The sequence below is a fragment of the Aquabacterium sp. genome, from assembly GCF_036279655.1.
Classification (GTDB): Bacteria; Pseudomonadota; Gammaproteobacteria; order Burkholderiales; family Burkholderiaceae_C; genus Aquabacterium.
This window is the reverse complement of sequence record NZ_DASUIT010000021.1, coordinates 1-55,453: the sequence shown is the minus strand read 5'-3', so window position 1 is coordinate 55,453 and position 55,453 is coordinate 1. Positions and strand designations below refer to the sequence as shown.

The following is a 55,453-nucleotide window of genomic DNA, read 5'->3' as shown; positions in this document are numbered from 1 at the left end:
CCTTCACCCCTTTGATCGCCCCGCTGGTGGCCTGCGTAGGCGTCCTGGCGTGCCATCGTCGCTGCGCTTTTGCCCCCATGGTCGAGCGACACAGAGGCCTTCGTGTGATCGCTCTCATCTCATTCATACGCCGCACTGGCTTACTTTCAAAGCGCGCTAGCCGTGCCCGTGACGGTCTTGGCATGCCACCAGCGGGGCGAAGAAGGGCTGAGCCGGCTTTCGGGAGGGCGCCTTGTGGGTGCCGAGGAGCGCAGCCATGGGCTTGGCGTGCGCAGCACGCTTCATCATCTGACTTGCCGTGGTTGTTTGAGTGCAGCGGCGTCAGCCGCGCAGCGAGTTCCACGGCACAAGCCCATGGCGAGCACCGGAGGGGCGTCCCGTCGCAGACGGGACCACCCACATTGAAGCCCGCCCGGAAGTCGGCTCAGCCCGCGCCCCGCGCTGCATCGACAAAGCGTGCATCAGGTGGCATCACCCCCGGAAATCCGTGATGAGCCCCAAAAAAAAGAGCACCCGAGGGTGCTCTTCTTCTAGTCGAATCGTGCCTGACGGATCAGACGCGCTTTTTGTATTCGTGCGTGCGGGTGTCGATTTCGATCTTGTCGCCGGAATCCACGAACAGGGGCACGGCGATTTCGAAACCGGTGCCGACGATGCGGGCGGGCTTCATGACCTTGCCGGAGGTGTCGCCCTTGACGGCGGGTTCGGTTTCGATTTCACGCACCACGGTGGTGGGCAGTTCAACCGAGATGGCCTTGCCGTCGTAGAACACGACTTCAGCTTCCATGCCGTCTTGCAGGTAGTTGATCGCGTCGCCCATGTTCTCGGCTTCGATCTCGAACTGGTTGTACTCGGCGTCCATGAAGGCGTACATCGGGTCGGCGAAGTAGGAGTAGGTGCACTCCTTCTTGTCGAGGATGATCTGGTCCATCTTGTCGTCGGCCTTGAACACTGTTTCAGCGCCAGCGCCGTTGAGCAGGTTCTTCATCTTGATGCGCACGGTGGCAGCGCCACGGCCACCACGGCTGTATTCAGTCTTGAGCACGACCATCGGGTCCTTGCCCTGCATGATCACGTTGCCAGCGCGGATTTCTTGAGCGAGTTTCATGGGTAGGTTCCCGTTGGAATCATCAAATTGGCTAAAAATGGGGGCGCGCAAATTTGCGTGCAGCCTTCTATTTTAACCCGAGCGCGTGACAAAAGAAATCAGGCGGCTCACCAGGTCATTTGAGCTGGACCAAACCTGGCTCGTTTGACGGCTCGCGCTTTGCCACCGTTCCCAGGCTTCAGGGGCCCACAGATCGGCCAGGCTGCCCAGTTGCTCAGCTGGCGCCAGGGCGTTGAACGCCCGCCAGAGTTGGGCCACGGGGGCGCGCAACTCGGCTGGCCAGTCGGCCATCCAGTGGTCCATGAAGGCGTCGAGCTTGTCGGCGTGCACGCCGTCGTCCTGGCGGTAGATCTGCCAGAGGTGGGGGCGGCCGGCCCACAGGGCGCGCACGGCCGAATCCTCGCCACGCACCACATTGAGGTCGCTCATCCACAGCAGGCTGTCGAAGTCCGGCTGGGGCAGGGGGCTCAGGCGGTGCAGGCGCAGCGGGCTGCCTTCAGTCGGGGCCCAGTGACTGGCCAGGTCGGTGGCCGGCCCCGGGGTGAGCAGCACATGGCAGGGCGGCGCGCCGGGCGCCTGGCGGGCGGCCCGCTCCAGGTGCGCCAGCCAGGCGTGCACCGGGGCGTAGTCATAGCAGAACAGGCTGACCACCCGCTCACCCGGCTGCCAGGCCACGCCCAGGCGATCCAGGGCTGCGGCGCGGGCGGCTTCGCTGTCTTGCAGGGCGTCGCGGCGCTCGATCAGCCCGGGCTCGCGCAGCAGACCCCCTGTGCCTTCGGTGACCCCGGGGAAGAAGAACCGTTTGTTCAGGCCCGCCCCCGCGCCGCTGAACTGGGGCGAGTTCAGACCGTGGCTGCGCTCGACATAGGCTTCGGCGCTGAAGTACTCCAGATTGATCCACTCGGGTGGGGTGGGGCGCTGCATGCGGGCCACGAAGGCCTCGGGCGGGCGGCAGCCGAAGGCTTCGATCACGACCTCACCCGGGACGATGTCGACAGGCAGGGGGACGCCGTCGACCGGCCAGGGGCGCACCTCAATGCCCGGGTGGCCGAGGCCGTCCGGGCCGACCTCGGGCGCCATCCAGCGCAGGGCAGAGGTGTCGTCCAGCCACAGGCGGCAGGTGTGGCCGCGCGCGGCCAGGTCGCGTACCAGGCGCCAGCACACACCGATGTCGCCAAAATTGTCAATGACTGTACAGAAGACGTCCCAATGCATGGCGGTGGATTATCCTCGCGGCCATGACCGAGGCCTCCCACCCCGAAACTCCCCCCGCGCCCGAGACCCCCAGCGCCCAGAGCGATGCCACCTGGGCGCGCCTGCTGTCCGAAGTGGCCGCCTTGCCGGCCTTGCCGGGGGTCTACCGCTACTTTGACGCTAAGGGCGAGGTGCTCTATGTGGGCAAGGCACGCGACCTGCGCAAGCGGGTGTCGAGCTACTTCCACAAGAACCACGGCGGCACGCGCATCGGCTACATGGTCTCGCGCATCGAGCGCCTGGAGACCACGGTGGTGCGCAGCGAGGCCGAGGCCCTGCTGCTGGAAAACAACCTGATCAAGACGCTCAACCCGCGCTACAACATCCTGTTTCGCGACGACAAGAGCTACCCCTATCTCAAGATCGCATCGCACGCCTTTCCGCGCCTGGCCTACTACCGTGGCGCGGTGGACCGCAAGCATCGCTATTTCGGGCCCTATCCCAATGGTTGGGCGGTCAAGGAGACCATCCAACTGATGCAGAAGGTGTTCTTGCTGCGCACCTGCGAGGACGCGGTCTACAACCACCGCACCCGGCCCTGCCTGCTCTACCAGATCAAGCGCTGCAGCGGCCCCTGCGTGGGCTTCATCAGCGAAGAGGACTACCGCCGCGACGTGAACGAGGCCGAGCGCTTCCTGCTGGGTGAGCAGCAGGCGGTGATGGACAGCATGCAGCAGCGCATGATGGAACACGCCGAGCGCCTGGAATACGAAAAGGCCGCCGAGATCCGCAACCAGATCAGTTCCTTGTCGAACGTGCTGCATCAGCAGTCCATGGAAACGGGGCACGAGAAGGATGCCGACATCCTGGCGGTTCGGGTGCAGGGCGGGCGCGCCTGTGTGAACCTGGCCATGGTGCGTGGGGGGCGTCATCTGGGTGACCGTGCCCACTTCCCGGTGCATGTGCAGGACCATGTGCTGGCGCCCGACGAGGCCGCATCACTGAACGAGGCCACGGCCACGCCCGCCGATCTGGCGCAGGCCACCGAGGTGCGGGTGCTGGAGGCCTTTCTGGCGCAGCACTACATCGATGGCGGGGCGCCGTCCCTGCTGGTGCTGAGCCACCCGGTCAACCCTGACCTGATCGAGGCCCTGGGCCAGCACCAGGGCCGCAAGATCGCGGTGGTCTACCAGCCGCACGAGCAGCGCCGCATCTGGCTGGACATGGCCATCAAGGGTGCCGAGCTGGCCCTGGGCCGCCTGCTCAGCGAAGAAGGCTCGCAGCAGGCGCGCACCCGTGCCCTGGTCGACGCGCTGGACCTGGCCATCGACAGCCAGGGAGAGGGCGATCCGCTGGCCGCCTTGCGCATCGAATGCTTCGACATCAGCCACACGGCGGGAGAGGCCACCCAGGCCTCCTGCGTGGTCTACGAAGGCCACAAGATGCAGCCCGGTCAGTACCGCCGCTACAACATCAGCGACATCACCCCGGGCGACGACTACGCCGCCATGCGCCAGGTGCTGCTGCGACGCTATGGCAGCGGCAAGATCGAGCGCATGCCCGATCTGGTGCTGATCGACGGTGGCAAGGGGCAGGTGGCCATGGCGCGCGAGGTGTTCGAATCCCTGGGGCTGGACCTGGGGCTGCTGGTGGGGGTGGAGAAGGGGGAGGGCCGCAAGGTGGGCCTGGAAGAGCTGGTCTTTGCCGATGGGCGGCCCAAGCTGTCTCTGGCGCCCAGTTCGGCCGCGCTGATGCTGGCGGCCCAGATCCGCGACGAAGCCCATCGCTTTGCCATCACCGGCATGCGGGCCAAGCGGGCCAGTGTGCGCACCAGCGGCAGCAAGCTCGAAGACATCCCCGGCGTGGGCCCCAAACGCCGCGCCAAGCTGCTGCAGCGCTTTGGCGGCGTCAAGGGCGTGAGCAATGCCAGTGTGGACGAACTGGCCTCGGTGGATGGCATTTCAGAAGATCTGGCTCAGGAGATTTACCGTGCCTTGCGATGACATGAAGCGACGCGCCCCGCCGTGGTGGCGCCCGATGGGTTGGGCCTGTGCGGTGTCCGCAGGCTTGCTGATGGCCGGCTGCGAACACATGGGCGTGGACCGCCCGGCCGAGTCCAAGGCCCCTGCCAAGGTGGACAAGGGCAAGCCCGCCGAGCCGGGGCGTGGTTCAGCCGGGCTGGGCGCACCGGCCACGCCGCGCAGCCTGGATGCGCTGCGAGAGCAGGCCGCCCGACGGCTGGTGGCGGCCAATGCGTCCATCACGTACACCGGCAAGCCGCCGCCCATCCTGCTGGCGATTCCCGTGCTGACGGTGGAGCTGCATGCCGATGGCAGCGTGCGGCGCATCGAGGTCATGCGCTACCCGCGTCAGGCCCGCGACACGGTCGAGATCGCCAAACAGGCGGTGTACCGCGCCGCGCCGTTCGGCGATGTGTCGCGCCTGCCCAAGCCCTGGAAGTTCAATGAGACCTTCCTGTTCAATGACCAGCGCAAGTTCAAGCCGATGACGCTGGACCAGTGAGCGGGTGCAGCAGGCGCAGGGATTCCAGCGCCAGACAGACCAGCACGCTGATGCCGAAGACCGGCATGGCATAGGCCATGGCCGCCAGCAGCGGCCACAGCCACCAGGGCAGTGCACGGACATGTGCGCCGGACAGGCGGGGCGCCCCGGCACGACCCTGAGGGCGGCGCTGCCACCACATCACGACGCCCGAGACCACCGAGAACAGGGCGCTCAGGGCCACCAGCACCAGCAGGAGCTGGTTCCATAGCCCGAACTCGCCCCGGTGGAAGGGGATGCCCACGGCCGTGGCGCGCGACATGGCCGGCATGTCCGCCCAGCCCGCGAAAAAGAGCGGTGTGCCGCTGTACTGGTCCAGCACCAGGCTGAAGCGTGCCGTGGGTTGGCTGCGGTCGAAGTTGTCGATCTTCCACACCCCGGTGGGGCCTTGGGGCGGCGTGATCATCATGCTCACCTGGGGGGCCTGTGCGCGTGCGCGCTCGAAGGCCTGCTGCCAGTTCAGTGCGGGGGCCGCGTGCTCGCCAGGCTCGGGCACCTGAGAGCGCAGCCCCTTGGGTGGTCGGGCTGTGTCCTGATGCAGGGCGGTCTGCAGGGTCTTGAACTGCACGCCGGTGTATTTGCTCCAGGTCAGCCCGGTGATCAGGATGACGCAGAGCACCAGGCCCATCACGATGGCCACGCTGGCATGCAGATCACGCCAGGTCAGGCGCCCTTGCCCCCAGCGGGGCCACAGCGCCCGCCAGCCGGGGCCACCCTGGCGGACAGACCGGGGCCACCACATCGTCAGGCCTGTGATCATCATCACCAGCATCCAGCTGGTGGCCAGCTCCAGCAGCCAGCGCCAGCCATCGCCCTGCAGTGCGGTGGAATGCAGCTTCTTGGCCCAGGTCTTGAAGCGTGCCATGTCGGCCAGCGTGCCCACGACCTGGCCGGTGTAGGGGTTGACGTAGACCGTCTGCCCTTGCGGCAGGTCGTGATCATGATCGGACCCCGTGGTCCGGAACGCCACCTGCGTGGTGTCTCCCGGCTGCAGTGCCGGAACCACGAAGCGGGGCTGGGGTCCCGGGTGCGGAGCGCCGTGATGGGCACCATGATGGGCGCCGTGTCCGGCATGTGCAGAGGGCTCTGGCTGCGTGGCCGCCAGGGCCGCTTGCACTTGCCTATCCAGCGGCAGCGCCTGGGCCGATGCGGGCACGCTGACACGGTCGACATCGGCGTGACGCCAGACCTCGATCTGCGGCGAAAACACATACAGCAGCCCGCTCAGCGCGGCGAAGACCACGATGGGGGCGGTGATGAGCCCGGCCCAGAAGTGCGCACGCCAGAACAGGCGATCACGTGCGGCGCGGGACGATGGAGATGAAGGGGTCATGGGGATCTCCTGTGGACCTCAGCGCAGGTCGTAGCTCAAGGACGCATGGAAGCTGCGTTGCGGCAGGCTGTGGGCCTGGTAGGCCCGGTCATCCGTGAGGTTGTCGATGCCGAAGGCGCATTCCCAGTGCTTGGCCAAGCGCCAGGTGGCGCGCACATCCAGCTTGTTCACGCGGGAGACACCGCCATAGACATCGGGGTGGATGTCGTTGTTGAGGTCGGTGTTGTAGCTGCGGCCATGCCAGCGCCATGCCCCGGAGACCGACCACTGGGCATTGAGTCGGTAGTCGGCCTGCAATTGGTAGCGCTGCCGTGGAATGCGCAGCCAGGTCTTGCCCTCCATGGCCGGCACCTTGCTGTTCTTCCTGACCTTGGCGTGCGCCCAGGTGGCGCTGCCGCTCAGGCTCAGGCCCGGGGTGAAGAGATCCTGGGCCTGCCAGACCAGCTCGATGCCATCGGTCAGCACCCGATCGACGTTGCTGGCGCGGGTGACGCGCTTGACCTCGCCATCGATCTCGGCGTCGTAGCTCTGGCGCAGGATGGTGTCGCGCGAGTCATCCCGGAAGTAGGCCACCCGCAGGGATTGCCCGGGCCAGAACTTCTCGCCCGACAGCTCCAGGGCGTTGGAAACCTCGGGTTTCAGATGGGGGTCGCTCTGCGTCAGGCCGGTGCTGGTTTTGGTGTTGTTGAACAGCTCGTCCACATTGGGAAAGCGCACCCCCCGGCCGGCGCTGGCCTTGAGCATCAGGTCTTCACGGGCCGTCCAGCTCAGCGAGAGCTTGGGGCTGGTGGCGTAGAGGTGACGGCTGTCGTAGCTGACCGTGCGGGCCGAGGGCGTGCTCACGCTGGCGTCGTACTGGCGGCCATCGTGGGCGCTGAAGGCCTCCCAGCGCACGCCGCCGGTCAACACCCAGTCCTCATGCAGGCGCCAGGCATCCTGGGCGTACACGGCGGTGATGCCGGTCTGGCCCTGGTAGAACTGCTCGTCGGTGGTTTCTTCATCCTGCCACTGGCTGGTGGTGCGTTTGACGACGTTGTCGAGCGTGTACGCGTTGCGGTGCAGCCCGAACGTCAGGGCATGGCGGCCATCACCCCAGTCATCCGGCGAGGGCGTGTAGGTGCTTTGCAGCTCAAAGGTGCTCCAGCCCGTGCCGTCGCGGCGGGTGACACGGCCGGCATCGGCCGCATCGCTGCCGGGGGGCGAGTTCGAGCTGCGATCGGCATCGTCCAGGATCTTGTAGTGTGTGGCCACCACCGAGGCGTTCCAGCCTCGGGTGTGACGGGTCTTCCAGGTCAGGCCCAGTTGACGGTGGCTTTCGTTGCGCTGGCTGGGGGCAAAGGCACTGGAGGCGATCTGGAAGCCGTATTGACCATCGTGGACGGCGCCGCTCCAGACGGTGTGGCCCGAGGCATCGCGCAGATCGCTCTGGGCGCGCACGGTGCTGTCGTTCTGCCACAGGGACAGGCGGCCTTCGATCTCCTGCGTGCGTGAGATGTCCAGGCCCACGCGAAGGTTGAGCGTGTCCTGAACGCTGTGGTCGATGGTGGTGGCACCAAAGATGGCGCGTGGCTTGCCCAGCGGGTCGGTGTCGTAGCGAATGCCGCTGACCAGGGTGCCCGAAGGGGCGCGGAACTGGTTGGTGCTGCCCTGGACCGCATTGGCGTAACCCATGGGATGGCCCTCGCTGTCCTGGTGTTGATAGCCCAGGACCCACCACAGGCCGGACGCGCTGCGATCGGCCAGCCGGGTCGAGACCATGCTGCCGCGGTAGTGCTCGCGGGTGCCGTATTCGGCAAAGGGTTGATCGTGAACCTTGAAGCTCACGGACGCTTCGAAGCCCTTGGGCTTGCGCTCGGTCACGATCACCGTGGTGCCGATGGCGTTGCCGGGGTAGATGGCAGAGAAGGGGCCGTAGAGCGCGTCGACCCGGGCCACCGCCTCGGTGTTGATCATGTTCCAGCGGGGCGCATCGAAGCGGCCCAGGAAGTTGGAGATCAGGTAGCCGTCCACATAGACCAGGGCGCGGCCGGGCTGCAAGGTGCCGTGGCTGCGGCCCCCGACATTGGCGTTGCGGTCTCCAAAATAGCGCTTGCGGATGGTCAAGCCGGGCAGTTGCTCCAGGGCGTCTTCGGGGTTGACGAGGTTCTGCTTCTTGAGATCGTCCGCCGTCTTGCTGGCGGTGTTGCTGGGCAGGGTGGGCGAGAGCGCCTGCCGGTGGCTCTTGATGACCACGGTCTCCAGTTGCGATTCGGTGGCAATGCCTTGGGCATGGACCATGCCGAGTGGCAGGGCGCCGAGCGCCAGCAGCGAGGCTGCGGCCAGGGGCCGCCGCACAAAGGGGTGAGGGAACATGAAAAACTCTCAGGTGAAGGCAACGGTCACGCAGGCCGGGTGGACCGGCGTGCGCGGTGTGTCAGTTCACGAGAGAGCGGGGGGTGCCCGGGCGGGGGCGTCGTGAGGCGGTGCCCGGCTGGGCGGGGGCAGCGCATCGCGCGTGCTCAGCAGGGGCTGGCTGTCGGCGGCCGGCAGCACGCCAGGCTGGGCGGGTGCCGAGGGCAAAGCCAGGGGGTGGGCATGGTGCTGGCACCACACGCAGTCGGCCAGCATGGCCACATCGGATGAGGGCTCGGATCTGTCGGTGCCTGCCTGATCGGCACGAGCAAGCCGTGTGGAGCAGAGCTCCTGGGTCAGTGCCTGCAGGCTCAGTGAGCGCCCCTGGGTGGCCCGCGAGGCCATGGCCAGCGAGGGCAGCAGCGTGGCCAGGGCCAGCACCCCGATGACCAGCCAGGTGGTCATCGAGCGGTGGTGGGCAGGCAGGCGGGCAGGCATGGCCGCATGGTAAGGGCTGCGATGCACAGATCTGCCACCCTGATTCATTGGCACAACGCCGAATAAACCCGGATGCCCGCCCGGCAATGGTGCATCTTGGATGCACAATCGCTGTCATGTTTTGGAACTTGCCCACTTTGCTCACGTGGGCGCGGATCGTGGCGATCCCGCTGATCGTGGGCGTGTTTTACCTCCCTCTGCCAGCGGCCGACGTCAACATGTGGGCGAGCGTCCTGTTCGTCGTGGTGGCGCTGACGGACTGGCTCGACGGCTGGCTGGCGCGTCGCCTGAACCAGACCTCGTCCTTCGGGGCCTTCCTGGACCCGGTGGCCGACAAGTTCCTGGTGTGCGCCTCCTTGCTGATCTTGCTGGAAGTGGGGCGTGTCAACGCCATGGTGGCCATGGTCATCATTGGGCGCGAGATCGCCATCTCGGCCTTGCGTGAATGGATGGCCCAGATCGGCGCCTCGCGCAGCGTGGCGGTGCACATGCTGGGCAAGCTCAAGACGGCCGCACAGATGGCGGCCATCGTCTTGCTGCTCTACCACGGTGACCTGGGCTTTGTGGGCCTGCCCGTGGATGCACAGACCCTGGGCACCTGGCTGATCTACATCGCCTGTGGCTTGACCGTGTGGTCCATGGCCTATTACCTCAAGAAATCGCTCCCCGACATCGTGGCCAAGGCGCGCTGAAGCGAGACGCTTGACACCCGTCAATGGGCGGTGTGCTCTTGCAGATAGTCTGTCGTCTGTCAAGCGTGCATGTACGCCCCGGCGGTGCGGTGGTCGGGCGGTGCAATACGCATAGAATCATTTGAGGTTGCGTGGCAACCCAGGCATGTCTTTGGGTGCGGCCAAGTGTCACCAGGGCGCGGTGAGGCAGCATCAGAGTCGTTTTGTGGCACCTTCCAGAGGGGATATTTCGTGAACAAGTCCGAGTTGATTGATCACATTGCCAAGCAAGCAGACATTTCAAAGGCTGCGGCAGGCCGTGCTCTTGAGGCCGTGATCGGCGGTGTGAAGACCACCCTGAAGAAGGGCGGTACCGTGTCTCTTGTGGGTTTCGGCACCTTCGCCGTGAGCACCCGCGCCGCCCGCACCGGTCGCAATCCGCGCACCGGCGAGCCCATCAAGATCAAGAAGGCCAAGCTGCCCAAGTTCCGTCCGGGCAAGGCCCTCAAGGACGCCTTGAACTGATCTACAATGGTGGGCTTTGCTGTCGGGTGCTTAGCTCAGTTGGTAGAGCGGCGCCCTTACAAGGCGTAGGTCGGGGGTTCGAGCCCCTCAGCACCCACCACCGGCAGTTCCCTCCGAGGCACCTGAAGTTCTTCAGGTGCTTTTTTCATGGCGCATTCAAGGCGCATCTGGCCGCAGCGTGCGCATCACGCCCATGAAGACTTTGGACGTGACGGCGACCATCTTGGCGGCGTCGTCACGGTAGCCGTCCAGCATCCAGCGCAGAACGGACTGGTTGACCGCACCGACCAGGGCGATGCTCAGGATCCGTCGCTCGTCCTCCGGCAGGGTCATGTCGGGCACATGCTGTTCGGCAAAGGTCAGTACCAATTGGGCAAAACGGTCCAGCACCCGGATGTAGACCGCATCCACCCTGGGGCTCACGCCCAGCACCTCCAGCCAGCAGACGCGAGCCACCTTCGGGTCTGAGGCCATCTCGAACAGCGCCTGCAGACCGGCGCTGACCGCCACGGACAGGTCCGGCTGCTCGGCCTTGCTCTGCAGGGCCGTCATCACCGCCAGTTGCAGTTGATCGAACTCGCGTTCGTAGACCGCCACGAGCAGGTCTTCCATGCTGTCGAAAGACTCGTAGAAATAGCGGTCGGTCAGCTCGGCCTGCTTGCACAACTGGCGCACGGTGGCTGATCGGTAGCCCGTGGTGCCGAACATCTGCAGCCCGGCATCCAGGAATTGATGGCGACGACGAGCCGTGCGTTCAGCGAGGCTTTCGCCCGCGTAGGGGCGGCCGGGAGCGGGGGCAGAGGCGAGTAAGGGCATGCACGTATTTGACGACATTCGTCGTCACTTGTAAACTGACGACCGTTGTCATCAGTTTATCGACCTCTGACGCGAGAGATCTTTCATGCAGCAATTCACCGCCATCATCATCGGCAGCGGCTTCGGAGGCCAGGCCGCCGCAGTCAATCTGCGTCGCATCGGCATCGAGGACTTCCTGATTCTGGAGCGCCGAGCATGGATGGGCGGCACCTGGAGTCAGAACAGCTACCCCGGCGCGGCGGTGGACGTGCAGTCGCCCCTGTACTCGCTGTCGTTCGAGCCTTATCCCTGGTCGCAGATGTTCGCCGAGCAGAACGAGCTGGTCGAGTACACCAACCACGTGCTGGCCAAGCACGGCCTGCGGGAGAAGACCCGCCTCAACGCCAACGTGAGTCGGGTCGAGTGGGATGAGGCGCGCCAGCTGTGGCAGGTGATCACCGAGGGCGCTGGGGTGTTCCTGGCCAAGTTCCTGATCAATGCCTCGGGCCCCTTGAGCACGCCGGTGATCCCCAACTTCAAGGGGCGCGACAGCTTCAAGGGCCACAGCTTTCACACCAATGCCTGGGACCATGCCTATGACTACAAGGGCAAGCGGGTGGCCATCATCGGCAGTGGTGCCAGTGCGGCGCAGGTGATCCCCGAGATTGCCCCCGACGTCAAGCAGTTGCATGTGTTCCAGCGCACACCGCACTGGGTGCTGCCGCGCCCGGACCATGTGTTTTCTCGCTTCGAGCGGGCCTTGCTGAAATCGCGCCTGGTCTACAAGGTGCTGCGCACGGCCATCTACTGGGGGCTGGAGAGCCGTGTGATCGGCTTCAAGTACTCCAAGACGATGCTCAATGTGGTCGCTCAGCGCGTGGCGCTCAAGCACATCCAGCAGCAGATCAGTGATCCGGTCATCCGCCAGGCGGTGACGCCCGACTACACCATTGGCTGCAAGCGCATCATCCTGTCGAGCACGCTGTACCCGGCCTTGTGCCGCCCCAATGTGCAACTGCACGCCAAGGACGATGGCATCGCGGAGATCAACGAACGGGGCATCCTCACCGCCAAGGGCCAGCAGATCGATCTGGATCTGATCGTCTATTCGACCGGCTATGACGCCACCGATGGGGTGATCTCCTACCCGGTGGTGGGCAAGGGGGGCAAGTCGGTGCAGGATTTCTGGGCCGAGTATCCGCGCGCCTACCTGGGCACGGCCTTGCCGGGTTTCCCCAATCTGTTCGTGGTCACCGGGCCCAACACGGGGATCGGGCACACCTCGGCCATCTTCGTGATTGAAGCGCAGATGGAGTACATCCGTCGCGCGATCGCGGCGGTGCAAAAGCAGGGCGCCAAGGCCATCGAGGTCAAGGCCGAGGCCGAGGCCGACTACACCCAGATGATCCACCGCGAGATGAAGCAGACGGTGTGGCAGTCGGGCGGCTGCCACAGCTGGTATCAGAGCAAGAGCGGGCATGTGATCGCCATGTTCCCGGGCTTTTCCTTCACCTTCCGCCAGATGGCCAAGGCCTTCAAGCCCGCGCATCACCGTTTCACCTGAGGGGCCTGCATGAAAGATTTTCGCAACAAGGTGGTGGTGATCACGGGGGCCGGTTCGGGCATGGGGCGCGCCTATGCGCAGGCCTTTGCGGCCAGAGGGGCGCTGCTGGCCTTGAATGACCATGACGCCCGCTCGCTGCAGGAGACGGCCGCCTTGCTGGCCGCGCAGGGGGCCAGTCAGGTGCTGACCCAGGCTTTCGACGTGGGTGACCGGGACGCCATGGAGACCTTTGCCCAGGCGGTTCAGGCGCGCCTGGGTGGCGCGCACGTGGTCATCAACAATGCGGGCATCGAGGGTTCGGCCATGCCCGCCTGGAAAACGTCGCATGCCGATTACGAGCGGGTCATGCGCGTGAACTTTCATGGCGTGCTCCATGGCACGCTGGCCTTCCTGCCGCAGTTGCGCGCACGCCAGGAAGGGGCGATTGTGAATGTCTCCAGCATCATGGGGCTGATCGGCTCGCCCAGTCAGTCGGACTATTGCGCCAGCAAGTTTGCCGTGCGTGGTTTCACCGAGTCCCTGATGGTCGAATTGCATGAGAGCCCGATCTCCGTGCATCTGGTGCACCCCGGCGGGGTGGCGACCAACATCGCCAGGAAGCCCTCCAGTCAGGAATTCGCGGCACGTTACCTGACCACGCCACCCGAAGAGATCGCGCAGCGGGTGATCCGTGGCATCGAGAAGGGGCAGCACAAGATCATCTGCGGGCAGGATGCGTTCAAGACCTGGGTGGGCTCGAACCTGCTGCCGCACAAATGGCTGACGGCCATTGTGTGGCGCGAGCTTCGCGCCACACTGGACAAGGCTGCGTACGGGCTGACCCGCTGAGCGGGGTGCTAGGGTTTCCCGTGTGTGGCGCCCCCTTCGGGCAGGCCTCGAAATGCAGGTAAGATTGCCGCACGTCAAAGGCGAACTTCGGTTCGCCTTTGTGTCATTTCAGAGTACAGCGCCATCAAAGGCTCGACATGTTTGATCTCGTTCGTAATAACACCCGTCTCTTCGGTGGTGTTCTGGTGGTCCTGATCGCCATCGCCTTCATTGGTGGTGGTCTGCAGGGCTATGAGAGCTTCATGAGCAACGACACCGTTGCCAAGGTCGCGGATCACAAGATTTCGCAGACCGAGTGGGATGCAGCACACCGCAAGCTGGTCGAGCGCCTGCGCGCCCAGGCGCCCGAGGCCGATGCCGCCAGCTTCGATGCGCCCGAAGTCAAGCAGCGCGCGCTCGACATGCTGCTGCGCGACTACACGCTGATGGCTGCCGTGCGCGATCAGCGTCTGGTGGTGCCGGACACGCGTCTGGCGCGCATCTTCCAGACGGCCCCTGACTTTGCTGCGATCCGCAACGCCGATGGCTCGCTCAACACCAAGGTGCTCGAAGCCCAGGGGGTGTCGTCCGAGCAGTTCGCTGGCCAGTTGCGCCAGCAGATCTCCGTGGGCCAGGTGCTGGGCGGTGTCGAGCAAACGGGTGTGAGCTCCAAGGTGGCCAACCGCCAGGCCGTCGAAGCCCTGTTCCAGGTGCGCGATGTGCAGTGGCTGAAGTTCGAGCCCAAGAACTACGTGGCCCAGCTCAACCCCACGCCTGAGCAATTGCGCAAGTTCTTCAGTGAGCCGGCCATGAGCGCCGTGTTCATGCAGCCCGAGCGCGCCGACGTGCAGTACGTGGTGCTGGACATCGACACCCTCAAGCAGCGCGTGACCGTCAGCGAGGACGACCTCAGGAAGTCCTATCAGGACAACATCAAGCTCTACACCAAGGACGAAGAGCGCCGTGCCAGCCACATCCTGATCAAGGCTGAAAAGAGTGCGCCAGCGGCTGCCCGTCAGGCCGCCAAGGCCAAGGCCGAGCAACTGCAGGCTCAGGTCGCCAAGGATCCCTCCCTGTTTGCCGAACTGGCACGCAAGAACTCGGAAGATCCGGGCTCGGCCGTCAACGGTGGTGACCTGGATTTCTTTGGCCGTGGTGCCATGGTCAAGCCCTTCGAGGACACAACCTTCGCGCTCAAGAAGGGCGAGATCAGCAAGGTGGTCGAATCTGATTTTGGCTACCACGTGATCATGCTGACCGACGTGCGCGGTGGCGCGGCCCAGCCCTTTGAAGAAGTGCGCTCGCAGATCGAGGACGATGCCCGCAAGCAACTGGCCCAGCGCCAGTACGCCGAAGCGGCCGAGAAGTTCTCCAACATGGTCTACGAGCAGTCCGACAGCCTCAAGCCCGTGGCTGACGAGCTCAAGCTCACGATCCAGTCGGCCAGCGATGTGCTGCGCCGTCCTGGCGCCAAGGACCAGGGCGTGCTGGGTGGCCAGCGCATTCTCGAGGCCTTGTTCGGGTCTGACGCGCGGACCAAAGCACGCAACACCGAAGCCATTGAAGTTGGCCCCAGCAAGCTGGTGTCGGCCCGCATCGTGAAGTACTACCCGGCGGCCAAGCCGCCCTTCGAGCAGGTGCAGGCCCAGGTGCGTGAGCGCTGGATCGCCCGTGAGTCGGTTGCTGCGGCGCGCCGTGATGCCGAGCAGAAACTGGCCCTGTGGAAGCAGGCCCCCGACAAGGCGCAACTGCCCGCCTCGGTGCAGATGTCTCGCCGTCTGGTGTTCTCGCAGCCGCCTCAGGTGCTGGATGCCGCGCTGCGCATCCCCGAGAAGCAACTGCCTGCCTGGCAGGTGGTCGACATCGGCAATGAAGGCGTGGCCCTGCTCAAGGTCAACAAGGTGCTGCCCCTGCAGATTTCTGCCGAAGAGGAGCAGGAGACTCGCAACCAGTTCGCACACTACTGGGCCAAGGCGGAATCCGATGCCTACCTGCGCGCCCTCAAGCGCGAGTACAAGCTCGACGTGAAGGTCAAGCCCGCTGCTGCCAAGGCATCAGAGGCTGAAAAATCTGCATCGGGCGGGTAAACCAGCGAAAAACGCGCTATACTCTTAGTCTTTCGACGGTGGCTGTAGCTCAGTTGGTAGAGTCCCAGATTGTGATTCTGGTCGTCGTGGGTTCGAGTCCCATCAGCCACCCCAAAGAATAATGAACGCCGACAAGCAGCAATGCTCGTCGGCGTTTTGTTTTTGGGCTGGGATGATCACGATGACGCCGGGAGTTTCTCCACAAAACCCTGAGGCGGTGCCGACACCTTGCCGTCCCGCAGAAACACCACCCCCGTCTTGCCGCGCGCCACTTCTCGGCCCGAGGCCTGGTCTGTCAGTCGAAAGACCAGATCAAAGCCGTATTTGTTGAAGTCGGCGGGGACCATGTCCACCACCATGGTTTCGCCATAGAAGGCCTCGGACTTGTACTGGGCGAGCATGTCGCCCACCACGATGGAGCAGCCGTCGATGTCGATCTCGCTGTGGTAACCCAGGGAGCGGAAGAACCTCACCCGAGCCTCGGACACCAGGGTCAGCAACTGGGCGTTGTCGAGGTGCCCCCCCTGGTTCACATGGCTGATGTAGATGGGGATCTGGGTCGAGAACAGGAAGCGCTCGGGGAGGTCGAACTGGATGCGTGCCATGGGAGAAATCGGGGACTGCCAGGAGAAGCCACATCATACGTCCGGGTTTCTACGGGTGCTCAAGACGCGCGCCGATCCGTCGAAAACCTCCTACCAGTCCATGGGTCCGGTCGGTGTTGGCGGTCCGTGGTCGACTTTGCCCATGCCTGCCCCAGTGTCCTCCTCTCGCACCGCACCGCCCCCCCTTGCCCCATCCTCCGCCCCGGACGATGCCTTCCTTGGCGTGTCGCCGGAGCAGGAGCGCCAGTGCCTGGTGGATCTGATCCAACGCACCCGCAATGGCCTGATGCTGTATCCGGCGCTGTGGCTGGTGTTGATGCAGACCGATGGCTATATGCGTCGGCACACGGCTTTCGTGCTCATCCATCTGCTGATCATGTTGACGCTGATGGTCATGCGTCTGATCCATCACCGCATGATGGTGCGCGACGATGTGTCTCGCATCGAACTCAACCGCCGGATGTTTCGTGCCTGGTCGGTGATCTACAACCTGTACTGGGGCGTCTTGTGTGCCATCGTGCAGGTCGAGCCCGATGCGCCCGATCTGAGGTGGATCATGCTGCTGACCACCGTGGGCATCACGGCCGGTGGGGCTGTGGTGGTGTCCATCGACCGGGTGCTGCCTCGGGTCTATCCGGTGCTGACCTTGTTGCCGACGGTGCTGGCGGTGTTGCCCATGGGTGGCGCCACAGCTTGGGTGATCAGTGGACTGACCCTGGTCATGGCCGTGTATGCCTTTGGCCTGTCGAGCATGGTGGGCAAGGATTACTGGGCCCGCATGCGCACCCAGGCCTTGCTGGAGCTGCGCGCCCGCGAGCTGGAGGCCTTGAGCCGAACCGACGCGCTCACGCAGGTCCCCAATCGCCTGGGTTTTCAGGAGCGGCTGGATGTGGCCTGGCGGGATGCGCGGCGCCGTGGCGAGAGCCTGGGGGTGGCGATGGTGGATCTGGATCACTTCAAGCGCATCAATGACACCTTCGGGCACCCGTTTGGCGATGATTGCCTGCGGGCGGCCGCCCAGTCGCTGTGCGAGGCGGTCCGGCGGCCCGCCGATCTGGTGGCGCGCTTCGGTGGGGAGGAGTTCATCGTGCTGATGCCCAACACCGACCTGGCGGGGGCGCAAGCGGTGGCCGAGCGCATGCTGGCCCAGGTTCGCGCCACGGTACTGCGTCAGGCGGGTGTGGACGTGGCCCTGAGTTGCAGCATCGGCGTGGCCGCTGCCGCCGCAGTGCCCGACCAGGGGCCTGATCAACTGATTCAGTGGGCCGACAGGGCGCTGTACCGGGCCAAACAGGGCGGGCGTGCCAGGGTCGAGAGCCTGTCCGCCAGCCTTCAAGGCACCGTGCCAGCACCCATGTAGCCGCCCCCCAGCATCGTGGGGTTGACCTGCCATCCGTCGAGCATCGGGCCCAGCAGGCTCCAGGGTTGGTCCAGGCCTTCCAGTGACGACACCGAGTACAGCGCGGCCGACAGCACGAAGGCGTTGACCGGCCACAACCAGGGGTCGGCCCATTTCAGGCCCGTGGCCACAACATGGGCGCCGGGCTTGAGGTGGGCGATCAGGTGGGTCAGGGCCTCGGGCTGACGCATGACGTCGTGCGTGAAGTGCAGCAAGGCGGCATCGGCCTGCCCGGGGATGTCGGCGGACGCGGCACAGGCGGGCAGCAAGATCACATTGCCCCAGCCGTTGCGCTGGGCACGCTGCGCTGCCCGCGAGAGCATGTCAGGGCAGGGTTCGATGCCGATGATGGTGCCTTGCGGGCCGATGGCCTGTTGCAGCAAGGCAAAGCTCAGCCCTGTGCCGCAGCCCACATCGAGCACGGTGTCGCCCGGGCGCAGGCCAAGCCGGTCGATGGCCTCGAAGCGCAGGGGTTCAAAGGGCATCAGCTCCAGGTCATAGACCGCCGCGCGCTGTCGGTACAGCGCCAGCATGTCCGGGCAACCGGGGGGCTGAGTGTGGGGGGTGACTGGAGGCATCACGTCGGGCCTGGATGAAGCAGTGGTGATCGGGCCACTGTACGCTCAATCCAGGCCTTGTCCATGACGGATGACAAGACGGCAGCGCCGCTTCAGGCCCCGGCCAGTGCCTGCTCCAGGTCTGCCAGCAGGTCGTCGATGTGCTCGATGCCGATCGACAGGCGCACGGTGTCCTCGGTCACGCCGGTCTTGGCCAGCTCGGTCGGGTCGAGCTGGCGGTGCGTGGTCGAGGCCGGGTGCGTGGCCAGCGAGCGCACGTCGCCGATGTTGACCAGGCGGGTGAAGAGCTTGAGCCCGTCCAGGAAGCGCGCACCGCCCTCACGGCCACCGGGTACCCCAAAGGTCAGCAAGCCCGAGGCCTGGCCCGAGAGGTACTTCTGGACCATGGGGTGCTCGGGGTGATCGCTCAGGCCGGCGTAGTTGACCCAGCTGACGCGGGGGTGCTTTTGCAGGAACTGCGCGATCTTCAGGGCGTTGCTGCTGATGCGGTCCATGCGCAGGCCCAGGGTCTCGATGCCTTGCAGGATCATGAAGGCATTGAAGGGCGAGAGGGCCGAGCCGGTGTTGCGCAGAGGCACCACGCGGGCGCGGCCAATGTAGGCGGCGGGGCCCAGGGCGTCGGTGTAGACCACGCCGTGGTAGCTGACGTCGGGCTCGTTGAGGCGCTTGAAGCGCGCCTTGTGCTGCGCCCAGGGGAACTTGCCCGAATCGACAATGATGCCGCCCAGCGTGGTGCCGTGGCCGCCCATGTACTTGGTCAGCGAGTGCACGACGATGTCTGCGCCGTGCTCGATGGGGCGGCACAGATAGGGGCTGGGCACGGTGTTGTCCACGATCAGCGGCACGCCGTGGCGGTGGGCGATCTCGGCGATGCGGGCGATGTCGGTGATGTTGCCCGAGGGGTTGCCCAGGGATTCGACAAAGATGGCCTTGGTGCGCTCGTCGATCAGTGGCTCAAAGCTGGCCGGGTCTCGGTGGTCGGCAAAGCGGGTGGTGATGCCGAACTGGGGCAGGGTGTGGGCAAACAGGTTGTAGGTGCCGCCGTACAGGGCGGTGGACGAGACGATGTTGTCACCGGCCTCGGCGATGGTCTGGATGGCGTAGGTCACGGCCGACTGACCCGAGGCCACGGCCAGCGCACCGATGCCGCCTTCCAGCGCGGCCACGCGCTGCTCCAGCACATCGGTGGTGGGGTTCATGATGCGGGTGTAGATGTTGCCCGGCACCTTCAGGTCGAACAGGTCGGCCCCATGCTGGGCGCTGTCGAAGGCATAAGCCACGGTCTGATAGATGGGCACGGCCACGGCCTTGGTCGTGGGATCGGGCGAATAGCCCGCGTGCACGGAGAGGGTTTCAAACTTCCAGTTGGCTTGGCTCATGTCGGATCCTCTAGCGGTTTGACGGTGTGGGCATTCCTTATAGCGCAGCGGCGTGGATAATTCGCGACCCCCGCGCTTTTTGCTACAAGGATCCGTGTGTTCAAGAATCTGACCGTCTACCGTATCGGACCGGATGGGTCCCCCGACCTGACCGAGATCGAAGCAGGCCTGTCCAAGGGGCGTTTTGTGGAGTGCGGCGCCACTCAGCAGAGGTCCTCCGGCTGGGTGGAGCCTCGGGGCGTGGAGCACGGCCCCCTGGTCGAGTCCGTGGGCGGGCAGTTGCTGCTCAAGCTGCGCACCGAGCAACGCGTGGTGCCCGGTGCGGTCATCAAGCGCCGTACGGAAGAGCTGGCCCAGAACATCGAGCTGCAGACGGGCCGCAAGCCGGGCAAGAAGCAGACGAAGGAGCTCAAGGAGCAGGCCCTGCTGGAGTTGCTGCCCATGGCCTTCACCAAGCAGTCGTCCACCCAGGTGTGGATCGATCCGGTGCAGCGCCTGCTGCTGGTGGATGCCAGCAGCCAGTCGCGTGCCGACGACGTGGTCAGCACCCTGGTCAAGAGCCTGGATGGCCGCATGGCGGTGTCGCAGCTCAACACGGCCGAATCGCCCGCCGTGTGCATGGCCGAATGGCTGTCCAGCGGCGAGCCGCCGGGCGGGTTTTCGATCGACCGCGAGTGCGAGCTCAAGTCGTCGGATGCCCAGAAGGCGGTGGTGCGCTACACCCGCCATCGTCTGGACACCGAAGAGGTCCGCCAGCACATCCTGACGGGCAAGACGCCGACCAAGCTGGCCATGACCTGGCGTGACCGGGTGTCCTTCATGTTGACGGATGCCTTCCAGATCAAGAAGCTGGCCTTCCTGGATGTGGTGTTCGAGGCGCACAAGGGCTCGAACAAGCCGGCTCAGGACGAGGCTTTTGATGCCGACGTGGCCATTGCCACGGGCGAGCTGTGCCAGTTGCTGCCCGATCTGCTCGACGCCCTGGGCGGCGAGCAGGACATGTCGGGGGGCGGCGCATCGGCGAGCCGGTCGGCCGAACCCTCCACCGACGCCAGGCCCTCGGGCGACCACGCGCCTGCCGAGCCCGCGACGACCGCCGATGACAGCCCCCCGTGGTGAGGGGCGGCGGCCGATGGCGACATGAGCGCGGACGCGGGCGACAGCGCCCGGTGCACACCGGTGGTGCAAAAGCCATAGACTGGGCGCCTGCTCAACAGGAGAAGTTCAATGGCACGTTCGTCCGGTGGTTTGCTTCAGACCAGTTTCGTGATCCACGCCGTGGTGTTCGGTATGGTGGTGGGTGGCCTGATCGCCATGAACCATCAATTGGGCGGTAAGGCTGACTGGAGCCTGATCGTGGCTTGGGGCTGGGGCATTGGCCTGGCTGCCCACGGCACCGTGTGGCTCCTGTGGGGTCGCAAACCTCAGCGCAAGTGAAAACTCGGGCTGGTGCCGGTGAAGGCCTTGACCTGACCGTCCCAGCCCTTGGCATCCCCATGGTGGACGATGCGGTAGCGGCCCGATGGCGTGCCCGCCGGGGTCGTCCATTCGATGCTGGCCGTGCTGGTGCTCAGGCCTGAGCGCTCCCAGCGGTAGGTGGTGCTCCAGTCGCCATCGTCGGCCACACGCACCCAGTGCTCGCGCTCCAGGCGCTGTACCTCCAGGAAGCTGCCCCCGCGCCTCAGATCGTTCCTGGGGCTGCCCGAGCTGAACACCACCCGCACGGTTTGCCCGGCCTGGTAGCTGGGCATGGGCGCTTCCAGCACATCCCCGAACGCATGGCCCATGGCGGGCGTGTCCAGCACCACGCCGGGCTGGACATCCGTGCCGTGGTCACTCAGGTCGCGTGGGCGCAGGGTGATCGGGGTGTTGCTCCCGGCCTTCATGGCTTGCGCCAGCCGGTCCAGCTCCTGAAGGTAGGCGGGCAGGGTCCAGCGCCCGAAATGGGTGCTGCCGCCCTCGTAGTTCTGCGTGTCGTACTCCTGGGGGGTGGTGATGTAGCCCGCATAGGCATTGGCATAGCCCACCACCAGCACCTGACGCGGATCGGGCAGGCCCAGGGTGGCGGCCAGTTGACGCCGGATGCGCAGGCCCGCCGTGATGGTGGGCTCGCCAGGCAGGCCGGCGATGAGCAGGGGCCCCAGCCTCAACAGTTGCACGGGCAGCACTTCGGGTGTCCAGGGGGTGCCGTGGGCATCGCCCCCCAGGGGGATGGCGATGTCCTTGGGGGCCTGGCACTGCCTGAGCGCGTCGCTGACGCGGAACGGCATGCGGAGGAGGCGGCCCAGCCAGGGTGAGGGCTGGCCCTCGTGGACAAAGCTCAGACCGGGGCCGTCCTCCGGGCTGCCCGCCGTGAAGGCCGTGCCCAGGGCCGCCGGGCAGGTCTGGTGAGGCTGACCATCGCCACTGTAGGCAGGCTGCACCGTCACACGGCTCATGTCGATGTAGCGCAGACGGTGATCGATGGGGCCGCTGAGTTCGAGCGCAGGGCCTCCAGACAATTGCCGTGCCTTGATGAGCTGGCGTTCGCCGATGAGGCGCGTGTTGTCGAACTCATTGGCCGTGGGCCCCTGGCCGGGCCGCAGGTCCAGATTGGGACTCATGTCGCCCGGGGTGGTCTGGGCGAAGGCCGCGACAAAGGGCGGGGCTTGGGCGTGATCCAGGTGGCGTACGCCGACTTCGTGTTCCCAGCGCCAGGCCGCATACCCCTTGTTGTCACCGCTGATCAGGGTGTTGGTGTTGGTCATGCTGGTGCCGTGCGTCGGGAAGAAGCTCAGGGCACCGATGTCCTGTGTCCCCCGACGGAAAGTGAGCACGCTCATGAGCGGGTCGATGCCCTGCGGGAAGGCCTGACGCTCGGCCGCCGGGTTGGCGTCAAAGGCCGGGGCGGCGCGGTTGCGGCTGGCGTTGCTCAGCTCTCCTTGCGACAGGCGGATGCTGCCTGGCGCTCGTGAGCCGTGGGCCCGGTCGATGGCCTCGACGATGCCGTCGACCATGGCTTCAAAGGTGGCGGGCTTGTGACCCAGGATGGTGATGTTGTAGAGCGTGTGGTGTGAGTAGCCCCCGGGGCCGGCATGGGTGTGGGTGGCGGTGAGCAGCACATTGCGCTCGGTGTAGCGGCTGCCATGGCGTTGTTGCAGGCGCCGCAGGACCTCCTGGTGCACGCCCTGCATGATGGCGCCCGCGTCAGCCACGACCAGCACCACTGCCTGTCGGGTGCGTGGGTCCTCGACCACGAAGGCGCGCGCACGCAGGCGTTGATGGATGCCTGAGGTGCGCTGAGACAGCTGGGCATAGCCGAACATGCCGATGTCGGCTGCTTCACCCGTGATGTCGCTGATGCCGGCACCGACCAGATACGGTGGGGAGGCCGGAGCGGCCGGGAGCGGGCTGGCCGCCTGGGCACTGCCGAGCGTCCAGCTCAGGCTCAGCGCCAGGGCATGGCGCCATGGGTGTCTGTGCCGGGGCATCATGCGCGGGCCCCGAACCACTGCTTCAGGTAGGGGTTGAGCAGCCGCCCCTGAGGGTCCAGGGTGGCCCGCAGCGCCTGAAAGTCCTTCCATCGGGGGTAGTGCGTGGCCAGCTCCGCGCCTGGCAGATCATGCAGCTTGCCCCAGTGAGGGCGGCCACCATGGCGGCGGAAGATGGGGCCCAGCGCCTCGATCAGGTAGCGATGTTCTTCGCCCACCATCGCATGCACGGCAATCGAGCAACTGTCACGCCCCTGGAAGGGGCTGAGCCAGGCGTCATCGCCCAGCACATAGCGGAACTCCAGCGGGAAGAACACGTCCGGGCGTTTTTCCAGCGCCTGCAGGATCTGGCGCAGGCAGGCCAGTCCCTGGGCGCGGGGTACATGGAACTCGGTTTCGTTGAAGCGGGTGTTGCGCACGCTGCTGAGCAGCTTCCAGCCCATGTCCTGCGCCACCTCTTGCTCCCCCTCTCCGATCAGTCGGGTGGCCAGCCAGCGCCGCAGGCCGGGCCAGCCAGACAGGTGATCGCGCAGGCGCTTGAGGTCCATCAGGGCCTCTTCGTCCGCATCATGGCGTGGGATCGGGGTGCCCGGGGCAACCTCGTCGTGGGTGATGCCCGCGGCCATCCCGGTGTGGGGCAGCACGTAGAACTCGAAGTTGCGGTGTCGGCCTGCGAGCGTGTCGGCCTGTTCGAGCAGGTGCTCGGTGGGCTGGGTCCACACCCGTTTGCGCAGGTGGTACTGAGGTCTCACCGACAGGTCGAACTCGGTGATCACCCCCAGGGCGCCCAGCGAGACCCGGGCTGCAGCGAACAGCTCGGGGTGCGTGTCGCGGCTGCAGTGGATCAGCTCCCCTTGCACGGTCATCAGGCGCAGGCCGGTGAGGTGGTGGTGCAGGGCAGGCAGGCGGGCCCCTGTGCCATGGGTGGCGGTGGACAGAGCCCCGGCCAGGGTCTGCACATTGATGTCGGGCAGATTGTGCAGGGCCAGGCCCAGGGCCGACAACTGGCTGTTGAGCACCGCCAGGCGCGTGCCGGCGCGCACCGTGACTTGCTGGCGTGAGGCGTCATGGTGGACCACGCCCGAGAGGCGATCCAGGCTGATCAGGGTGCCCGAGGTGGGAACCAGGCCAGTGAAGGAGTGGCCCGACCCCACGCAGCGCAGGGGCCCCGACGAACTGCGCAGCCAGGTGGCCAGTTCGGCCGGGGTGCCGGGCATGAGTCTGCCGGAGGGTTGGCAGGTCTGCAGCCCGGACCAGTTGTGCCAGAGGGTGGGTTTGCCAGTGGGCCACGGCGGCGTGGGGCGGGTGGCTGATGGCTGGGCAGCCTGGGCGACACCCTGGCGCGGCCAGGCGCAGGCGGCTGCCCCGGCCACGCTCAGGGCGGCCTTGAGTGCATCACGGCGGCTCATGGGCTCACCTCCGTCGTGGTCCGGCTCATGAACCGGATCAGTTGCTGAATGTCCTCATCGGAGCATTCTGTGCAGAGTCCGTCTGCGGGCATGCCGTTGAATCCCTGGCGCACATTGGCCAGCAAGGCGGGCAGGCCTTTGGCCAGCCGAGGCCGCCAGGCCTGGGCATCCCCCGTGAGGGGCGTGACACCGCCTGCCTGGGTGTGGCAAGCCTTGCAGGAGCGCTCATAGAGGTCGGCCAGGCGCGGGTCTGCGGGCGACAGGGTTTCAGGCGCAGCCGTGTTGGGGGCGGAGGCGGGTGCCTGCGGTGTCTTGTCCGAGCAGGCGGACAAGGAGACGCTCACCGCCACCGACAGTGCGATCAGAGCAGACCAGAGAAACTTCACAGAGGTCATGTCTATAACGATAGTTTTAACTACATTATTGACCGTGCGGCAACTCCATGGGGATGCGTTACATCAAAGAGGGCCTCTGGACCCCTTGTTTCAGGGGGAGGTATGTGCCTTGTTATACTTTTGGCATGTCGTCGTACGCCCATCTGCTGGAGCCTAAAAAGCTCCCGGCACAGAAACGCTCGCAGGAAACCTATGAGTTGATCCTCAAGGTCACGGCGGAGTTGCTGGCCGATGTGGGTGTGGAGCGCCTGTCGACCAATCTGGTGTGCAAGCAGGCAGGCCTGTCGCCTCCGGCGCTGTATCGCTATTTCCCCAACAAGTACGCCTTGCTCCATGAACTGGGCGTGCGTCTGATGCGGGACCAGAACGAGTTGGTCGAGCGCTGGCTGACCCCAGAGGTGCTGCTCAAGCCGGCCGATTTACTGCATCCGGCTCTGGTGGGCCTGATGATGGACACGCACCGTGTCACGGCAGACACCACGGCGGGGGTCTGGATCACGCGGGCCTTGCGCGCCGTGCCCCTGCTCAACGAGGTTCGCATCGCGTCCCACCACGTGGTGACCGATCAATTGCAGGCTGCCATGATGATGGTGCACCCGGATGTCGATCCTGTGCGCCTGCGCATCAACATCCGCCTGTCGGTCGATGTGCTGTACTCGGCCATCGAGATGATGTTCGACGACCCGACGCTGGAGTTGCCGGTGGTGGTCGACAGTTGCGCCTGGCTGGTCTATGACCTGTTTGATCGCATGGGTGTGATCAGACCGTGATCTGAACCTGCGCTAGCCGGGGTCGACCGCGAAGCGCGCCACGACCCGATCGCCCCGCACCCCCAGCACATCACCGTGGTGCAGCAGGGCCTGCTCGCTCTGGGTGGGGCGCCAGAAGGTCCAGTCGTCCGGCCGCAGGGCGGGGGTGGCGGGCAGGGTCATCAACTGCTGATTGCTGGAGCGGCCCACGATCGACAGCTCGCGCAGGCCGCGCGGCCAGACAGGCTGTGCCATGAAGCGCCCACCGTACAGGTAGACCGATTGCGCGCGGGCGCTCAGATGGCGCCCCAGCCAACGCGAAAGGGGGGCCACGAAAGGCACCTCCAGTTGCGGGCTGACCTTGAGCACCGGGACGGCCAGCCACAGGGCCGGCGTGAAGGCCGCCAGGGTAGGCACATCAAAGTCGGCGGGTTTGAGCAGGGCCGACCCCACGGCCACGTCATTGAGCGGCGATGTGGCATCGTGCAGCGCCACGGTCGGGCTGCCGGCGCCATTGAAGATCAGATCGTCGCGCCACACGTCGGGGTGCCGCGTCTGGGCATGGTCGATGAAGGCGCGGTAGCGTGCCTGGCTCTGACGCACCGCCCGGGAGGGGCTGCTCCACCAGGGGGCCTTGGCGGCATGGGCGTCATAGCCCATGAAGCCCCACCAGCGCAGGGCCTGGGGGTGTTGTCTGATCAGGTCCAGCATCGGGTCCAGCGCGTCGGGGCTGGACACGCCGCCGCGGTGCAGGCCCACATCGATCTCCAGGCAGAGGCTCAGGCGTCGCTTCAGATCGAGCGCCAGATCCAGATACTGGCGCAGGCGCTCGGGGGTGTCGATCAGCCAGTGCGGGCCGGTGCCCGCGGCGATGCCCGCATCACGGTAATAGGCCCGCGCTGCCGCCACGGGCATGGGTTTGCCCAGCAGCAGATCCAGGTCGGGCGCATGGTGCGCGTAGTGGTTCAGCCAGGGGCGGTGAAAGACCATCAGCCGCTGGCAGGGCAGCCGCTCGATGATGAAGCACAGCAAGGGCAGGGAGGGGATGGACTTTTGCACCAGACGCAGGGACTGTCCCGGGGGGATCAACTGGCGCAGCGCGTCGATGTTGCGCTCCAGCGCGTCCAGGTCGACCACCAGGGTGGGCTCGCCCATGCCTTCGGCATCCAGGGCCTGGCTCAGGCGCTGGCAGGGCGGTGCGTCCTGGCGGGGGGTGGGCATGGTGGGCTCCATCAAGGGCTGCTCAGTATCTCAGGCGCCGGGCCAGGATCAGCAGCAGGGTGGCGGCCAGCACGCACACGGCGATGGCGGCGGCCACGCCCTGGGCTTGCCCCTCGGGCTGGGTGCCAATGATCGATGACACGAGCACGGGGCCGGCGCCACCACCGATGAGGGTGGTCAGGCCGTTGTAGATGCCGGCCCCAGGCCCCATGAGCTCGGGCGGCAATTGCCGCTGCACGATGGCGAATTCGCAGGCCGAGAAGGCCGAGATGCTGAACACGGCCAGCGCGAAGCCGGCGATGCTGAGGGGCAGGGTGGAGGCATGCAGGGCCATCCACAGGGCGGCACCGCCCCCGATGAACCCCAGGGCCCCCAGGGCGGCGCGTGCACCGGTGCGATCCCCCAGCCAGGACCACAGGGCCAGGCCCATGACGCCGCTCACATAGGGCAGGCTGGTGGCGTAAACCAGGTCGGCGTAGGGCAGGCCCTTGGTGGCCACAAAGTAGGTGGGCAGCCACGAGCTCAAGCCCACGGCCACGATGTTGTAGGCGATGCCCGAGGCCAGGATGAGCAGGACACCGGGCCGAGTCATGGCGTGCCAGAGGGCCCAGTCTGCGGGCGCGGCCGATGGCGGGTCGGCGCACTCGTCGATGTGCATCTGCTCCTGTGCCGTGATGGCGGGGTGATCTTGTGGGCGATCGAACACATGACGCCAGACCAGGGGCAGGGACAGCAGGGGGCCGGCCAGCGCCAGCAGCCAGAAGGTGGCTTGCCAGCCCACGGCGTGCATCAGCGGGATCAACAAGACTGGCGCCAGGCAGATGGCCAGCAGCAGGCCGGCCATCCAGACGCTGTTGGCACGTCCACGCTCCTGAGGTGGAAACCAGCGCTGGGTCAGCACATTCATCATCGGAAAGTGCACGCCTTCGGACAGGCCCAGCAGGAAACGGGTGGCCAGCAGCACCGTCAGCGAGGCCGACAGCCAGGCGCCCAGGGCCGTGAAGGTGGACCACAGCAGGATCACCAGCATCAGGCTGATGCGGGGCCCCAGTCGAGTGGCCGCGCCTGAGAGAAACAGGTTGGCCAGGCCATAGCCCACGTAGAAGGACGTCAGCAAGGTGCTGCCGTGGCTGCGTGTCTCGTCCACGCTCCAGCCGTAGTGCGAGGCCATCAGCGGCAGGGCCAGGCTGATGTTCATTCGGTCGAGATAGGCCACGAAGAGCGTGACCATCAAGGTCAGCGAGAGGCGCCAACGCAGGGCGGGTGCAGGGGGTGGGTGCGGGCTCGGCATGCCCTGGATGATAGATGAAAGATAGTGATGATTATTCTTGCTGCGTCGCACCATAGGGATCGTCCTGGGGTAGGCTGTCGCCATGACTGTCTCGACTCAACTCACTCTGCCTGGCTGGCTCCAGGGACCTCGCGGCAGGGGGCTGATGATGGCCGCCCTGGGCGCCATCGCGTTTTCCGGCAAGGCCATCGTGGCCAAGCTCATGTACAAGCTGGGCGCCGACGCCATCTCCGTGGTGGGTTTGCGCATGACCATGGCCTTTCCGCTGTTCCTGGTCATGGCCTGGTGGGCTGCGCGGCAGGCGGCGGGGGCGGCGTCGCTCACGCGTCGTCAGTGGTGGCAGGTGGTGGGCCTGGGGATCACGGGCTACTACCTGGCCAGCACGCTGGACTTCATGGGGTTGCAGTACATCAGCGCGAGCCTGGAGCGGGCCATTCTGTATCTCAATCCGACCATGGTGCTGATCCTGTCGGTGTGGTGGTTCCGCCAGCGCGTCACGGGCATGCAGTGGGCCGCCGTGGGGCTGGCCTATGCCGGGGTGGCGGTGGTGTGGCTGCACGACTGGGAGACTGCGCAATGGGCCGTGACGCGATCGCATGAACTGTCTGCCACCGAGGCCGTGACCTGGGGCTCCTTGCTGGTGCTGGGCAGTGCCTTGTCCTACGCCGTCTATCTGGTGGGCAGCGGCCGCCTGGTGCAGCAGATCGGCTCGCTGCGCCTGGTGGGCTATGCCTCCATCGTGGCTTGCGGCCTGTGTGCGCTGCAGTGGTTGCTGGTGTCTGTCTGGACCCAGGGGCAGGTGGGCTCCGTGTCCGGGCTGCCCTGGCAGGCCTATGCCTTGTCGGCGCTCAATGCCTCGGCGTGTACCGTGCTGCCGGTGTGGCTGCTGATGCGCGGGGTGCAGTTGCTGGGGGCCTCCATCGCGTCACAGGTGGGCATGATCGGTCCCTTGTCGACCATCTGGATGGCCGCGTGGTGGCTGGGTGAACCGGTCTCGCCTCAATTGATGCTGGGCACGGCGGCCATCCTGGCCGGGATCGTGTTGCTCACACGGGCTGGCAGTGGCGTGAGTGCTCAGCCGCCCACGCGAGCCAGGACCTGACGCAGGCACTGGGCCTGGGTGTCGATGGCGGGAGGCAAGGGCTGGTCGCCCACCAGCACGGCCTGGATGTAGCGTGCGGTGCTGTCGGCATCGAAGCCGGCGGGCAGGTCGGGCAGGGTGGTCAGCACGCCCTCGACAGGTGCGCGGCTGAGCTCGGCATCCCGCTGGCCCTGCACGAAGACCTCGAAGCGGGGCTGGCGGCGCGCGTCGGCCACGGGCTCGCCCTCGGTGCCCCGCATCAGCAAGGCCGTGCCCTGGCTGTGCAGCAGATAGTCGGTCAGTGAGTGGGCGTACTCGGGGTGGGTGTGGTTGACGACCTGCACGCCCGGCGTGCCCGGCGGCAAGGGGCGCAGCAGTTTGGCCACGGTGTGACCGGGGTTGCGCAGGCCGATGGTCCAGCGCACGTCCAGCAGGCGGGCCAGGCCCGGACACAGGGTGGCCGTGTCCATGAAGGCCGGGCGTCCAAGCTCCCAGGCCTGGGCGACGTCTTGCGCTGTGTGCGCCAGGGGCCAGCCCAGGGCCGAGAACACCTCTGCGGTGCTCACCCGGGTGGGGTCTTTCAAGGGGCCATGCACCAGCACGGCCGTGCCTTGACGCGCCAGATGCCCGGCCAGCAGGGCGGTCAGGTTGGGCAGCTTGCGGGCGCCGTTGTAGCTGGGCAGCAGGACCACACCGCCCGATGCCGGGGCGGGCAGGGGCAGGCAGCGCTCATGGGTGGCACGGACAAAGCCGTCGAGCTCGGCCGCCGTCTCGCCCTTGATGCGCATGGCCAGGGCAAAGGCCCCGACTTCCAGGTCCGTGACGCGACCGTCCAGAACCTGGCTCAGCAGGTCATGGGCTTGTTCCGTGCTGAGTGGCCGGGCGCCATCCTTGCCCCGGCCGATCTCCTTGATGTAGGCGGCGATGCTCATGATCCGCATTGTCGCTGCATGGCGGTGACCCAGTCTATGCCTGGGCCAAAACCGGATGCAACTTGATCAGAGTTTTGAGCGCGGGGATGCAGGAGCCACAGTTGGTGCCACATCGGAGCTGGCCTTGCAGCAAGGACAAGCGTTCGTCTGGCGATCCTGGACAGCTAGCCAGCGCTTGTGTGATGGCAGTTTCAGTCACATTGAAACAGGCGCAGATCTGCTTGCCTTTGGTGGGCATCTTGACCGGCGGTGTCGCCCCTGGCGAGAGCAGCGCCCGGCCATAGGCGTCGGCCAGCAGTTCATCTTGCAGCAAAGGCCTGATCCAGGCTTCTGCGCTGATGTCTCCTGCCAGCACAAATGCCTCCAGCTTGAGGCCATCGGGCGAGCGGTCCATGCGCATGGCCCGGTGTTGCCCCTGATGGCGGTCGTCGTAGCGCAGGACATCGTGCCCTTCGATGCCCATGAGTCGTTCGATCTGCTGGAGCACGCTGGTGCTGGCGGCGTCCTGGGCTGCGGCCCGGAACAGAACACCCACCTTGCCCTGCACGTGGGGCTCGCGGCCGAAGGGCACGCAACTGGTGTAGTTGAAGGCGGACATCAGGGGCTTGAGAGCCTCGCGTACGCGCAAGGCCTCATCCTGAGGCAGCCAGGCGACGGCCAGCAGGCGCCAGGGCAGATGCGCCTGGCTGATGTGAACGGCTGCGTGCTTGAGTTCCGGCTGGCGTGACTTGGGGCACAGGGCGGGCGAGGTCAGGGCATTGACGCCGGCGATGGCGCGACCCGAGGCATCGTGTCCGCTCAGCGCTTCCTGGCCCCAGTGCATCGGGATGTAGCACTGCATGCTGGTGATGCTCTCGCTGGGGTGGGCCGGCAGTGTCAGCTCTCCGCGTCGCGAAACCACCTGCACCAGATCGCCTGCGCGCAGATCCAGGCGCTGCATGTCCTGGGGGTTGAGCTCGATGGCAGGCTCGCTCACGTGGCCGAACAGGCGACCCAGCGTGCCGGTGCGACTCATGCCGTGCCATTGGTCTCTCAGGCGGCCGGTGTTGAGGCTGAACGGGAAGCGCGCATCGCATGGCTCGGAAACGGGCTCAGCACGCACCGCAGCAAAGCGTGCACGGCCGTCGGGCGTGGGGAATCGACCGTCTTCGTACAGACGGGCCCGACCTTGGGTGCTGCCCTCAGGCATGGGCCATTGCTGAGGCCCTTGGGTGTCCAGGATCTCGTAGCTCAGGCCAGTGATGTCCAGATCTCGGCCACGGGTGGATTCACGGTGTTCGTTCCAGATGGTTTCCGGGCGGTCGTAGTCGAACAGCGTGCGCACACCGGGGCGCCGTCCTTGGGTGAGTTCCGGCAGGCGTTGCTCCAGGCGGCGTCCCAGATCGGCCAGGATGTCCCAGTCATGACGGGCCAGACCTTGAGGTGCGATGGCCGGTCGCACGCGGCTGATGCGACGCTCGCTGTTGGTGACCGTGCCATCGCGTTCGCCCCAGGTCGTGGCGGGCAGGAGCAGGTCAGCATAGGCACAGGTGGCGGTGGTGGCAAACGCTTCCTGAACCACGACCAGCTCAGCGGTTTCCAGAGCCTTGCGCACGGTCGCCTGATCGGGCAGAGATTGGGCTGGGTTGGTGCAGGCGATCCACAAGGCCTTGATGTCACCGCGGGCCGCAGCTTCGAACATCTCGACGGCGGTCAGCCCTGGTGTGGCAGGAACGTCCTGCACGCCCCACAAGTGCGCGACTTCTGCACGGTGCTGCGGGTTGGACAGGTCTCGATGGGCGCTGAGCAAGTTGGCCATGCCCCCCACTTCACGCCCACCCATGGCATTGGGCTGGCCAGTCAGTGAGAAGGGCCCGGCTCCCGGGCGACCGATCTGACCCGTGGCCAGATGGAGATTGATCAGCGAGGCGTTCTTGTCGGTGCCTCTGCTGCTCTGATTGAGCCCCTGGCAGTACAGCGACAGCGTGGGGGTATGGGCGCCAAACCAGCGCGCTGCCTGGAGCAGGTCCGCGACGGCGATACCACAGATCGAGGCCACGGTGTCGGGAGGATAGTCGGCGACGATGGCGCGCAGCTCATCCCAGCCATGGGTGTGATCACGCACATAGCTCAGGTCGAGCAGGCCCTCGCTCAGCAGCACATGCAGCATGCCGTGAAAGAGCGCCACATCGGTGCCAGGCAGGATGGCCAGATGCAGATCGGCCATCTCGGCCGTTTCGGTCTTGCGCGGATCCACGACGATCAGCTTCATGGCCGGGTTGGCTCGCCGGGCATCTTCAATGCGGCGAAACAGGATGGGGTGAGCCCAGGCCGTATTGGCCCCGACGATGAACAATGTCTGGGCGTGCTGGAAGTCGTCGTAGCAGGCGGGCGGGGCGTCGGAGCCGAGCGTGGTCTTGTAGCCTGCCACGGCGCTGCTCATGCACAGGCGCGAGTTGGTGTCGACGTTGTTGGTGCCCAGCAGGCCTTTGACCAGCTTGTTGAGCACGTAATAGTCTTCGGTGAGCAATTGGCCGGAGCCATAGAAGCCCACCGCTTGCGGGCCATGGCGGCGCACGATGTCTGCCAGGCGTTCCGCGGCGTGGTCGAGCGCATCGTCCCAGGACAGGGGTTCTGCCTCGCTGCCTCTCGACATGCGGCGCTGTGGAAACAGCAGACGCGACTGGTCCTGCACGTGGGCGCCGGCGGTGAGGTGCAGGGTGCTGCCTTTGGTGCACAGGCGACCGAAGTTGGCCGGGTGATCGGGGTCACCCTGGACGTTGGTGATGCGCCCTTGCGTGGATTCGATGATCACGCCGCATCCCGTTCCGCAATAGGGACAGGTGGCGTGGGTGGTACGGACTCGGCTGTCGGAGGCCGCGACGATGGGGATGATGGTGCTCATGGCGCAGGAGTGAACGCAGGAGTGGTGCGCACTCAAGCAGTGGCAGAGGGCTCGTCGATGCGGATGCGGTGCACGGGGGCATTCTTTGTGGGGGGCTCTGACGCAGGCGGCTGTTGGGCTTGCCCGTCGCTGGCAGGACCAAACATCAGGAGATCGCGCTGCTCGCGGATGTTGCGCCCCTCACGAATCAACTGAAAGTAATAGCTGCTGTCGACCGTGTCGCCGTACAGGCAGGCGCCCACCAGCTTGTCGTCTTTGAGGACCAGCTTCTTGTAGACCCCATCCATCGGGTCGGACAAGGTGATGTCTTCTGTGTCATCGTCACCCATGAAATTGCCGGCAGAAAAGAGATCGATGCCAGTGACCTTGAGCTTGGTGGAAACTTGTGAACCCGTGTAGCGCCCGATGCCCTTGAGTGCCAGGTGGTTGGCGCATACCTTGCCCTGCTCGAACAGGGGCGCGACCAGCCCGTAGGCAATGCCGCGGTGGGCCGCGCATTCACCCACCGCGTAGACGCGTGGATCGGTCACGGTCTGCAGGGTGTCGGTGACAACGATGCCGCGGTTGCAGTAGATGCCAATCTTTTCGGCCAGCTCGGTGTGGGGGCGGATCCCTGCTGCCATGACCACCAGATCCGCGGAGATCTGGGTGCCATCCTTGAAACGCACGGCTGAGACCCGGCCTGATCGACCATCGACACTGTCGCTCACCAGCTCCTGAGTCTGCGCGCCCAGCATGAACGTCAGCCCACGCTCTTCCAGCGAGCGCTGCAGCAGTTTGGCGGCCACCTCGTCCAGTTGCCGCTCCAGCAACCAGGGGCCGATGTGCACCACGGTGACCTTCATGCCGCGCTGCATCAGGCCATTGGCCGCTTCCAGACCCAGCAGACCTCCTCCGATGACCACGGCGTGGCGATGCGTCTGTGCGGTCTTGATCATGGCCTCGGTGTCGGCGATGTCGCGATAGGCGATCACCCCTTCCAGGTCTTTGCCCGGGACCGGCAAGATGAAGGGTTTGGAGCCTGTCGCCAACAGCAGTCGATCGTATTCGGCCTGGGTGCCGTCGTCTGCCGTCACGATGCGCCGGGTACGGTCGATGCCGACCACCTTCTTGCCCATGTGCAGCGTGATGCCGTGTTGGGCGTACCACTCGACGGAATTGAGGATGATCTCGTCCACCGTCTGCTCGCCTGCGAGCACGGGAGACAAGAGAATGCGGTTGTAGTTGGGGTGCGGTTCTGCACCAAAGACGGTGATGTCGTAGAGATCGGGGGCGATCTTCAGCAACTCTTCCAGCGTGCGGACGCCGGCCATGCCGTTGCCCACCAGCACCAGTTTCATCTTCTTCATGCGAATGCTCCACAGCGGGGAATCTTTTATGGCTGTTCACAAGCAAGTCCGAGGCCAAGTGTCGGGTTCTCTGCACCGGTGTGGGTTGGCGCACCTTGGCTGGGCAGGAAACTTGCTGCATCGATGCTTCAAACACGATCGGTGCACAGGGTTGGTGCCGACATGCGCTGAGAGAGATCGAACAAGCTGGGTCTGGATATGAGTTTTGAACTGGATGTGGGGCTCGCCTGCGAGCGCGGGATGCGTGAGCGACTGGAAGATCATGCGGCGGTGGCGTACCCACCCGCCCATCAGGCCGGGTTCGGCGTGATTGCGGCCCTGGCCGATGGTGTGTCCGGTGGAGGTGGTGGGCGTGAGGCTGCGCAGTCGGCGGTGCTGGCATTGACAGCCGACTATCACGCGACGCCGGCGACCTGGGACACCACCGTGGCCCTGGATCGGCTGATCGGCGCGCACAACGCCTGGCTGTGCGACCACAATCGCCGACGTCAGGTCTTTCGGGATGCGCCGCTGGGCATGACGACACTGACAGCGCTGGTCCTCCGAGGGCATGGCTATACCGTGGCTCACGTGGGGGATACACGTGCCTGGTTGATCCGGGGAGGGGAGTGCAGCCTCTTGACTCAGGACCACACCATGGGGGGGCATGAGTTCAACAATGGGCTCACTCGCGCTCTGGGGATGGAGGATTCGGTTCGTGTCGACTACACCGAAGGCGATATCCAGATTGGCGATGTGCTTGTGCTGACCAGCGACGGTGTGCACGGTGTGCTCAAACGTCGACAGATTGCGATGCTGGCCACCCAGGGCAGCGCACAGGAGGCCAGTGAAGCCCTGGTCTCCAAGGCGCTTGTGTCGGGGTCGACCGACAATGCCACGGCACTGGTGCTTCGTGTGTGCGGTCTGACGGGGGCTCAACTGGAAGACGCTCAGCGCCGTGGACGCATCCTGCCGGTGCCTCCGCGATGGAACGCCGGTGCGCGTGTGGACAACATGACGGTGCTATCGCTGGTGGCCAACAACGGCGTGCACCGCGTGTACCAGGTGCAGCGCCATGAAGATGGGCAACTGCTGGCGCTCAAGACCTTGCATGAGGCGCGAGCCAATGACCCCGAAGAGCGGGCCATGCTGGCCCATGAGGCCTGGCTGGGCGCGCGCATCACCGAGCGGGATTCACGCGGCCTGATCCGTGCGATCGAGCCTTTGAACCCGACCTGCTTCTATACCTTGTCCGAGTGGCAGGAGGGGCAGACCTTGCGCCAACTGATGGAGGGGCGCCGTCAGGAGGTGGCCGAAGTCGTGCATGCCTGCATGGTCATCTGCCGCGCCGTGGGGCGTCTGCACCAGCATGGGGTGATCCATCGCGACATCAAGCCCGAAAACGTGCATCTGGGCAAGGATGGGCAGTGGCGCCTGATCGATCTGGGAGTGGCCTTGTCCGGGCAGGAGCCCAAGGCGCTGCGCAGCCTGCATGCGGGCACGCCCAGCTACATCAACCCCGAGCAATGGGGGGACGATCCGCAAAGTTCGCAAGCCAGCCAGGCCAGTGATCTCTACGCCCTGGGGGTGACCTTGTATGAGTGGCTGACGGGCAAGTTGCCCTACGGTGAGATCGAGCCCTACCAGTTGGGCCGCTTCCGCCGTGACCCTGTGGCGCCCTCCCGGCTGAGGCCGGATGTGCCCATCTGGCTCGATCACGTGGTGCTCAAGGCCGTGGCGCGCGATCCCCGGCAGCGCTTCGAGACGGCCGAAGAGATGCTGCTGGCCTTGGAGCGGGGTGCCTCGCGGCCTCTGGGGGCCCCGCAGGCCACACCCTTGCTGGCACGTGATCCGGCGGCGGCCTGGAAGATCGCCCTGGCGGTCTCCGTGCTGTTCAATGTCCTGCTGGCGTACTGGCTGGTGTTCTTGCCCAGCCGCTGAAATGACCACAGGGGCCGATGGCCCCTGTGGTCTCCTCCCTGTGGCCGCTCAGCGAGCCTGTGATGACAGCGATCCGTTGGTGTTGCCGTGCTGGACCAGGGCCTCGCCCATGGCTGTGCTGCGCGCGCGGCCTCCCTTCTCGGCCCAGGTGCGCGTCCAGCGGATCTGCATCACGCGCATCATCACCAGCACAGCCACGCCAAGGGCGGCGAAGGCGGCAAAGCCGTAGAAGTAGCTGCCCGAATACTGCTTGGACAGGCCCATGGCGTTGGGGATGAAGCCGCCACCCAGGGCGCCCAGTTCACCAATCATGGAGCCCGCCACGGCCGTGGTCAGCGGCCAGCGCAGGGGCACGAGCTGGAACAGCGCGCCATTGCCGGCCCCCAGGGATGCGAAGCACAGCATGAACAGCAAGGTGGTGATGGCCAGGTTCTGGCCCATCGTGCCGCAGATCACCAGTGTCACGATGACCAGGGCCAGCACGCCAGTGAGGGCGTTGATGCCGCCCCAGCGATCCGACACATAGCCGCCCACGATGCGGGTGGCCGAGCCCATCAGCGTGGCCAGCATGGTGAGCTGACCGGCTTCGATCTTGGACACCTTGAACTGGTCATGGAAGTAGGTGGGCAGGAAGTTGGCCAGACCGATGAAGCCACCGAAGGTGATCACATAGATCAGGCTGAAGGCCCAGCCATCTTTCTCGAACAGGCAGGCGATGTGCTCGCGGAAGGACTGATGTTCGATGTCAGGCGGCTCTTTGGCGATCACGGCCATGACGATCATGGGCAGCACCATGGTGATGGCAGCCAGTCCGTACACGGCCTGCCAGCCAAAGCGCGCGGCCAGGGGCGGAGCGAACAGCACCGCCAGCACCGTGCCACTGTTGCCAGCGCCCGCAATGCCCATGGCCAGGCCCTTGTACTTGGCGGGGAACCAGCCCGAGCCCAGCGACAGGGCGATCCCGAAGCTGCCGCCGGCAATGCCCAGCAGGACGCCCATGGCCAGCACCTCGTTGTGGGTGTCGACAAAGACGTAGCCGAACAGCAGAGCCAGAACGATCAGCCCCATCTCCGCCATGGCCGCGTTCTTGCGGCCGATGTACTGGGCCAGCACACCCAGGGGGAAGCGCATCAGTGCGCCCGCCAGGATGGGCACCGAGATCATGAATCCCTTCTGGGCCGGCGAGAGATTGAAGGTCTCGCTGATGAACGGCGCCATGGCACCGTTCAGCACCCAGATGGCGAAGGTGAAGTCGAAATAGAGAAAGGAAGCCAGAAGGGTCGGCGCGTGGCCTGACCGCAGAAAGGTCTTGAAGTTGCTCATATGAATTCTCAGCGTGGTGCACGGACCTGCTTTGGGTCCATGCTGGTGCCACATCCAATGCAGAATCCGTGCCAGATCGGTGCGAGCGTCTTTGGTGCATCGCCTGAGGTCGAGGGCCCCCCTGATGCGGGGCCGGCTGCGGGAGCAGGCTCAAGCGGTGTGACAATCACGCCCATTGAGCAGGAGATTCCATGAGCATCAAGTCAGACCGCTGGATCCGCCGCATGGCCGAAGAGCACGGCATGATCGAGCCTTTCGAGCCCGGACAGGTCCGTCAATCCGCCGATGGCCAGAAGATCGTGAGCTATGGCACCAGCAGCTACGGCTACGACATCCGTTGCGCCCCCGAGTTCAAGGTCTTCACCAACATCCACTCCACGGTGGTGGATCCCAAGAACTTCGACGAAAAGAGCTTTGTCGACATCAACAGCGATGTCTGCATCATTCCGCCCAACAGCTTTGCGCTGGCCCGCACGGTCGAGTACTTCCGCATCCCGCGCAATGTGCTGACCATCTGCCTGGGCAAGAGCACCTATGCGCGTTGCGGCATCATCGTCAACGTCACCCCCTTCGAGCCCGAATGGGAAGGCTACGTCACCCTGGAGTTCAGCAACACCACGCCGCTGCCTGCCAAGATCTACGCTGGCGAAGGTTGCGCGCAGGTGCTGTTCTTCGAGAGTGACGAGGTCTGCGAAACCAGTTACCGTGACCGAGGTGGCAAATATCAGGGTCAACGCGGCGTCACCTTGCCTAAAACTTGAGCGTGCTCGGCCGATAAGGTCGTATAGACACTCAATTCAAGGATGCGCGGACCAGATTCATCAGGTAGGATTCAAGGCTGAGTTGAGTGCATTTGGCACGCCGGGACGTTCATATGGTTCCGTTTCCCCATGTTCATGGGGGAGCGAGAAAAAATGCCGATGAACAGAGTCCGGCTGTATGGTCACACGGAAGTTCTCATGAGCTTCAGGGAGGGGGTGGTCATGTATCAACGCTCTTGTAGTACCTTTTTTGTTTGGGCCTATCCCCCATGCGCCGACCCCTTCAATCCCCTGCGTTGATCAACGCGTTCTATGACAGTGTTCGTCCCGAGCAGCGTGAAACCGCTCAGGCGATCCAGAAAGTCATACTGGCCACCGCGCCTCAGTTGCGCCCCGAAGTGAAGTGGGGCAACCTGGTCTTCACCAACGACGGCGACAACCTGCTGGCCATTGTCATGTTCAAGGCCAATGCCCACCTGCAGGTCTTCAACGGTGTGCTGCTGCTCAGCGATTTCCCCGAGCTTCAGGGCGCGGGCAAAGGCATGAGACACGTCAAGTTCCGCTACCGTCAGCCGATCGATGAAAAGCTGATTGCCGAACTCACGCAAGCCAGCGTCGACGCCTGGGGCCGCTCCTTGCGATAGGGTTATTGCGGCCCAGGCTGTCACGAGCGAGTCGAGCTTCCTACAATCGAAGACGTGATGTCAGCCAATCCCATGCTCCTGGTCAATGCCGATCTCCACTGTCACTCCAATGTGTCTGATGGCACCTTGGCGCCAGAGGATGTGGCGGCGCGAGCCCATCGCAACGGGGTCCAGCTCTGGGCCCTGACCGACCACGATGAGGTGGGAGGTCAGGCGCGTGCGCGTCGCGCGGCCCATGCCCTGGGTATGGACTACCTGACCGGCACGGAGATCTCCGTGAGCTTTGCGCACCAGACGGTGCACATCGTCGGCCTGGGTTTCGATGAAGAAGACACCGAACTGGTGCAGGGGCTGGTCACCACGCGTGGTGGCCGTGAGCGGCGTGCCCGCGACATGGCCGATGGACTGGCCCGTGTGGGCATCCCCGGAGCCTTCGAGGGGGCGCTCAAGTACGTGGGCAACCCCGATCTGATCTCGCGCACCCACTTTGCACGCTACCTGGTCGAAGCGGGTGTGTGCTCGGACACCCATGAGGTCTTCCGTCACTACCTGACTGAGGGCAAGCCTGGCTATGTCGAGCACCGCTGGGCCAGCCTGCGCGATGCTGTGCGCTGGATCACGCAGGCCGGTGGTGTGGCCGTGATCGCCCATCCGGGGCGCTATGACTTCACGCCCAATGAAGAGTTTGCCCTGTTCAGCGAGTTCAAGTCGCACGGTGGGCGCGGGGTTGAAGTCGTGACCGGCAGTCACACGCAGGCCGAATACGGCAAGTACGCCGACATGGCGGTGGAGTTCGATCTGCTGGCGTCGCGCGGATCGGATTTCCATGACCCCGCCGAGAGTCACACCGATCTGGGCACGCTGCCTGGACTGCCCTCACGGCTCACCCCGGTCTGGGAAGCCCTGGCGTCGCGCATCGCCCGCGCCTGAGCAGGAGAGGGCAGCCCCGCTGCCAGGTGCTGCTAACCTTGCACCATGGCCCAATTCTTTGAAGTTCACCCCGAACACCCACAGCCACGCCTGCTCAAGCAGGCAGCGGCCATCCTGACGCAGGGCGGCGTGGCGGCCGTGCCCACGGATTCCAGCTATGCCCTGGTTTGCCAGCTTGACGACAAGGCGGCCGTCGACGCCTTGCGGCGCATCCGTGGCGTCGACGAGCGGCACCATCTGACCTTGCTGTGTCGGGATCTGTCCGAGCTGGCCAACTATGCGCGGGTCGACAACAAGCAGTACCGGCTGGTCAAGCTGGGCACACCGGGGCCCTACACCTTCATACTGGAAGCCACCAAGGAAGTGCCGCGCCGGGTGTCACACCCGTCTCGGCGCACCATCGGCCTGCGCGTGCCCGATCATCGGGTCACCCAGTCGCTGCTGGAGATCCTGGGGCAGCCCTTGCTGGCCACGACCTTGATCATGCCCGGAGAGGATCACGCCCTCAATGACGCCAATGAGATCCGTGAGCGTCTGGAAAAGCAGGTGCAGGCCATCATCGACGCCGGGGCCTGCCCCATGGAGCCGACCACCGTGATCGATCTCTCCAAGGGTGGGGCCGAGGTGGTGCGCGAGGGGCGAGGGCCGCTGTCCACGCTCGGTCTGTGACCCCGAGGTGCTGCTCAGCTCAGCGTTGCAAGGCCTGGCTGAGCCACGCAGGGTCAAAACCCAGGCGCCACTGACCTTTCACGCGCATCAAGGGGACGCCGGGCGCCCCCTGGGCCTGAAACTCCATCTGGCAGATCTGATCCGTCTCCACATTGCACTCTCGCCAGGGCACTTGATGCCGCTTCAGCCAGGCGCGAGCGGAAGCGCAGTAAGGGCACTCCGTCGTCGTGTACATGACGATGTCCCCGGGGCCCGCCAGTCGCTGGATCTCCTGGACCGCGTGGGTGCTGCGCCACCACTGCCAGCCCTGATGACCGCCCCACACCAGCAGGAGCAGCAGCGCGAGCGACCACAGGGAGGTGGGGCGACGCGGCGGTGGAGGTGCGGATTCGGGCATGGAAGGGGGTCAGTTCCGGCCCGGGCCGGGCGCGCTGGCCTTCTGGCCGATCTTGCTTTCCTGGCCGGCCAGCAGCTTGCGGATGTTGGCCTCATGGCGCCAGATCAGCAGGATGCTCATGACGATGATGCCCATGGCCATGGGGCCCCAGCCGCCCAGCACCACCTGAATGATCGGCGCAGCCACGGCCGCGCACAAGGAGGCCAGGGAGGAGTAACGCGTCACGATGGCCACCGCCAGCCACACCAGCAGAGCCAGCCCCCCCATGGCGGGGTCGTAGGCGAGCAGGGCGCCCGCAGCCGTGGCGACGCCCTTGCCGCCTTCGAACTTGAAGAACACCGGCCACAGATGGCCCAGGAAGGCACCCAGGCCCACCAGGGTCACGGCGGTATCGTCCAGGCCGAGCTGACGGGCCACGATGATGGGAATGGTGGCCTTGAGCGCGTCAAAAACCAGGGTCAGGATGGCCGCGGCCTTGTTGCCCGAGCGCAGCACATTGGTGGCGCCGGGGTTGCCTGAGCCGTAGTTGCGGGGGTCGTCCAGCCCGAACAGGCGGCTGATGATCACGGCAAAGGAGAGCGAGCCGATGAGGTAGCCCACCAGGGCGCCCAGGGCGGCGGTGAGCGTGGGTGACAGGGTGTGAGTGTCCATCTCGGTGAGACCTAGGAGAGATCGCTGCGCATGCGGCGCGGGAGGCGCAAGTGTAGGGCACGGGGGCCTGGGGAAATCCCAGCGGTGGCTGCCTGAAACTGTGGTCGACAATGGGCGGTTATTTCTTGCTGAGAGTACTGCGGATGATTTCTTACGATCGCTCCTCGGGTTCCCGCACGGCCATCGTGGCCGTGGCGGTGTTGGCTGTCGCGGGTGCCGGTGCCTGGTGGTGGATGAGCGGGGATGCGTCTGCACCCCATGTCGATACGGCTGCCAGTGCCCCTGCGGTGGTGTCTGCGTCTGCGCCGCAACTGGGCGCCATGGACGCCCCAGCGGGTGATGGCGAGATGTCGGCGGCGGATCAGGCGGCCATCAGCCAGGCCATGAGCAAGCAGCCCGATGGCCAGAAGCAGCTCCAGCGTGTCACCACCTTCCTGAAGTTCCAGCGTGATTTCGAGCGCTGGCAAGGCATGCAGGAGGCCACGGATCCTGCGCCTCGCCATGCCCTGGCCAGGCACCTGATGGAGATCCTGCCCGATCGGGTCAGTCAGGCCGAAGTGACCTTGCCCGAAGCCACGCTGATCTGCGCCATGCTGCTCAACGATCTGGAACCCGATGAGGCTGCCCGCAACACCAAGGCCGAAGCCTGCAAGCAGCGACTGGAGTCGGTCTCGCCTCGCACCGACACCGAGCAGGGCATGCGCACGGCGCAGTGCCAGACCGAATACCGTCGCCGCGAAGCCGCCCTGGTTTCCGAGTTCCAGGCCCGACCCGCGTCTCAGCGTGATCCTCAGCAACTGGAGGCTGAACTGGACAAGGCCAAGCGTGCGGTCTATGACAGCCCGACCTGCGGTCAATGATGGACAACCCGGTCACCTGACATGATTTCCTACGAACGTTCTTCCTCCCGCACGCCGATCCTCATTGGTGGGGCCGTGCTCATTGGCCTGGTCGCGGCGGGGCTGTGGTGGTCCTTGCGCTCGGAGCCCGAGGCGTCCGCGCCGGTGGCGCAGGGCGTGGCTGCCAGCGCGCCAGCAGCTGATTCAGCGCACCAGGATCAGCTCAAGCGGGCGGCAGCCGCCCTGACGGCCGCCCCCGAGATCCTGGCAGACGGTCGTCCCGCCGATTTCCAGGAGGACGAGTGGAAAGCGCTCAAGGAGGCCATTGGCGCGAATCCCAATGCCGCATCGGAACTCAAGCGGGTGGCCGAGTACCTGCGCTTTCAGCGTGGCTTCGAGCTCTGGCAGAGCATGGAAGAGGGCGGCAACACGGCCGAGCGTCGCCAACTGGGTGAAAAGCTGATTGCAGGCTTGCCGGATCGCATGGCCAATGCCGAGGTCACCTTTGACGAGGCCCTGATGGTCTGCGCGGCATTGATCAACAGCATGGAAGGCGATGAAACGCAGCGCAACCAGAAGGTCCAGCAATGCAAATCCAGGCTGGAGCAGTCGGCGCCCAAGATGAGCAGCAATGCGCAGGAGCGTGAAGCCGCCTGTCTGGCGGACTGGGAGCGCCGCAAGGCCGACCTCACCGGCGCCTTCTACAAGCTGTCCCCCGAACTGCGTGCGGCGAACCAGAAGAAGTTCGAAACCGATCTGGAGGCCGCTCGGGTGGACGTCTATGGCAGCGCGCAGTGTGCTGATCTGAAATAAGCGTGCTCCCCGGGTGAGGTGATCGGGCATCGATAGAATGCCCGGGTCATGTCTGATGCCTTGAACGCACCACGCGCGCCTTCTGGACCGAACTGGTCCTCCCTCATCGCCACCAGCCTGAGTCTGGGCGTGGTGGGCGTGCTCGTGTGGCTGAACGCCTTGATTCTGGCGCCTTTCGTGCTCAGTCTGGCGCTGGCTTATGTGCTGGAGCCCATCGTGGCGCGACTGGTGGGGTGGCGGGTGCCACGGCTGCTGGCCGTGGTCCTGAGCGTGCTGGGCGCGGTCCTGCTGGCGCTGCTGCTCCTGCTGTTGCTGGTGCCCATCGCGCTGGAGCTGGCGCCCATGTTGCGCCAGCAATTGCCCGAGCTGGCCGGGCGTGGCTGGCATGTCCTGGTGCCCTGGCTCACGCAGGTGGGTGTGAAAGTGCCCCATGATCTGGGTGATCTGCGTCCCATCCTGGTCAATCTGATGAACAGTCACGGTGAGCAATGGGCGCGTGCGGCCCTCAGCTCCCTGATGGTGGGGGGCAGCGCCATGCTGACCCTGGCTGGGTTGGCGGTCCTGGTGCCCATGCTGGCCTTCTACTGGCTGCTGGACTGGACGCGCCTGATGGGATTGGCACGGGATCTGGTGCCTTTGCCCTGGCGCGCGGGCATGGATGGCTTTCTGGCCGAGGCCGATGAGATGCTGGGCCATTACCTGCGCGGTCAGATCCTGGTGATGCTGATCCTGGCCGCCTACTACAGCGTGGCGCTGATGCTCTTTGGCTTCGATCTGGCCTTGCCCATTGGCGTCTTCACCGGCCTGGCGGTCTTCATTCCCTACCTGGGTTTCGGTCTGGGCCTGGTGCTGGCCTTGCTGGCCGGTGTGCTGCAGTTTTCCGCGGACCCCAGTGGGGGGCTGTGGTGGCCTGTGATGGCCGTCGCGGTGGTTTATGGCCTGGGGCAACTGATCGAGAGCATGCTGCTCACGCCTCGCTTGGTGGGCGAGCGCATCGGCCTGCATCCGGCGGGCGTCATCTTCGTGCTCATGCTGTTTGGCCAGTGGCTGGGCTTCGTGGGCGTGCTCATGGCCTTGCCTGTCAGCGCCTTGCTGATGGTGGTTCTGCGGCGCGGTGTGCAGCGCTATCGCCGCAGCCGGCTCTATCTGGGGTCGGCATGAGCGTGGCCGAGACCGCCATGGACGAGCGGATGCCGACGGCCGTGGACCCGGCAGACACATCCTTGTGGCCGACCGTGCCGACGATGCGGCAGTTGCCGCTGGATCTGGGGCATGCGTCCTCGACCAGCCTGGACGATTTCGCGGCCGGGCGCAACCACGAGCTCCTGTGCTGGCTGCGGGCCTGGCCTGACAGCGCTCAGCCAGGGGCGCCCACCTACCTGTGGGGCCCCAGGGGCTGCGGCAAGACCCGTCTGCTGCAAGGTCTGGCCCACCACGCCCTGTCGCAGGGGTGGCATGTGCTGTGGCTGGGCACCACGGGCTTCCAGTCCTGGGAGACGGAATCGCCCGAGGCGCCCACCCTGGTGCTGCTGGACGATTGCGAGTCGCTGGACGCGCAGCAACAGCACTGGGCCTTCAATTTGTTCATCGAGAGTGCCGCCTCGCTGGCGGCGGCCCGACAGGCGGCCGAGGATCGGGGTGACCCGGAGGGCGCCCGACCGGGCATGGCCATCGTGGCGGCGGGGCGCGTGCCGCCCGTCGATCTGCCCGTGCGCGATGATCTGCGCACCCGGCTGGGCTGGGGGCTGGTCTTCTCGGTCGAGCCGCTGGACGATGAGGGTGTCCGCGAGGCCCTCTTGTCGGACTGCCGACGGCGTGGTCTCAAGCTGGCCGAAGGCGTTCTGCCCTACATACTCACGCATTTCAGCCGTGATCTGGGATTTCTGATGGGCCTGCTCGACAGGCTGGACCGATATGCGCTGGCCGAGCAGCGGGTGGTGACCGTGCCCCTGCTCAAGCAGATGCTGGCGCAGGAGCATGCATGAACCTCTGTTTGTTTGATCTGGACCACACTTTGCTGCCGCTGGACTCGGATCACGAGTTCGGTGAATTCCTCATCCGTGTCGGTCTGGCCGACCCGGTGGATTACCGCAGTCGCAACGATGGCTTCTACCGTCAGTACTGCGAGGGCACCCTGGTGCTGGAGGAGTACATCGACTTCACGACCAGCGTCTGGCGCACCCTCTCGGTGTCCGATCAGCGCGACTTGCAGCAGCGTTTCATGGACGAGGTGATCGAGCCCGCCATCCAGCCTCAGGCCCTGCAACTGGTGCAGGATCACCGTGATCGCGGCGACCAGATCGCCATCGTCACGGCCACCAACGAGTTCGTCACCCGACCGATTGCGGAGGCTTTTGGCGTGGCCGACCTGATCGCCGTGAAGCTGGTGCGTGACGCCCAAGGGCAAGTCACAGGACAAATAGATGGCGTGCCCTCCTTCAGGGAGGGCAAAATCACACGTGTCGAACAATGGTTGGCTGAACGTGGCCAGACGCTGACCGATTTTGAGCGGGTCAGCTTCTACAGCGATTCACCCAACGACCTTCCCCTGCTGGAGCAGGCCACCGATCCGGTGGCCACCAATCCCAGCCCCGCGCTCGAAGCCCAGGCCAAGGCCCGTGGCTGGCGCCTGTTGTACCTGTTTCCATGATCAAGAGCCTCATCCACAAAATTCTGGGCAAGCCTGACGCTGCCTCCCGTGCCAAGGGCGCGGGCAAGGCGGCCAAGACCGGCATTCCCACGGGCAAGCGCGTCGACGTTCCCCAAAGCGAGCACGGCATCGACCCGAGCTGGGTCGACGAGCGCGCCATGAAGGTGGTGCAGACCCTGCACCAGGCCGGCTACGAGGCCTACATCGTGGGCGGTGCCGTGCGCGACCTGATCCTGGGGCACCGCCCCAAGGATTTCGACGTGGCCACGAACGCCACGCCCGAGCAGGTCAAAAGCCTGTTCCGCCGCGCCTTCATCATCGGGCGGCGCTTTCGCATCGTCCACGTGGTCTACGGCCGTGGCCGCGAGCACGAGGTGATCGAGGTCTCCACCTTCCGCGCCTACCTGGATGCCGATGCCGCCGAGCAGGTTTCCGGCAATGAGAAGACCTCCCGCAAGGAGCTGGCCGACAAGTCGCATGTGGTGGACGCCAGTGGTCGCGTGCTGCGCGACAACGTCTGGGGCCCGCAGGATCAGGACGCCGCCCGTCGCGATTTCACCGTCAACGCCATGTACTACGACCCGACCTCGGGCATCGTGGTCGACTACCACGGTGGGATCAAGGATGCCAAGAAGCGCGTGCTGCGCATGATCGGTGACCCGGAAACCCGCTACCGCGAAGATCCGGTGCGCATCATCCGCGTGGTGCGTTTTGCCGCCAAGCTGGGCTTCGACATCGAGCCCAAGACGCGCCAGCCCCTCAAGGCCATGGGGGAATTGCTGGCCAACATTCCTCAGTCGCGCCTGTTCGACGAGATGTTCAAGCTGCTGCAGACCGGTCACGCCAAGGCTTCGCTGGAGCAGTTGCGCAAGCAGGGCCTCGATCGGGGCCTGTTCCCCATCCTGGATGCCGTGTTCGACCCTGCCCGCCCGCAGCACCTGCAGCGCGAGCAGTTCATCGACCTGGCCCTGAGCGACACCGACCGCCGGGTGGGCGAGGGCAAGCCCGTGGCCCCCAGCTTCCTGCTGGCCTGTCTGCTGTGGCACGACGTGCTGGATCAGTGGAAGCGCAACATGGCCCAGGGCGAGCCCACCTTCCCGGCCCTGCAATCGGCCACCGACGCAGTCTTCGATGCCCGCGTTGGCGACATCTCCGGGCGCGGCAAGCTGGCCTCCGACATGCGCGAGATCTGGACCATGCAGCCGCGTTTCGAGCGCCGCATCGGCAATGGCCCCCTCACGCTGGTGGAACAACCCCGCTTCCGTGCCGGTTTCGACTTCCTGCGCCTGCGCGCCCAGGTGGGCGAGGCCGACATGCAACTGGCTGAGTGGTGGGAGGCCTTCTCCCTGGCCGACATGCCCGAGCGCCGTCACCTCATGGAGGTGGCCCGCGACCAGGAAATGGCCAAGCGCCAGGCCCGTGGCCCGGCCTCGGGTGGCGGCAGCAGCCCCCCTGGTGGGGAAGGGGCGTCGGGCGATGCCCCGGCCAAGAAGCGCCGTCGTCGCCGTCGCAAGCCCACCGAAGGCGGTGGCAGCCCGGATGCGGGCGGTGGAGACGCCGAGTGAGCTCTCTCCCGGCACCGGCCGCCCGGGCTGACGCTCTGGGGCCGGTGAGTTTCCGTGCCTATGTGGGCCTGGGGGGCAACCTGGGTGAGGCGCACGAGACACTGGAGGCTGCCTTGACGGCCCTGCAGGCGGTGGCAGGGGCTCAGATCGAGGCGGTGTCCAGCGCGTACCGCTCCCGTCCGGTGGATGCGGACGGCCCCGACTACATCAATGCGGTGGCTGCCGTGCGAAGCTCTTTGGGCCCTCTGGAGTTGCTCCATGCACTGCAGACCATCGAAGAATGTCACGGGCGCGAGCGCCCCTACCGGCATGCCCCGCGCACCCTGGATCTGGACCTGCTGCTCTATGACACGGCCCGCCGCCACAGCACCGAATTGACGCTGCCGCACCCGCGCTGGGCGGAACGCGCCTTTGTCCTGGAGCCGCTGGCCGAGGTGGCTCAGGCGCTGGGTGATGTGCTGACCGCCTTGCCGGATCAGACGGAGCGAGCCCGGCTGGCGTCCCTGCAGGGTATCGAGAAGTCCCCCCGGGCGCTTCATTTCAAATAATTTCTGGAATATCTGGGCAAATCGGGGTAGAATCTCAGGCTTTGTTGGTGGGGCTTGCTTCGCATGTTTGCAAAGTAGTCCGCTGGCCAGCGCTGCTTGAAGCGAGCTGTGCATACCCGTAAAGGTTCCCTGAGGGGCCGTTTTCACAACACGTGAGAGCCGGTTTTTCTAGGACCCCCGTTTCCAACCGCGGAAACTGGAAGCGTGGGAGCCATGGCATCGAGCCTGGGCCCTTAGGGCTTTTGTGTGGTGAGCTTCGATCGGCAAGGCTGTGGCCATGCGACAAGCCCTTTTGAATGCATTCATCTGAAAGCGAATCTGTACATGACGACCATCCGTGTCAAGGAAAACGAGCCGTTTGACGTGGCCCTGCGCCGTTTCAAGCGCACCATTGAAAAGCTGGGTCTGCTGACCGAACTGCGCGCCCGCGAGTTCTACGAAAAGCCCACCGCCGAGCGCAAGCGCAAGAAGGCTGCCGCCGTCAAGCGCCACTACAAGCGCGTGCGCAGCATGCAGCTGCCCAAGAAGCTGTACTGATTCGCTTCTTGCTGCCTGGACTCACTCTGCGCTGATGGCGCACCGTGATCGTCCACCAAGCCCGCGCGGGGACGCCCATGCGGGCTTTTGCATTTTTCGTCCTGACAAAGTTGACCACCATGACGCTCAAAGAACGCATCACCGAAGACATGAAGAACGCCATGCGCGCCAAAGACGCTGAACGTCTGGGCACCATCCGCATGTTGCTGGCCGCGATCAAGCAAAAGGAAGTCGACGAGCAGGCCGATACCAGCGATGACGCCCTGGTGGTCTCCATCGTCGACAAGGCCATCAAGCAGCGCAAGGACGCGGCCGAGCAATACACCGCGGGCGGCCGCCCCGAGCTGGCTGACAAGGAAAAGGCAGAAATCCTCGTGCTGGAGGCCTATCTGCCCCAGCGCCTGAGCGCCGACGAGATTGCCGCCGCCATCCAGGCCATCGTGGCCGAGCTGGGGGCCTCCGGCCCCGGCGACATGGGCAAGGTCATGGGTGCGGCCAAGCAGCGCCTGGCTGGTCAGGCCGACATGGGGCAGGTGTCTGCTGCCGTCAAGGCCGCACTGGCCTGAACACAAGGACTGTTCATGAGCAACTCCGTTTCGCTGCAGCCCATCGCTGAGGACGTCTACGCCGCTCCGCAGCTCACGCCCGAGACCATGGCATCGGCCGCAGAGGCCGGCTTCAAGGCCGTGCTGAACAATCGCCCGGATTTCGAAGGCGGCCCTGAGCAGCCCACCAGCGCGGCCATCGAGGCCGCCGCCCAGGCCGCGGGCCTGGCCTACGCTTACCTGCCGGTGCAGGGGGGCTACCAGTCGCCTGAAGAGATCGCTCGTTGCGCAGAGCTGCTCAAGACCTTGCCGCGGCCCTTGCTGATGTTCTGTCGCAGCGGGGCGCGTTCGACCAAGCTGTACATGCAGGCCACGGCGCTGGACGAGTAAGGTCCGCAACACGGGAGGGTTGCAGACCATGCTGTTCTATATCCGTCTGATGGACGGCCTGTCGCGCCTGCTGGGCGTGGCGGCGTCCTGGGCCTTGCTGCTGGCCTGCCTGCTCAGTGCCGGCAACGCCATGCTGCGTTACACCTTCAATCTGGGCTCCAACGCCTGGCTGGAGGCGCAGTGGTATTTGTTTGGCATGGCCGTGTTTGCTGGCGCGCCCCTGCTGCTCAAGCTCAATGAGCATGTGCGGGTGGACGTGGTCTACGGCGGCCTCAGCCCGCGCGCCAAGGCCTGGGTGGACGCCATCGGTCTGGCGCTGGTGCTGCTGCCGGTGTGCGCAATCGTGGTGCACCTGTCGATCCCTTCGGTGCTCGACTCCTATCACCAGCAGGAGCATTCGCCCAGTGCCGGCGGCCTGCTGCGCTGGCCGATCAAGGCGGCCATTCCCTGTGGTTTTGCTTTGCTGGCCTTGCAGGGCTTGTCCGAGCTGTTCAAGCGCATCATCTTGATCAGCGGCGGGCCTGATCTGAATCCCCAATACGAGAGGCCGCTGCAATGATCACGATGGAGATGATGCCGCCGCTCATGTTCGGTGCGCTGATCGTGGTCATGCTGGCGGGCTTTCCGGTGGCGTTCTCGCTGGCCGGTCTGGGCCTGGCCTGTGGCTATTACGCGGTGCACATGGGCTTCTTCCCGGAAGCCTTCATGGCCAATCTGCCGCTGCGCCTGTTCGGCATCGTGTCGAACGAGCTTTTGTTGGCCATTCCCTTCTTCACCTTCATGGGGGCCATCCTGGAGCGCTGTGGCCTGGCCGAAGACCTTCTGGAAGGCACCGGCCAGCTGTTTGGCAGCAAGCCCGGGGGCCTGGGCTTTGCCGTCATCATCGTGGGCGCCATCCTGGGCGCCATCACGGGCACGGTGGCTGCGAGCGTCATCGCCATGGGGGTGATCTCGCTGCCCGTGATGATGCGCTATGGCTACAACATGCGTTATGCCACCGGCGTGATCGCGGCCTCGGGCACCATCACTCAGCTGATTCCGCCCTCCCTGGTGCTGGTGGTGCTGGCCGACCAGCTGGGCCGCTCGGTGGGCGACATGTACCGTGGTGCCATCGGGCCATCGCTGCTGCAGACGGCGCTATTCCTGCTCTTTACCCTCGGGGTGGCGGTGCTGCGTCCGCAGTGGGTGCCACCTTTGCCCGAAGAGGCGCGCACCCTGCGCGGTGCGGCGCTGTTCAAGCGCGTGCTGTGGGGCATGCTGCCCTCGATCGTGCTGATCTTCCTGGTGCTGGGGACCTTGTTCATGGGCCTGGCCACACCGACCGAGGCCGGTGCCCTGGGGGCCATCGGCGGCATGGTGCTGGCGGCCCTGCATCGACGTCTGACCCTCAGCCTGATCTGGCAGGCCATGGACTCGACCCTGCGGGTCACCGCCATGGTGATCTTCATCCTGCTGGGCTCCAGTGTCTTCTCGCTGGTCTTCCAGGGAGTGGACGGCAACGTCTGGATCGAGCACATGCTGGCCGATCTGCCAGGTGGCCCGCTGGGCTTCCTGATCGTGGTCAATCTGTTCGTTTTCTTCCTGGCCTTCTTCCTGGACTTCTTCGAGATCGCCTTCATCATCGTGCCGTTGCTGGCGCCGGTGGCCCAGAAGCTGGGCATCGATCTGGTGTGGTTCGGGGTGCTGCTGTGCGTGAACATGCAGACCAGCTTCATGCACCCACCCTTCGGTTTTGCGCTCTTCTATCTGCGCGGCATCGGCGATCAGATCTTCAAGAATGGTGCGATTCCCAAGCCGATCGAATCCCGCGACATCTATCTGGGCGCCATACCCTGGGTGGGGATGCAGTTGCTGCTGGTGGCCGTGGTGATCTTCTGGCCCGAGTCGGTGACCTACTGGCTGGAAAAGGAGGCCCAGGTCAATGTGGACGACGTCAAGATCGAAATGAAGATCGAGGACACCGGCGAGCCGTCCATGGAGTCCACGCCCTCCATGCCCATGCCCGATCCGGTGGACAGCGACGATCCGACCCAGGCTGTGAAGGATGCGATCGGCAAGGATCGCTGATCCCCTTGCCTGGATGTGGTGACGTGCAGACATCGGCGCGTGAACATTCGTGACAGGACGTTAGACTGGCCGATTGTTTGCAACAAAGTTCATCAATTTTCAGGGAGTGAACGCATGAAACGATTCGTGATGTCCGCCGTGGCCGTGTCCACGCTGGCTTTGGGCGGTTGTGCCTCGATTGTCAATGGCCAGAACCAGCCCGTGTCCGTGGACACCCGTCAGGGAGGCGATGCGGTGGTCGGCGCCAATTGCACGCTCTCCAACGACAAGGGCACCTGGTACATCACCTCGCCCGGGTCCACCACCGTGCACCGCAGCGCTGCCGATCTGGCCATCAAGTGCGAGAAAACAGGCATCAATCCGGGTCTGTCGACGGTGAAGTCCTTCACCAAGGGCATGGCCTTCGGCAACATCCTTTTCGGTGGGATCATCGGTGCCGGTGTCGACATCAGCACCGGCGCAGCGTTCGACTATCCCTCGCTGATCTCGGTTCAGATGGGGCAATCATTGGTGATGGCTCCGCCGCCCGGCATGACATCGGCCGCAGAGGTCACGGCAGCGGCCAACAAGACCGCTGATGCCACGGGTGGCAACTCCGTGGTTCAACCCGCAACACCTCAGCAGCAGGCCAAGCCCTGAACGTGATCAGGCGACCGGTGTAGGCTCTGGCCGCGAGGCCAGGTACATGCACAGGCCGCCCAGCCCGGCCATCACCGCCCAGGTGACGGTCTTGGGGCCGATCACGAGCGCGGTGAAGGCCGCGCTCAGGCCGATGCCGCAGCAGGCGGCAATCTTGCTCTTGCGGGTCATCTGGCGCTTTTCCACCCACAGACGCAGGCTGTGGCCGAAGCGGGGGTGATCGAGCAGGCGTGCGCACATCTGCGGATCGCTCTTGCCGAAGGCCCACAGGCCGATCAGCAGGAAAATGGTGGTGGGCAGCAGCGGGATGAAGGCGTTGACGACGCCAATGGCCACAAACACGGTGCCCACCGTGCGCCATGTGCGCTGAACGGCACGCTGGCTCCAGTCTGGGTGGTGAACCTCAGGAGCACGCCACAGCGACGAGCCCCCCCCGGAAACAGGCGAGCCGCGACCGGAATGGGGTGTCGGGGTGCCGAGGTAACTCATGGCTTGCGCTCCAATCATGTCATTGCTGACGATCAGGCGTGGCCCATTCAGACCACGCCCAGCCGTAGCTTACTCCGGGTTATCGTGTCGTGCACGAGCTGGCTTGAGGACTTTCCCGGTATTTCGGCGCAAGTTCGGGCTCTGACCGGAAGATCAGAGCTTGGCCGACTGCATGTAGCGGTCGAAAGTGGCCTCGGTGAAGCGGAACCAGAGGTTCTGGTCGGCGCGGAACTTGGCGTAGTCGGCGTACACCTTCCGCCAGTTGGGATTCTTGGCGCTGAGCTCGCCATAGATGTCCATCGAATGCTTGAATGCGGCATCCAGCACGGCCTTGGGCATCTGCACCAGTTGGGTCTTGGCCGCCACCAGTTGTTTGAGCGCCAAGGGGTTGCGCGCATCGTAGCGGGCCTGCATTTCGGTGTGGGCGTGCGAGGCGGCCGTTTCGACCATGGCCTTGTATTCGCTGCTCAGGGCATTGAAGGCCTTCTCGTTGATGAAGAAGTCCAGCTGGGGCCCACCCTCCCACCAGCCGGGGAAGTGGTAGTAGGGCGCCACCTTGTGGAAGCCCAGCTTCTGGTCGTCGTAAGGGCCCACCCATTCGGCGGCATCGATGGTGCCTTTTTCCAGGGCCTGATAGATCTCGCCGCCCGGGATGTTCTGGGGGATGGAGCCCATGCGCTCGATGACCTTGCCTGCAAAGCCACCGATGCGCATCTTCAGGCCCTTCATGTCGGCCAGGGACTTGATGGGCTTGCGGTACCAGCCGCCCATCTGTGCGCCGGTGTTACCGCCAGGGAAGTTGATGATCTTGTACTGGGCGTAGAACTCGCGCATCAGCTTGAGGCCGTTGCCTTCGTACATCCAGGCGCTCATCTGGCGGGAGTTGAGACCAAAGGGGATGGTGCAGCCGATGGCGAAGGTTTCGTCCTTGCCGACGAAGTAGTACGGGGCCGTGTGGGCCATCTCGACGGTGCCGTTCTGCACCCCATCGACCACGCCGAAGGCGGGCATCAGTTCGCCCCCGGCATGCACGGAGATCTGGAACTTGCCGCCCGACATTTCGGCGATCTTCTTGGCGAAGACGTCAGCCGCGCCAAAGATGGTGTCCAGGGATTTGGGGAAGCTGGAGGCCAGGCGCCAGCGGATATTGGGCTCGGCGGCAATGACCGAGGGTGCGGCACCGGCGGCCAGGATGCCGGCCAGGCCAGCGTGGTTGATGAAGGAACGACGTTGCATGGCCGGGTTCTCCTGCGTGCGGTCAAAAAAGGGGTGATCGCGTGCCACGACCAAGGCGGGCACGTGTGATGTCGGGTGGCCAGATTCTAGGATTGGTGCGGCCTGGCGCCACGCCCGCATGGGCAGGGCTTACCCGTGCTGGTGTGAACCTAGGGGGGCACGGAGGCCCCCCCTGAGCTCAGCCCAGGGTTCAGTGCCCGGCGATCTTCATTTTCTCGATGAGGATGGAGCCCACGGTCTTGCTGCCATAGGTGTAGGCGTCGGCACCCACGGCCACGATCTGCTTGAACATCTCGCCCAGGTGGCCAGCGATGGTGATCTCGTGCACGGGGTAGGCGATCACGCCGTTTTCGACCCAGTAACCCGCCGCGCCGCGAGAGTAGTCACCGGTCACGTAGTTGACGCCTTGTCCCATCAGTTCGGTGACGAACAGGCCGGTGCCCAGCTTGCGCAGCATGGCGGGCAGATCATCTTGAGGGCGGGTCAGGCGGCTGCGCATCAGCAGGTTCTGGGAGCCTCCGGCATGGCCGGTGGTCTTCATGCCCAGCTTGCGAGCCGAGTAGCTGGAGAGGAAGTAGCCCTGCGTGACGCCGTTCTTGACGACCATGCGTTTGCGCGTGAGCACGCCTTCGTCATCGAAGGGCGCGCTGCCCTTGCCCTTGAGGATGTGGGGGTCCTCGATGATGTCGATGTGCTTGGGGAAGACGGGCTGCCCCAGGCTGTCGAGCAGGAAGGTGGCCTTGCGGTAGAGCGCCCCCCCGCTGGTGGCCTGCACATAGGCGCCCAGCAGGCCGGCGGCCAGGGTGTTCTCGAACAGCACCGGCACTTCGCAGGTGGCGATCTTGCGGGACTTCAGGCGGGCCAGGGCACGCTCGGCGGCGTAGCGGCCCACCCGCTCGGGGCGGGCCATGTCCCGGGCGTCGCGCTCGGAGGTGTACCAGAAGTCGCGCTGCATGTCGTTGCCGCGCCCGGCAATGGGCGAGACCGACAGCGAGTGTCGCGAGCTGGCATAACCCCCCCGGAAACCCCGGGTGTTGCCAGCAAAGAAGTGCGACTGCTGGGCCGACACGCTGGCACCTTCCGAGTTGGTGATGCGCTTGTCCACGGCGCGGGCGGCATCCTCGGCGCGGCAGGCGAGCTCGGCCGCCTTGTCGGCGGTGATCTTCCAGGGATGGAAGAGGTCCAGATCGCGTGTGGCGGCGCGGCCCATGGCCAGGTCCTCGGCATCGGGCAGGCCGGCCATCGGATCCTCGGCGGTGAAGCGGGCGATGTCATAGGCCGCGCGCACGGTCTGCTCCAGCGAGGCTGCGGAGAAGTCGGAGGTGCTGGCATTGCCGCGTCGCTGGCCCAGGTAGACCGTCACGCCGATGGACTTGTCCTGGTTGCGCTCGACGCTTTCGAGCTTGCCCTTGCGCACGGACACCGACAGCCCCACGCCTTCGGAGACCTCGGCGCCGGCATCGCTGGCCCCCAGCTTTCTGGCCAGGGCGAGGGTGTCCTCGATCAGGGATTGGAACTGCTCGCGGCTGTAGGCGAAGCCGTTGTGGGCATTTTTGGCTTTGGAAGCAGCGGTTTTGGTTTGTTTGACGGCCATGTTGTGGTTTGTCGGTGAGTGCCCCCGTA

General features: G+C 65.3%; 52 protein-coding genes, 2 tRNA genes and 1 pseudogene. 32 read left to right on the top strand and 23 right to left on the bottom strand.

The window, feature by feature from the left end:
- Positions 1–553: 553 nt before the first annotated feature.
- On the bottom strand, positions 554–1,108 hold the full coding sequence (efp, locus tag VFW84_RS02565; RefSeq protein WP_329678864.1) for an elongation factor P: 555 nt from the start codon (positions 1,106–1,108) through the stop codon (positions 554–556).
- A 72-nt stretch (positions 1,109–1,180) separates the two neighbouring features.
- Complete coding sequence (gene earP / locus VFW84_RS02560) at positions 1,181–2,323, bottom strand: elongation factor P maturation arginine rhamnosyltransferase EarP (protein ID WP_329678863.1); 1,143 nt, start codon at positions 2,321–2,323, stop codon at positions 1,181–1,183.
- 23 nt (positions 2,324–2,346) lie between these two features.
- On the opposite strand from earP, the gene uvrC reads away from it, so the two are divergent.
- Both uvrC and VFW84_RS02550 read left to right on the top strand, forming a co-directional pair.
- The gene (gene uvrC, locus VFW84_RS02555) at positions 2,347–4,305 is read left to right on the top strand and encodes an excinuclease ABC subunit UvrC (RefSeq protein WP_329678862.1); all 1,959 of its coding nucleotides are present in this window, start codon (positions 2,347–2,349) and stop codon (positions 4,303–4,305) included.
- A gap of 1 nt (position 4,306) precedes the next feature.
- Positions 4,307–4,825, top strand: coding sequence for a hypothetical protein (locus VFW84_RS02550; RefSeq protein ID WP_329678861.1), 519 nt, complete (start codon positions 4,307–4,309; stop codon positions 4,823–4,825).
- On the opposite strand, the gene VFW84_RS02545 is transcribed toward VFW84_RS02550, so the two are convergent.
- The 3 genes from VFW84_RS02545 to VFW84_RS02535 all read right to left on the bottom strand — a co-directional run bounded on the left by VFW84_RS02545 (position 4,800) and on the right by VFW84_RS02535 (position 9,026).
- Entirely contained in the window at positions 4,800–6,197 is a 1,398-nt protein-coding gene (locus VFW84_RS02545) for a PepSY domain-containing protein (RefSeq protein ID WP_329678860.1), read from the bottom strand. The genes VFW84_RS02550 and VFW84_RS02545 overlap by 26 nt on opposite strands.
- A gap of 18 nt (positions 6,198–6,215) precedes the next feature.
- Entirely contained in the window at positions 6,216–8,549 is a 2,334-nt protein-coding gene (locus VFW84_RS02540; protein WP_329678859.1) for a TonB-dependent receptor, read from the bottom strand.
- Between the two features lie 66 nt (positions 8,550–8,615).
- Positions 8,616–9,026, bottom strand: coding sequence for a DUF2946 family protein (locus VFW84_RS02535; RefSeq protein ID WP_329678858.1), 411 nt, complete (start codon positions 9,024–9,026; stop codon positions 8,616–8,618).
- A gap of 116 nt (positions 9,027–9,142) precedes the next feature.
- Between VFW84_RS02535 and pgsA the strand changes: the two genes are divergently transcribed.
- From pgsA to VFW84_RS02520, 3 genes are all read left to right on the top strand, one after another.
- A complete protein-coding gene (gene pgsA, locus VFW84_RS02530) occupies positions 9,143–9,718 on the top strand; it encodes a CDP-diacylglycerol--glycerol-3-phosphate 3-phosphatidyltransferase (RefSeq protein ID WP_329678857.1) in 576 nt (191 codons plus the stop codon).
- Positions 9,719–9,787: 69 nt separating this feature from the next.
- On the top strand, positions 9,788–10,222 hold the full coding sequence (locus VFW84_RS02525) for an HU family DNA-binding protein (protein ID WP_329678856.1): 435 nt from the start codon (positions 9,788–9,790) through the stop codon (positions 10,220–10,222).
- Between the two features lie 24 nt (positions 10,223–10,246).
- Positions 10,247–10,322 (top strand) — tRNA-Val (locus tag VFW84_RS02520).
- A 56-nt stretch (positions 10,323–10,378) separates the two neighbouring features.
- On the opposite strand, the gene VFW84_RS02515 is transcribed toward VFW84_RS02520, so the two are convergent.
- Positions 10,379–11,038 carry a TetR/AcrR family transcriptional regulator gene (locus VFW84_RS02515; RefSeq protein ID WP_329678855.1) on the bottom strand — a complete coding sequence of 220 codons (660 nt, stop codon included), beginning with the start codon at positions 11,036–11,038 and terminating at the stop codon, positions 10,379–10,381.
- Between the two features lie 85 nt (positions 11,039–11,123).
- Between VFW84_RS02515 and VFW84_RS02510 the strand changes: the two genes are divergently transcribed.
- The 4 genes from VFW84_RS02510 (at position 11,124) to VFW84_RS02495 (ending at position 15,589) form a co-directional block, all read left to right on the top strand.
- Positions 11,124–12,581, top strand: coding sequence for an NAD(P)/FAD-dependent oxidoreductase (locus VFW84_RS02510; protein ID WP_329678854.1), 1,458 nt, complete (start codon positions 11,124–11,126; stop codon positions 12,579–12,581).
- Between the two features lie 9 nt (positions 12,582–12,590).
- A complete protein-coding gene (locus VFW84_RS02505) occupies positions 12,591–13,409 on the top strand; it encodes an SDR family NAD(P)-dependent oxidoreductase (protein WP_329678853.1) in 819 nt (272 codons plus the stop codon).
- A 137-nt stretch (positions 13,410–13,546) separates the two neighbouring features.
- The gene (locus tag VFW84_RS02500; protein WP_329678852.1) at positions 13,547–15,475 is read left to right on the top strand and encodes a peptidylprolyl isomerase; all 1,929 of its coding nucleotides are present in this window, start codon (positions 13,547–13,549) and stop codon (positions 15,473–15,475) included.
- A gap of 38 nt (positions 15,476–15,513) precedes the next feature.
- Positions 15,514–15,589: transfer RNA gene (locus VFW84_RS02495), tRNA-His, on the top strand.
- A 62-nt stretch (positions 15,590–15,651) separates the two neighbouring features.
- On the opposite strand, the gene VFW84_RS02490 is transcribed toward VFW84_RS02495, so the two are convergent.
- The gene (locus VFW84_RS02490) at positions 15,652–16,080 is read right to left on the bottom strand and encodes an acyl-CoA thioesterase (protein WP_329678851.1); all 429 of its coding nucleotides are present in this window, start codon (positions 16,078–16,080) and stop codon (positions 15,652–15,654) included.
- Between the two features lie 253 nt (positions 16,081–16,333).
- On the opposite strand from VFW84_RS02490, the gene VFW84_RS02485 reads away from it, so the two are divergent.
- Positions 16,334–17,440 carry a GGDEF domain-containing protein gene (locus VFW84_RS02485; protein WP_329678850.1) on the top strand — a complete coding sequence of 369 codons (1,107 nt, stop codon included), beginning with the start codon at positions 16,334–16,336 and terminating at the stop codon, positions 17,438–17,440.
- Here VFW84_RS02485 and VFW84_RS02480 read toward each other — a convergent pair.
- Together VFW84_RS02480 and VFW84_RS02475 are read right to left on the bottom strand one after the other, a co-directional pair.
- Positions 17,413–18,057 carry a class I SAM-dependent methyltransferase gene (locus VFW84_RS02480; protein ID WP_329678849.1) on the bottom strand — a complete coding sequence of 215 codons (645 nt, stop codon included), beginning with the start codon at positions 18,055–18,057 and terminating at the stop codon, positions 17,413–17,415. The genes VFW84_RS02485 and VFW84_RS02480 overlap by 28 nt on opposite strands.
- A gap of 92 nt (positions 18,058–18,149) precedes the next feature.
- On the bottom strand, positions 18,150–19,436 hold the full coding sequence (locus VFW84_RS02475) for an O-acetylhomoserine aminocarboxypropyltransferase/cysteine synthase family protein (protein WP_329678848.1): 1,287 nt from the start codon (positions 19,434–19,436) through the stop codon (positions 18,150–18,152).
- 96 nt (positions 19,437–19,532) lie between these two features.
- On the opposite strand from VFW84_RS02475, the gene VFW84_RS02470 reads away from it, so the two are divergent.
- Together VFW84_RS02470 and VFW84_RS02465 are read left to right on the top strand one after the other, a co-directional pair.
- Positions 19,533–20,555, top strand: a complete 1,023-nt coding sequence (locus VFW84_RS02470; RefSeq protein ID WP_329678847.1) for a recombination-associated protein RdgC — start codon at positions 19,533–19,535, stop codon at positions 20,553–20,555.
- Positions 20,556–20,663: 108 nt separating this feature from the next.
- The gene (locus VFW84_RS02465) at positions 20,664–20,873 is read left to right on the top strand and encodes a 2TM domain-containing protein (protein ID WP_329678846.1); all 210 of its coding nucleotides are present in this window, start codon (positions 20,664–20,666) and stop codon (positions 20,871–20,873) included.
- On the opposite strand, the gene VFW84_RS02460 is transcribed toward VFW84_RS02465, so the two are convergent.
- The 3 genes from VFW84_RS02460 to VFW84_RS02450 are packed head-to-tail and all read right to left on the bottom strand — an operon-like array spanning position 20,861 to position 24,710.
- The gene (locus VFW84_RS02460; protein WP_329678845.1) at positions 20,861–22,909 is read right to left on the bottom strand and encodes a neutral/alkaline ceramidase; all 2,049 of its coding nucleotides are present in this window, start codon (positions 22,907–22,909) and stop codon (positions 20,861–20,863) included. The two genes, VFW84_RS02465 and VFW84_RS02460, sit on opposite strands and share 13 nt — an antisense overlap.
- Positions 22,906–24,315, bottom strand: coding sequence for a D-arabinono-1,4-lactone oxidase (locus VFW84_RS02455; protein WP_329678844.1), 1,410 nt, complete (start codon positions 24,313–24,315; stop codon positions 22,906–22,908). Before VFW84_RS02455 ends, VFW84_RS02460 begins: the two co-directional genes overlap by 4 nt.
- Entirely contained in the window at positions 24,312–24,710 is a 399-nt protein-coding gene (locus tag VFW84_RS02450) for a c-type cytochrome (protein ID WP_329678843.1), read from the bottom strand. Before VFW84_RS02450 ends, VFW84_RS02455 begins: the two co-directional genes overlap by 4 nt.
- A 125-nt stretch (positions 24,711–24,835) precedes the next feature.
- Here VFW84_RS02450 and VFW84_RS02445 point away from each other — a divergent pair, with 125 nt between their 5' ends.
- Positions 24,836–25,480: a helix-turn-helix domain-containing protein gene (locus VFW84_RS02445; RefSeq protein ID WP_329678842.1), complete on the top strand. Its 645-nt coding sequence runs from the start codon at positions 24,836–24,838 to the stop codon at positions 25,478–25,480.
- A gap of 12 nt (positions 25,481–25,492) precedes the next feature.
- On the opposite strand, the gene VFW84_RS02440 is transcribed toward VFW84_RS02445, so the two are convergent.
- Positions 25,493–26,680, bottom strand: a complete 1,188-nt coding sequence (locus VFW84_RS02440) for an alanine racemase (RefSeq protein ID WP_329678841.1) — start codon at positions 26,678–26,680, stop codon at positions 25,493–25,495.
- 22 nt (positions 26,681–26,702) lie between these two features.
- Positions 26,703–27,971, bottom strand: coding sequence for an MFS transporter (locus VFW84_RS02435; RefSeq protein WP_329678840.1), 1,269 nt, complete (start codon positions 27,969–27,971; stop codon positions 26,703–26,705).
- Positions 27,972–28,053: 82 nt separating this feature from the next.
- Between VFW84_RS02435 and VFW84_RS02430 the strand changes: the two genes are divergently transcribed.
- Positions 28,054–29,073 carry a DMT family transporter gene (locus tag VFW84_RS02430; RefSeq protein WP_329678839.1) on the top strand — a complete coding sequence of 340 codons (1,020 nt, stop codon included), beginning with the start codon at positions 28,054–28,056 and terminating at the stop codon, positions 29,071–29,073.
- Here the strand turns inward: VFW84_RS02430 and ybiB are convergent.
- From ybiB to VFW84_RS02415, 3 genes and pseudogenes are all read right to left on the bottom strand, one after another.
- Entirely contained in the window at positions 29,046–29,984 is a 939-nt protein-coding gene (ybiB, locus tag VFW84_RS02425; RefSeq protein WP_329678838.1) for a DNA-binding protein YbiB, read from the bottom strand. The genes VFW84_RS02430 and ybiB overlap by 28 nt on opposite strands.
- Before the next feature lie 34 nt (positions 29,985–30,018).
- On the bottom strand, positions 30,019–32,868 hold the full coding sequence (locus tag VFW84_RS02420) for a molybdopterin-dependent oxidoreductase (protein ID WP_329678837.1): 2,850 nt from the start codon (positions 32,866–32,868) through the stop codon (positions 30,019–30,021).
- A 122-nt stretch (positions 32,869–32,990) separates the two neighbouring features.
- Positions 32,991–34,217 (bottom strand): annotated as a pseudogene (locus VFW84_RS02415) (NAD(P)/FAD-dependent oxidoreductase); the annotation flags it as partial.
- A 198-nt stretch (positions 34,218–34,415) separates the two neighbouring features.
- On the opposite strand from VFW84_RS02415, the gene VFW84_RS02410 reads away from it, so the two are divergent.
- Positions 34,416–36,137, top strand: coding sequence for a bifunctional protein-serine/threonine kinase/phosphatase (locus VFW84_RS02410; protein ID WP_329678836.1), 1,722 nt, complete (start codon positions 34,416–34,418; stop codon positions 36,135–36,137).
- Between the two features lie 48 nt (positions 36,138–36,185).
- On the opposite strand, the gene VFW84_RS02405 is transcribed toward VFW84_RS02410, so the two are convergent.
- Positions 36,186–37,460, bottom strand: coding sequence for an MFS transporter (locus VFW84_RS02405; protein WP_329678835.1), 1,275 nt, complete (start codon positions 37,458–37,460; stop codon positions 36,186–36,188).
- Between the two features lie 191 nt (positions 37,461–37,651).
- Between VFW84_RS02405 and dcd the strand changes: the two genes are divergently transcribed.
- From dcd to VFW84_RS02385, 4 genes are all read left to right on the top strand, one after another.
- Positions 37,652–38,221: a dCTP deaminase gene (gene dcd, locus VFW84_RS02400; RefSeq protein WP_329678834.1), complete on the top strand. Its 570-nt coding sequence runs from the start codon at positions 37,652–37,654 to the stop codon at positions 38,219–38,221.
- 269 nt (positions 38,222–38,490) lie between these two features.
- A complete protein-coding gene (locus VFW84_RS02395; RefSeq protein ID WP_329678833.1) occupies positions 38,491–38,865 on the top strand; it encodes a DUF1801 domain-containing protein in 375 nt (124 codons plus the stop codon).
- Positions 38,866–38,922: 57 nt separating this feature from the next.
- Entirely contained in the window at positions 38,923–39,795 is an 873-nt protein-coding gene (locus VFW84_RS02390) for a 3',5'-nucleoside bisphosphate phosphatase (protein ID WP_329678832.1), read from the top strand.
- A 45-nt stretch (positions 39,796–39,840) separates the two neighbouring features.
- Complete coding sequence (locus tag VFW84_RS02385) at positions 39,841–40,464, top strand: L-threonylcarbamoyladenylate synthase (protein WP_329678831.1); 624 nt, start codon at positions 39,841–39,843, stop codon at positions 40,462–40,464.
- Between the two features lie 19 nt (positions 40,465–40,483).
- On the opposite strand, the gene VFW84_RS02380 is transcribed toward VFW84_RS02385, so the two are convergent.
- Positions 40,484–40,861 (bottom strand): glutaredoxin family protein, encoded by a 378-nt coding sequence (locus tag VFW84_RS02380; protein WP_329678830.1) that lies wholly within the window; start codon positions 40,859–40,861, stop codon positions 40,484–40,486.
- A gap of 9 nt (positions 40,862–40,870) precedes the next feature.
- A complete protein-coding gene (plsY, locus tag VFW84_RS02375) occupies positions 40,871–41,512 on the bottom strand; it encodes a glycerol-3-phosphate 1-O-acyltransferase PlsY (protein WP_329678829.1) in 642 nt (213 codons plus the stop codon).
- A 143-nt stretch (positions 41,513–41,655) separates the two neighbouring features.
- Between plsY and VFW84_RS02370 the strand changes: the two genes are divergently transcribed.
- The 13 genes from VFW84_RS02370 (at position 41,656) to VFW84_RS02310 (ending at position 52,105) form a co-directional block, all read left to right on the top strand.
- Positions 41,656–42,372 (top strand): hypothetical protein, encoded by a 717-nt coding sequence (locus tag VFW84_RS02370; protein ID WP_329678828.1) that lies wholly within the window; start codon positions 41,656–41,658, stop codon positions 42,370–42,372.
- 21 nt (positions 42,373–42,393) lie between these two features.
- The gene (locus VFW84_RS02365; RefSeq protein ID WP_329678827.1) at positions 42,394–43,164 is read left to right on the top strand and encodes a hypothetical protein; all 771 of its coding nucleotides are present in this window, start codon (positions 42,394–42,396) and stop codon (positions 43,162–43,164) included.
- A 48-nt stretch (positions 43,165–43,212) separates the two neighbouring features.
- The gene (locus tag VFW84_RS02360; protein ID WP_329678826.1) at positions 43,213–44,325 is read left to right on the top strand and encodes an AI-2E family transporter; all 1,113 of its coding nucleotides are present in this window, start codon (positions 43,213–43,215) and stop codon (positions 44,323–44,325) included.
- Positions 44,322–45,149 carry an HdaA/DnaA family protein gene (locus VFW84_RS02355; protein WP_329678825.1) on the top strand — a complete coding sequence of 276 codons (828 nt, stop codon included), beginning with the start codon at positions 44,322–44,324 and terminating at the stop codon, positions 45,147–45,149. Before VFW84_RS02360 ends, VFW84_RS02355 begins: the two co-directional genes overlap by 4 nt.
- Positions 45,146–45,814, top strand: coding sequence for an HAD family hydrolase (locus VFW84_RS02350; protein ID WP_329678824.1), 669 nt, complete (start codon positions 45,146–45,148; stop codon positions 45,812–45,814). Before VFW84_RS02355 ends, VFW84_RS02350 begins: the two co-directional genes overlap by 4 nt.
- Positions 45,811–47,379: a polynucleotide adenylyltransferase PcnB gene (gene pcnB / locus VFW84_RS02345; RefSeq protein ID WP_329678823.1), complete on the top strand. Its 1,569-nt coding sequence runs from the start codon at positions 45,811–45,813 to the stop codon at positions 47,377–47,379. Before VFW84_RS02350 ends, pcnB begins: the two co-directional genes overlap by 4 nt.
- Positions 47,376–47,927, top strand: a complete 552-nt coding sequence (folK, locus tag VFW84_RS02340) for a 2-amino-4-hydroxy-6-hydroxymethyldihydropteridine diphosphokinase (protein ID WP_329678822.1) — start codon at positions 47,376–47,378, stop codon at positions 47,925–47,927. Before pcnB ends, folK begins: the two co-directional genes overlap by 4 nt.
- A gap of 324 nt (positions 47,928–48,251) precedes the next feature.
- Entirely contained in the window at positions 48,252–48,464 is a 213-nt protein-coding gene (gene rpsU / locus VFW84_RS02335) for a 30S ribosomal protein S21 (RefSeq protein ID WP_012346814.1), read from the top strand.
- Between the two features lie 119 nt (positions 48,465–48,583).
- Positions 48,584–49,030 (top strand): GatB/YqeY domain-containing protein, encoded by a 447-nt coding sequence (locus VFW84_RS02330; protein ID WP_329678821.1) that lies wholly within the window; start codon positions 48,584–48,586, stop codon positions 49,028–49,030.
- A gap of 15 nt (positions 49,031–49,045) precedes the next feature.
- Positions 49,046–49,399 (top strand): TIGR01244 family sulfur transferase, encoded by a 354-nt coding sequence (locus VFW84_RS02325; RefSeq protein WP_329678820.1) that lies wholly within the window; start codon positions 49,046–49,048, stop codon positions 49,397–49,399.
- Between the two features lie 28 nt (positions 49,400–49,427).
- Complete coding sequence (locus VFW84_RS02320; protein ID WP_329678819.1) at positions 49,428–49,958, top strand: TRAP transporter small permease subunit; 531 nt, start codon at positions 49,428–49,430, stop codon at positions 49,956–49,958.
- Complete coding sequence (locus tag VFW84_RS02315; protein WP_414638871.1) at positions 49,958–51,466, top strand: TRAP transporter large permease; 1,509 nt, start codon at positions 49,958–49,960, stop codon at positions 51,464–51,466. The genes VFW84_RS02320 and VFW84_RS02315 overlap by 1 nt, the downstream gene beginning before the upstream one ends.
- 114 nt (positions 51,467–51,580) lie before the next feature.
- Positions 51,581–52,105 (top strand): hypothetical protein, encoded by a 525-nt coding sequence (locus VFW84_RS02310; protein WP_329678818.1) that lies wholly within the window; start codon positions 51,581–51,583, stop codon positions 52,103–52,105.
- Between the two features lie 6 nt (positions 52,106–52,111).
- Here the strand turns inward: VFW84_RS02310 and VFW84_RS02305 are convergent, their stop codons facing one another.
- From VFW84_RS02305 to pmbA, 3 genes are all read right to left on the bottom strand, one after another.
- Positions 52,112–52,594, bottom strand: a complete 483-nt coding sequence (locus VFW84_RS02305; RefSeq protein WP_329678817.1) for a YbaN family protein — start codon at positions 52,592–52,594, stop codon at positions 52,112–52,114.
- A 153-nt stretch (positions 52,595–52,747) separates the two neighbouring features.
- Positions 52,748–53,830 (bottom strand): TRAP transporter substrate-binding protein, encoded by a 1,083-nt coding sequence (locus VFW84_RS02300; RefSeq protein ID WP_329678816.1) that lies wholly within the window; start codon positions 53,828–53,830, stop codon positions 52,748–52,750.
- Positions 53,831–54,020: 190 nt separating this feature from the next.
- Entirely contained in the window at positions 54,021–55,424 is a 1,404-nt protein-coding gene (gene pmbA / locus VFW84_RS02295; protein ID WP_329678815.1) for a metalloprotease PmbA, read from the bottom strand.
- Positions 55,425–55,453 lie beyond the last annotated feature (29 nt).

Bases quoted from the DNA above. Each gene is read 5' to 3' on its own strand.
- efp (WP_329678864.1), bottom strand. From the start codon at position 1,108: ATGAAACTCGCTCAAGAAATCCGCGCTGGCAACGTGATCATGCAGGGC.
- earP (WP_329678863.1), bottom strand. From the start codon at position 2,323: ATGCATTGGGACGTCTTCTGTACAGTCATTGACAATTTTGGCGACATC.
- uvrC (WP_329678862.1), top strand. From the start codon at position 2,347: ATGACCGAGGCCTCCCACCCCGAAACTCCCCCCGCGCCCGAGACCCCC.
- VFW84_RS02550 (WP_329678861.1), top strand. From the start codon at position 4,307: ATGAAGCGACGCGCCCCGCCGTGGTGGCGCCCGATGGGTTGGGCCTGT.
- VFW84_RS02545 (WP_329678860.1), bottom strand. From the start codon at position 6,197: ATGACCCCTTCATCTCCATCGTCCCGCGCCGCACGTGATCGCCTGTTC.
- VFW84_RS02540 (WP_329678859.1), bottom strand. From the start codon at position 8,549: ATGTTCCCTCACCCCTTTGTGCGGCGGCCCCTGGCCGCAGCCTCGCTG.
- VFW84_RS02535 (WP_329678858.1), bottom strand. From the start codon at position 9,026: ATGCCTGCCCGCCTGCCTGCCCACCACCGCTCGATGACCACCTGGCTG.
- pgsA (WP_329678857.1), top strand. From the start codon at position 9,143: ATGTTTTGGAACTTGCCCACTTTGCTCACGTGGGCGCGGATCGTGGCG.
- VFW84_RS02525 (WP_329678856.1), top strand. From the start codon at position 9,788: ATGTACGCCCCGGCGGTGCGGTGGTCGGGCGGTGCAATACGCATAGAA.
- VFW84_RS02515 (WP_329678855.1), bottom strand. From the start codon at position 11,038: ATGCCCTTACTCGCCTCTGCCCCCGCTCCCGGCCGCCCCTACGCGGGC.
- VFW84_RS02510 (WP_329678854.1), top strand. From the start codon at position 11,124: ATGCAGCAATTCACCGCCATCATCATCGGCAGCGGCTTCGGAGGCCAG.
- VFW84_RS02505 (WP_329678853.1), top strand. From the start codon at position 12,591: ATGAAAGATTTTCGCAACAAGGTGGTGGTGATCACGGGGGCCGGTTCG.
- VFW84_RS02500 (WP_329678852.1), top strand. From the start codon at position 13,547: ATGTTTGATCTCGTTCGTAATAACACCCGTCTCTTCGGTGGTGTTCTG.
- VFW84_RS02490 (WP_329678851.1), bottom strand. From the start codon at position 16,080: ATGGCACGCATCCAGTTCGACCTCCCCGAGCGCTTCCTGTTCTCGACC.
- VFW84_RS02480 (WP_329678849.1), bottom strand. From the start codon at position 18,057: ATGCCTCCAGTCACCCCCCACACTCAGCCCCCCGGTTGCCCGGACATG.
- VFW84_RS02475 (WP_329678848.1), bottom strand. From the start codon at position 19,436: ATGAGCCAAGCCAACTGGAAGTTTGAAACCCTCTCCGTGCACGCGGGC.
- VFW84_RS02465 (WP_329678846.1), top strand. From the start codon at position 20,664: ATGGCACGTTCGTCCGGTGGTTTGCTTCAGACCAGTTTCGTGATCCAC.
- VFW84_RS02460 (WP_329678845.1), bottom strand. From the start codon at position 22,909: ATGATGCCCCGGCACAGACACCCATGGCGCCATGCCCTGGCGCTGAGC.
- VFW84_RS02455 (WP_329678844.1), bottom strand. From the start codon at position 24,315: ATGAGCCGCCGTGATGCACTCAAGGCCGCCCTGAGCGTGGCCGGGGCA.
- VFW84_RS02450 (WP_329678843.1), bottom strand. From the start codon at position 24,710: ATGACCTCTGTGAAGTTTCTCTGGTCTGCTCTGATCGCACTGTCGGTG.
- VFW84_RS02445 (WP_329678842.1), top strand. From the start codon at position 24,836: ATGTCGTCGTACGCCCATCTGCTGGAGCCTAAAAAGCTCCCGGCACAG.
- VFW84_RS02440 (WP_329678841.1), bottom strand. From the start codon at position 26,680: ATGCCCACCCCCCGCCAGGACGCACCGCCCTGCCAGCGCCTGAGCCAG.
- VFW84_RS02435 (WP_329678840.1), bottom strand. From the start codon at position 27,971: ATGCCGAGCCCGCACCCACCCCCTGCACCCGCCCTGCGTTGGCGCCTC.
- VFW84_RS02430 (WP_329678839.1), top strand. From the start codon at position 28,054: ATGACTGTCTCGACTCAACTCACTCTGCCTGGCTGGCTCCAGGGACCT.
- ybiB (WP_329678838.1), bottom strand. From the start codon at position 29,984: ATGAGCATCGCCGCCTACATCAAGGAGATCGGCCGGGGCAAGGATGGC.
- VFW84_RS02420 (WP_329678837.1), bottom strand. From the start codon at position 32,868: ATGAGCACCATCATCCCCATCGTCGCGGCCTCCGACAGCCGAGTCCGT.
- VFW84_RS02410 (WP_329678836.1), top strand. From the start codon at position 34,416: ATGAGTTTTGAACTGGATGTGGGGCTCGCCTGCGAGCGCGGGATGCGT.
- VFW84_RS02405 (WP_329678835.1), bottom strand. From the start codon at position 37,460: ATGAGCAACTTCAAGACCTTTCTGCGGTCAGGCCACGCGCCGACCCTT.
- dcd (WP_329678834.1), top strand. From the start codon at position 37,652: ATGAGCATCAAGTCAGACCGCTGGATCCGCCGCATGGCCGAAGAGCAC.
- VFW84_RS02395 (WP_329678833.1), top strand. From the start codon at position 38,491: ATGCGCCGACCCCTTCAATCCCCTGCGTTGATCAACGCGTTCTATGAC.
- VFW84_RS02390 (WP_329678832.1), top strand. From the start codon at position 38,923: ATGTCAGCCAATCCCATGCTCCTGGTCAATGCCGATCTCCACTGTCAC.
- VFW84_RS02385 (WP_329678831.1), top strand. From the start codon at position 39,841: ATGGCCCAATTCTTTGAAGTTCACCCCGAACACCCACAGCCACGCCTG.
- VFW84_RS02380 (WP_329678830.1), bottom strand. From the start codon at position 40,861: ATGCCCGAATCCGCACCTCCACCGCCGCGTCGCCCCACCTCCCTGTGG.
- plsY (WP_329678829.1), bottom strand. From the start codon at position 41,512: ATGGACACTCACACCCTGTCACCCACGCTCACCGCCGCCCTGGGCGCC.
- VFW84_RS02370 (WP_329678828.1), top strand. From the start codon at position 41,656: ATGATTTCTTACGATCGCTCCTCGGGTTCCCGCACGGCCATCGTGGCC.
- VFW84_RS02365 (WP_329678827.1), top strand. From the start codon at position 42,394: ATGATTTCCTACGAACGTTCTTCCTCCCGCACGCCGATCCTCATTGGT.
- VFW84_RS02360 (WP_329678826.1), top strand. From the start codon at position 43,213: ATGTCTGATGCCTTGAACGCACCACGCGCGCCTTCTGGACCGAACTGG.
- VFW84_RS02355 (WP_329678825.1), top strand. From the start codon at position 44,322: ATGAGCGTGGCCGAGACCGCCATGGACGAGCGGATGCCGACGGCCGTG.
- VFW84_RS02350 (WP_329678824.1), top strand. From the start codon at position 45,146: ATGAACCTCTGTTTGTTTGATCTGGACCACACTTTGCTGCCGCTGGAC.
- pcnB (WP_329678823.1), top strand. From the start codon at position 45,811: ATGATCAAGAGCCTCATCCACAAAATTCTGGGCAAGCCTGACGCTGCC.
- rpsU (WP_012346814.1), top strand. From the start codon at position 48,252: ATGACGACCATCCGTGTCAAGGAAAACGAGCCGTTTGACGTGGCCCTG.
- VFW84_RS02330 (WP_329678821.1), top strand. From the start codon at position 48,584: ATGACGCTCAAAGAACGCATCACCGAAGACATGAAGAACGCCATGCGC.
- VFW84_RS02325 (WP_329678820.1), top strand. From the start codon at position 49,046: ATGAGCAACTCCGTTTCGCTGCAGCCCATCGCTGAGGACGTCTACGCC.
- VFW84_RS02320 (WP_329678819.1), top strand. From the start codon at position 49,428: ATGCTGTTCTATATCCGTCTGATGGACGGCCTGTCGCGCCTGCTGGGC.
- VFW84_RS02310 (WP_329678818.1), top strand. From the start codon at position 51,581: ATGAAACGATTCGTGATGTCCGCCGTGGCCGTGTCCACGCTGGCTTTG.
- VFW84_RS02305 (WP_329678817.1), bottom strand. From the start codon at position 52,594: ATGAGTTACCTCGGCACCCCGACACCCCATTCCGGTCGCGGCTCGCCT.
- VFW84_RS02300 (WP_329678816.1), bottom strand. From the start codon at position 53,830: ATGCAACGTCGTTCCTTCATCAACCACGCTGGCCTGGCCGGCATCCTG.
- pmbA (WP_329678815.1), bottom strand. From the start codon at position 55,424: ATGGCCGTCAAACAAACCAAAACCGCTGCTTCCAAAGCCAAAAATGCC.